The organism is Janthinobacterium sp. 1L-D-8-B-C4 (genome assembly GCF_057291295.1).
Genome location: NZ_JBXAVX010000026.1, coordinates 1 through 45,996, shown reverse-complemented (window position 1 = coordinate 45,996; position 45,996 = coordinate 1). Strand labels below are relative to the sequence as shown.

Genomic DNA, 45,996 nt, shown 5'->3' with positions numbered 1-45,996 from the left:
GCAGCGGTCAGCGTGGTTTTACCGTGGTCGACGTGGCCGATGGTGCCGACGTTGACGTGCGGCTTGGTCCGTTCGAATTTACCTTTTGCCATTTTATTCTTCCTTAGAACAATGATTTAAATGTAGGGACCGGCATTCTCGTGAAAGCCGGCCCGGCACAACAATTACTTAGCTTTCGAGCTTACGATTGCTTCAGTCACGTGTTTCGGAGCTTCCGAATAGTGCTTGAATTCCATCGAGTAAGTCGCACGGCCTTGCGTTGCGGAGCGCAGCGAGGTCGAGTAGCCGAACATTTCCGACAATGGTACTTCGGCCTTGATGATCTTGCCGCCACCGCCAGCAATCTCGTCCATACCTTGCACCATGCCGCGACGCGACGACAGATCGCCCATCACGGTACCGGCGTAATCTTCCGGCGTTTCCACTTCCACCGACATCATCGGCTCCAGGATGACTGGCGATGCTTTGCGGCAGCCATCTTTGAATGCCATCGAAGCGGCCATGCGGAATGCATTTTCGTTCGAGTCGACATCATGGTAGGAACCGAAGAACAGCGTGACCTTGACGTCAACAACCGGATAGCCGGCCATCACGCCCGAAGTCAGCGTGTCGCGCACACCTTTTTCAACTGCAGGGATGTATTCGCGAGGAACGGTACCGCCCTTGATCGCGTCAACGAATTCGAAACCCTTGCCCGGTTCTTGCGGTTCGATCTTCAGAACCACGTGACCGTATTGACCACGACCACCCGATTGCTTGACGAATTTGCCTTCCGACTCTTCGCAAGTTTTGCGGATCGTTTCGCGGTAAGCCACTTGTGGCTTGCCGACGGTCGCTTCAACGTTGAATTCACGTTTCATGCGGTCAACGATAATTTCCAAGTGCAACTCGCCCATACCACCGATGATGGTCTGGCCCGATTCTTCATCGGTTTTCACGCGGAACGAAGGATCTTCCTGTGCCAGGCGGTTCAGCGCCAGGCCCATTTTTTCCTGGTCAGCCTTGGTCTTAGGCTCGACGGCCTGCGAGATCACTGGCTCAGGGAAAACCATTTTTTCCAGGGTGATGATGGCCGATGGATCGCACAGGGTTTCGCCCGTGGTTGCATCTTTCAGGCCCACCGCTGCGGCGATATCGCCGGCGTGCACTTCCTTGATTTCTTCGCGCTGGTTCGCATGCATCTGCAAAATACGGCCAAGACGTTCTTTCTTGTTCTTGATCGGATTGTAGACGGTGTCGCCCGACTTGATCGTGCCCGAATAGACGCGGAAGAAAATCAGCTGGCCGACGAACGGGTCGGTCATGATCTTGAATGCCAGCGCAGCGAATTTCTCGTTGTCGTCGGCTTTACGGAAGATCGGCTGGTCATCTTCATCCATGCCTTGCACTGGCTTGATGTCCAGTGGCGATGGCAGGTATTCGATCACGCCGTCCAGCATGGCTTGCACGCCCTTGTTTTTAAAGGCGGTGCCGCACATCATTGGAACGATTTCCGATGCCAGGGTACGTTGACGCAGGGCGGCCTTGATCTCTTCTTCCGACAGATCGCCTTCGTCGAGGTACTTGTTCATCAGTTCTTCGGTCGCTTCGGCAGCAGCTTCGACCATCTTCTCGCGCCACTCGGCGGCTTGTTCAGCCAGCTCTGCAGGGATTTCACGGTAGTCGAACTTCATGCCTTGCGACGCGTCGTCCCAATACACGGCCTTCATCTTGACCAGATCGACCACGCCCAGGAAGTTCTCTTCGGCGCCGATAGGAATCTGCAGAGGAATCGGGTTGGCTTTCAGGCGAGCACGCATCTGCTCGTAGACCTTGAAGAAGTTGGCGCCGGTACGGTCCATCTTGTTCACGAAGGCCAGACGTGGCACTTTGTACTTGTTAGCCTGGCGCCATACCGTTTCCGATTGTGGCTGCACACCGCCGACTGCACAGTAAACCATGCACGCGCCATCCAGCACGCGCATCGAGCGTTCAACTTCAATCGTGAAGTCAACGTGGCCCGGGGTGTCGATGATGTTGATGTGGTGCTCAGGGAAATTGTTAGCCATCCCTTTCCAGAAGCAGGTGGTCGCTGCGGACGTAATCGTGATGCCGCGCTCTTGCTCTTGCTCCATCCAGTCCATGGTGGCGGCGCCATCATGCACTTCGCCAATCTTGTGATTGACGCCGGTGTAGAACAGCACGCGTTCGGTGGTGGTCGTCTTACCTGCATCGATGTGAGCGGAGATACCGATATTGCGGTAGCGCTCAATGGGGGTCTTGCGGGCCATAATTAATCCTAAATGAATGGACAAAACCGAGCAGCATTTTTTTGCAAAAATGAGCCCGGCCTCGAACAACAGATACTTGACAGCCGCCTTGCGACAGCTGGCTTTTTATTAGAAGCGGAAATGCGAGAACGCTTTGTTCGCTTCAGCCATGCGATGGACTTCGTCGCGTTTTTTCATCGCGCCGCCACGGCTTTCAGCCGCTTCCATCAGCTCACCGCCGAGGCGTTGTGGCATCGATTTTTCGCTGCGCTTGTTAGCAGCTTCGCGCAACCAACGCATGGACAGAGCCATACGACGCACTGGGCGAACTTCGACCGGCACCTGGTAGTTTGCACCACCGACGCGACGGGATTTCACCTCAACGAGCGGCTTGGCGTTGTTGATTGCGGTAACAAAAACTTCGAGTGGATCTTTACCCGATTTCGCTGCGATGTGCTCGAAAGCACCGTAGATGATGTTTTCTGCAACCGATTTTTTACCGGACAGCATCAACACGTTTACGAATTTGGCGACATCAGTGTTGCCGAATTTTGGATCTGGCAAAATTTCGCGCTTGGGTACTTCACGACGACGTGGCATATCAATTCCTTTCAATCTTCAGTTGAGCGCGCGTTCTTCGCACACTCGCGGACGACCATCATAGTCACCCACTTACTCGACCAGATGCGGTCGACTACATTCACTTAGTTAGTTGCCACTGAGCGAAACTTGGGTTTGCTGCTACAACTATTACTTCTTGCCTGCTTTAGCGCGCTTGGTACCGTATTTCGAACGCGATTGCTTACGGTCTTTGACGCCTTGGGTATCCAGAGCACCGCGAACCATGTGGTAACGAACACCTGGCAAATCTTTTACACGACCGCCGCGCAGCAGAACAACGCTGTGCTCTTGCAGGTTGTGGCCTTCACCGCCGATGTACGAAATAACTTCGAAACCGTTGGTCAAACGCACTTTGGCAACTTTACGCAGAGCCGAGTTAGGCTTCTTTGGAGTCGTGGTGTAAACACGTGTGCAGACGCCACGTTTTTGCGGGCTGTTTTCCAGCGCCGGCGATTTGCTCTTCACGGTCAAGGCGACGCGTGGATTGCGAATCAATTGATTGATGGTTGGCATCGTTATAAATCCAACAAAAAACTACGATTAATAACCCGGACATTGCTGCCCGGCGACTAAAACCTCGTCCCGCCTTTATCGTTCCACACCGGAGGCGCCTGCAGCCACTCGACTGGGAGCGGCTGAGAAATTCCAGGTAACACGTAAACGATGTGCAGAATAAAATCGAGAACTCGCTAGTTTAGACCTACTGTTACAGGGGGTCAATCAGTTTACGGCTTTTTGCTATAAAAAAGAGCAAAGTAAACGGGTGTTCGTGGCATTTACGCCAATTTTTCCGGCGCATGGCCCGCTGGCGTCGTGATGGCGGGCTCCATGTTGAACGACCGCAAGATGGCAAAAGGAATGATAATAGCGGACATTTTTTCGCTGCCGCCCCGCCGCCACCCCTTATGCGCTCCTTGTTTCACCCTGCCGGCGCCAGCCTGGCCAACGCCTTCCTGCTGCTGACCTACGCCTTGCTGACCGCCGTGCCCTTTTTGCCGGTGTTGCTGGGACGCACGCCCGAGCATCCGTGGCAACTGCTCACGTTCGAGCTGCTGGCCTGGCTGGCAGTGTGGAGCATCTTCCAGCGCCCGGCGTATTTTCACTGGCTGCTGGTACCCGCCTTCCTCGCCCTGCCGACCGAACTTTACCTGTTCGTGTTTTATGGCCAGGGCATCTCTACCCACCACCTGGGCATCATCTTCGAGACCAGCCCCAAGGAAGCGATGGAATTTTTGGGCCAGAAGGTGTGGCTGATGGGCGCCGTGATGCTGGGGGTTATTCTGTGGTGTTTGCTCAGCTGGTATGCGGCCACGCGCACGCGCAGCCTGGACTGGCGCGGCAAGACGCGTCCGGCCGCCATCGCCGTGCTGCTGCTGCTGGGCGCCAGCTGGTGGTATGGCCATGAATTCGGGATTGCCGCCGGCGCGCCGCCGGTTTCGGCTTCGGCCTCGGCCAGCAAAGAGGAAGCCGGCATCGAGGGTGCCGATGACACCGGCCTGGACTGGCCAGCCCTGCCGCGCTCGATGCGCCTGCCCTACAGCCTGGAGACCGTCAGCGGCGCCTGGCCCTTCGGCCTGATGGCGCGCGGCGTCGATTTTTACAAGGAACGCCGCTACCTGGCAGAACTGGGCGACAAGAGCAACCGCTTTACCTTCGGCGCCCACCAGCAGGACCCGGACACGCAGCCGGAAGTGGTGGTGATGGTGATCGGCGAATCGTCGCGCTACGACCGCTGGAGCCTGAACGGCTATGCGCGCGAGACCAATCCCCTGCTCAAGCAGGAAGACAACCTGGTGCCGCTGACCGACGTCATCACGGCCGTCTCGGCCACGCGCCTGTCGGTGCCCGTCATCGTTTCACGCAAAAAAGCCACCGAAAGCCTGAAGGCCGGTTTTTCAGAAAAATCGTTCCTGTCGGCCTACAAGGAAGCGGGCTTCAAGACCTACTGGCTGTCGAACCAGATCTCGTTCGGCAAGTTCGACACGCCCGTTTCCGTGTTTGCCAAGGAAGCCGACGTGGTGCAGTTCCTGAATCTGGGCGGCTTTACCAACAGCTCGAACTTCGACCAGATTCTGCTCGACCCGCTGAAAAACGCGCTGGCCGACCCGGCGCCGAAAAAGCTGATCGTGCTGCACACCCTGGGCAGCCACTGGAACTACAGCCAGCGCTATCCGAAAGAGTTCGACAAATGGCAGCCGTCGCTGTTCGGCGTCGACAAGCCGGTCTACACGGATACCGCCATCAAGCCGCAACTGAGCAACAGCTATGACAGCTCGATCCTGTACACCGACTGGTTCCTGTCGCAGGTGATCGGCACGCTCAAGGACGACGGCGAACGCACGGCGCTGCGCAGCTCGCTCCTGTATGTGTCCGACCACGGCCAGACCCTGTACGACGGCACCTGCCGCCTGGCCTTCCACGGCCACAACACGCAGTTCGAATTCCACGTGCCCTCGTTCGTCTGGTACTCGCCGCAATTCGCGCTGCGTTACCCGGACAAGGTAAAACAGGTACGCCGCCATCAGAAGTCGAAACTGTCGACCGAAAACATGTTCCACACCCTGCTCGACCTGGGCGACATCCGCTACGCCGGCGAACAGCCCGAATGGAGCATCGCCAACGCCAGCTTCAGGCAGCACAAGCGCTATGTCGACAGCTACGGCTGGACCGACTACGACAACGCCACCCTGCGCGGCGACTGCCGTGAAGTGATCGGCAAGGGCGCGCCGCTGAAACAGCAGAAGTAAGCGGCTCAGGCAGCGTGCAGCACGCCCGAACAGTCGGCCGGCTGCGCCATATGCGTGCTGAGCCAGTCGAACACCCTGCCCGCCTTGTCTTCGATACCGCTGCCGAAACCGCGTTCGGCCAGCAGCGCGATGCCGTTGGTTGCCTGCAGCACGCCGGGCGCCAGCAGCAAGGCGCCAGTGGCATCGCGCTGCACACACCACGGCGCCAGGCAGTCTTCCAGCAGCGGCGCGAGCACCAGGTTGTGCGAGGACACGATCACCAGATGGCGCGCCGCCAGCGTATGGAGCACGGCGGCGGCAGCCGAGATCGATTCGAGGTGATTGGTGCCGCGGAAGATCTCGTCGATGATGAACAGCGCCGGTTCGTCGCTATCGGCCAGCGCCAGCAGTTCGCGCGCGCGGCGCAGTTCGGCCAGGTATAAACTCTCGCCGCCGGCCAGCGAGTCTTCGCTCTGCATGCTTGAATACAGCGGCAGCAGCGGTACGCAGGCTGCGCGGGCATAACAAAAGCCGAACGCGCGCGCACACACCAGATTGAGGCCCAGGGTACGCAGCAGCGTGCTTTTACCGATGCCGTTCTGGCCCGAGACAAAGGCGCCACGCGCGTCCAGGGTCAGCGACAGCGGCACTGCCGCCGGCAGCAGGGGATGGCATACCTGCTCAAGCAGCAACTGGCGTGCCTCGCCAGGCGCTGTCTGCGCCCAGCAGAACTGTTGGCGCGCCTGCAGGTGGCGCGCCAGCGCCAAGTCGGCTTCCAGGTCGGCCACCTGCAAAAAGCTGTTGCGGAAAACGTCAAGCTGGCGCAGCAGCACCATGCGGCTGCTGAAGTAGCGCCGTACATCGCCCAGCATGAACCAGTCCTCATATTCGGACAGCAGGGGGATCATCTTGATCCAGCGGATCGGTGCAAGCTGCCGGTGCAGGCGGCCAGCCTTGCGTGCGTCGTCCAGCCACCCTTGCGTAAAGGGCGTATCGAGCGCGCCGAGGCGCTCATGCGCCAGCAGCAATTGCTGCAGTGTCTGCACGCTGCGCTGCCAATGTTTGCAGCGGTCATGGAACTGCACCTGCAGCAGTATCAGCACCACCCATGCGGCCAGCACGCCGAACCAGGCCAGCGGCGCAAACAGCAAGGCCGCCGCCAGCGACAGCAGCAGCGCCAACGTCGGCAACAGCAGCAGCCGGCGCCACCACGGCGGGGACGCGATCTGCTGGCCAAACAGCGGCGCGCTGACTTCCCTGTCGACCGTGCGCAAGCCGCGCATGGCGTACTGCAGGCGCGCCATGTCATCCGGAACGGTCAGCAAGGCGCGCACACGCTGGCGCGAGTGCCCATCGGCGACGCCACTGGCCAGGCGCTGGTGCAGGCGCTGCTGGCCAAAGATGCTGGTCTGCGCCGCCAGCATGTCGCTGTAGTCATCGAGCATCATCTCGTCCCAGGTTTGCGCGTCGATCAGCGCAGCACCTCCTTCCAGGCCGGCAAGCATGGCGATATCGCTGCGCGCAAACGGATAGTCGAGTTCGGCCGGCTCCGGCAGGCTGGCCAACTGGCGCAACCAGCCGGGCAGGCTGGCAAAAAAGGCAGGCTTCGTGTCAAACGGTGTCATGGCTCTCCAGGGCAAGGGACGCTGCGCACGCAGCGCATGGCATCGCTGGCACACATCAGGACGATTGTCAGATTATCAAGAGCAAATAAACAGCAGCAAGGTGCAGCGGACACTGCGGACACGCACGGACAGCGGACAGCGCCATGGCAATCCATACAAATCAATGACTTAACACCTGGCACGGTTCGTGCACTACAGTCATCATTCCTTTCTTTGTGATTGCCATGATCCGCGACACTTCCCATCAAGACGCCGTTATCGCCGCCCCCAAGGGCCAGCTCGGCAAACGCCGCCTGCTGATCGCCGCAGGCGCTCTCGCCTTGCTCGCCTGCGCCTATGCCGCCTTCCACAGCTGGCGCGGCAGCGAACACTCGGTCAACGCCAGCCGGCTGCGCATTGCCGAGGTCACGCGCGGCACCCTGGTGCGCGACGCCGCCGTCAATGGCCGCGTGGTCGCCTCGATCAGCCCGACCCTGTATTCGACCACGGTGGCCACCGTCACCCTGAAGGCCAAGGCCGGCGACACGGTAAAAAAAGGCGACATCCTGGCGGTGCTCGAATCGCCCGATTTGTCCGACGCCCTCAAGCGCGAACAGTCGAGCGTGCAGCAGCTCGAAGCGGAAGTGGCGCGCCAGCAGATCCTGGCCAAGAAACAGAAACTGCTGGCAAGGCGCGAAGCCGATACGGCCGAAATCGACCGCCTGTCGGCGCAGCGCACGCTGGAGCGCTACGAAAGCGTGGCGCAGGTGGGCATCATCGCCAAGATCGATTACCAGAAGGCGAAGGACGCCTTGAATTCGGCCGAGATCCGCAGCAAGCACGCCTCGCAGGCGGCCGGCCTGGAAAGCGAAGACGTGGCGCTGGCCCTGAAGACCAGGACCAATGAACTCGAACGCCAGCGCCTCAGCCGCGACAACGCCCAGCGCCGCGTCGACGAACTGACGGTGCGCGCGCCCGTCAACGGCTTTATCGGCACCCTGTCGGTGGCCAACCGCAGCGTGGTGCAGGCCAATACGGCCTTGATGACCCTGGTCGACCTGTCGCAGCTGGAAATCGAGCTGGAAGTGCCGGAAACCTATGTGGCCGATATTGGCCTGGGCATGCGCGCCGAGATCGAGGTGGCCGCCGTCAAGGCGACCGGAAAATTGTCTGCACTGTCGCCGGAAGTGGTCAAGAACCAGGTGCTGGCGCGCGTGCGCTTCGATGGCGCGCAGCCGGCCGGCATGCGCCAGAACCAGCGCGCCACGGCGCGTTTGCTGATCGATGAAAAACCAAATGTGCTGATGCTGGCGCGCGGCCCGTTCGTGGAAGCCGAAGGCGGCCGTTTCGCCTATGTGGTGCGCGACGGCGTGGCCGTGCGCACGCCGATCCGCATGGGCGCGACCAGCGTGTCGGCGGTCGAGATCCTCGGCGGCCTGCAACAGGGCGACAAGGTGGTCATCTCCGGCACCGAAAACTTCGAGAACGCCGCGCGCGTCTCGCTCAACTGACTTTTATTCCCCTACTTTTCAAGAGGCTCCCCATGCTGCGCATGCAAAACCTGAGCAAGGTCTACCGCACCCACCTGATTGAAACGCACGCCCTGCGCGGCTTCGACATCCATGTGCAACAAGGCGAATTCGTCACCGTTACCGGCCCTTCCGGCTCGGGCAAGACCAGTTTCCTGAACATCGCCGGCCTGCTCGAAGAATTCACCGACGGCCAGTACATCCTCGACGGCGTCAACGTCGAGGGCATGGACGACAACGCCCGCTCGCGCCTGCGCAATGAAAAGCTCGGCTTCATCTTCCAGGGCTTCAATCTGATTCCCGACCTGTCGCTGTTCGACAATGTCGACGTGCCGCTGCGCTACCGGGGCTTCAACCGCGCCGAACGCAAGGAGCGCATCGAAGACGCGCTGGCCAAGGTCGGCCTGGCCTCGCGCATGAAGCATTATCCCTCCGAGCTGTCGGGCGGACAGCAGCAGCGCGTGGCGATCGCGCGCGCGCTGGCCGGCTCGCCCAAGCTGCTGCTGGCCGATGAACCGACCGGCAACCTCGACACGCAGATGGCGCGCGGCGTGATGGAACTGCTGGAAGAAATCAACGCCCAGGGCACCACCATCCTGATGGTCACGCACGATCCGGAACTGGCGCTGCGCAGCCAGCGCAATGTGCACATCATCGACGGCCAGGTGTCGGACCTGGTACAGCAGGAAGCGTCGCTGGCCGGCAGCCGCGCCGTCCACGCCTGAGGAGAGCCCATGCTACGCTACTACTTTTTGCTGGGCCTGCGCAGCCTGCGCCGCAACCCGGCCCTGACGGCGCTGATGGTGCTGACCCTGGCCATCGGCGTGGCCGCCAGCGTGTCCACGCTGACCATCCTGCACGTCATGTCGGGCAATCCGCTGCCGCACAAGAGCGACCGCCTGTTCGTGCCGCTGCTCGACAATGGCTCGCTGTCCGGCTACACGCCCGGCAACAAGTCCGGCGACAACCAGCTCAGCTACCGCGACGCCGTCAATCTGCAGAACAGCAAGATCGGCGAGCGGCGCAGCGTGATGTATGGCGTCGGCGGGCCGGTCGAGCCGGCACGCAAGGATATCGGCGCCTTCACCAGCCGCGGCCTGGCCGCCTACCGCGATTTCTTCGCCATGTTCGACACGCCGTTTCGCCATGGCCAGCCATGGAGCGCGGCCGACGACGCGGCCGGCGCCGATGTGGTGGTGCTGTCGCGCAAGCTGGCCGAAAAACTGTATGGCGACGCCAACCCGGTCGGCCAGCGCATGACCTTACTGGGTTTCCCCTACCAGATCACGGGCGTGCTCGATACCAGGGAGCCGGTGCCGCGCATCCACCGCATCATCGGCAGCGGCGCGTTTGGCAACGACGATGAATTCTTCATTCCGTTTACCAGCGCGATCCGCCACCAGACCACGCATGACGGCAGCATGAGCTGCGACGGCGACCGCGCGGCTGGCTACCAGGGCACGCTCGATTCCGAATGCACCTGGCTGCAATTCTGGTTCGAGATGGCGCATGACGGCCAGCGCGGTGAGCTGCAAAGCTACCTCGACAGCTATGCGCAGGAACAGCGCAAACTGGGCCGCCTGAAGCGCAATGCGCCCAATCAGCTGTTCAATATCGACGAGTGGCTGGCGCACCTGAACGTGGTCGGCAACGACAACCGCCTGTCGGCCTGGCTGGCCTTCGGCTTCCTGGCGCTGTGCCTGGTCAATACCGTCGGCCTGCTGCTGGCGAAGTTTTCCGTGCGCGCCGCCGAAGTGGGCATCCGCCGCGCGCTGGGCGCCTCGCGCGCCGATATCTTCCGCCAGTTCCTGCTCGAAACCACCGTCATCGGCCTGGCCGGCGGCGTGCTCGGCTTGCTGCTGGCCTACGGTGCGCTGGCCCTGATCGGCATGCAGTCGCGCCAGCTGACGGTGGTGGCCCACATGGACTGGCAGATGCTGTGCCTGACCTTCCTGGTCTCGGTCGGCGCCGCCATCCTGGCCGGCCTGCTGCCCACCTGGCGCGCCTGCCAGGTGACGCCGGCGATGCAGCTCAAGTCGCAATAAACCTATCCTACAATGAGACCGATCATGGAAATTCGTCCCATCCTGTCTGCGCTGATGCGCAGCAAAACCGGCGCCATCCTGGTGGCCATGCAGGTCGCACTGAGCCTGGCCATCCTGGCCAATGCGCTGCACATCGTCAACGTGCGCCAGGAAGTGGCGGCCCGGCCCAGCGGCGTGGCGGCCGAGCACGAGGTGTTCAGCCTGCTGGCGCGCAATATGCGCCCGGCCGGCCATAACGAACAGCTGGCACTGCAGAAGCGCCAGGCGGCCGTGCTGCGCGCCGTGCCCGGCGTGGTGTCGGTGGCGCAGGTGAGCCAGATACCGCTGTCGCGCAGCGGCAGCACCTCGGGCATGTCGGCCAACCGCAGCGACCAGAAAAACACCATCCCGACCGCCGTCTATATCACGCCCGATTCGCTGATCAAGACCTGGGGCTTGCAGCTGGTGGAAGGACGCGATTTCACGCCCGGCGAAATCGCCGAAATCGACCAGAACGTGACGGAAGAATTTCCGCCGCAGGTCATCATCACACGCGCGCTGGCCAACAAACTGCATCCCGGTGGCGGCAGCATGCTGAACCAGCCGGTGTTCCTGGGCAGCGGCGTCGGCGCACAGCAACTGCAGGTGGTCGGCGTGGTGGAACGGCTGCAGACGCAAGGCGCCGAGACCGGCCAGCGCGGCGAGTATTCGATGCTGACGCCAGTGCGACTGACAGGCGACAGCGATACCCTGTTTAGCGTGCGCGCCGAAGCGGGCCAGCGCGACCGCGTGATGAAAGACGCCGAACAGGCCATCCGCGCCGCCTCGCCCGGCGACGTCATCGTGCGCGTGCGCACGCAGGACGAAGAGCGCGACAAGCGCTACCGGGCCGACCGCGCGCTGTCATGGATGCTGATCACGGTCTCGACCCTGCTGCTGCTGGTGACGGCCAGCGGCATCGTCGGCATCGCCAGCCTGTGGGTAACGCAGCGCAAGAAGCAGATCGGCGTGCGGCGCGCACTGGGCGCACGGCGCATCGATATTTTGCGCTATTTCCTGACCGAGAATTTCATGATCACCAGTGCCGGCGTGGCCGCCGGCGTGCTGCTGGCGCTGGGCCTGAATCACCTGCTGGTCAGCCAGCTGGAAATGGCGCGCCTGCCACGGGGCTACCTGCTGGCCGGCGCGCTGGTGTTCTGGTTGCTCGGCGTGGGCGCGGTGTATGGCCCGGCCTGGCGCGCGGCCAGCATTTCGCCGGCCACCGCCACCCGCAGCACCTGACTATGACGTGCATGACAATGTTATGCTGCGCGCATGCCTACCGTACTGATAATTGACGACAACGCCGCCGTGGCGATCGCGCTCGACGTGCTGTTTTCCCTGCACGAGATCGACGCCGTGCGCGCCGCTTCGCCCGAAGAAGGACTGGCGCTGCTCGAACGCCATGCTATCGACCTGGTGGTGCAGGACATGAACTTCACGGCCGACACCACCTCGGGCGAGGAAGGCGTGACGCTGTTCCATGCGATCCGCGCGCGTCATCCGGATTTGCCGGTGATCTTGCTGACGGCGTGGACCCAGCTCGATGCCGCCGTCGAACTGATCAAGTCGGGCGCGGCCGACTACCTGGCCAAGCCCTGGGACGACCGGCGCCTGGTGGCCAGCGTGCAGAACCTGCTGGAACTGGGCCAGGCCAGCCGCGCCTTGCGCGAACGCGTGGTGGCCGAACAGCGCCAACGCCACGCGCTGGAAGACGCGTATGATTTGCGCGGCATGGTGTGGCAGGACGCGGCCACAGAACGCGTGGTGCACCTGGCCTGCCAGGTGGCGCGCGCCGACGTGCCGGTGCTGATCTCGGGGCCCAATGGCAGCGGCAAGGAATGCATCGCCGCCATCGTGCAGGCCAATTCGCTGGTGGCCAATGGCCCCTTCGTGGTGCTCAATTGCGGCGCCGTGCCGGTCGACCTGATCGAGGCCGAACTGTTCGGCGCCGAAGCGGGCGCCTATACCGGCTCGACCCGTGCGCGCGACGGCAAGTTCGATGCGGCCGACGGCGGCACGCTGTTTCTCGACGAAATCGGCAACCTGCCGCTGGCCGGGCAGATGAAGCTGTTGCGGGTGCTGGAAACGGGCCGCTTCGAGCGCCTGGGATCGAACCGCGAACGGCAAGTGAAGGTGCGCGTCATCAGCGCCAGCAATGCCGACCTGCCGGCCATGATCCGCGCCGGCACCTTCCGCGAAGACCTGTTCTACCGCCTCAACGTGATCGAGCTGCGCTTGCCGCCGCTGGCCCAGCGTCCGGCGGATATCCTGGTGCTGGCGCGGCATTTCCTGGGCAGCGACAAAACCCTCGACGCGCAGGCACAGGCAGCCTTGCTGGCGCATGGCTGGCCCGGCAATGTGCGCGAACTGAAAAACGTCATGCAGCGCGCCAGCCTGCTGAGCGCCGGCAATGTGATCCACGCGCCGGAGCTGGGCTTGCCGGCCGCGCCCATCGCGCCCTCGGCGGCGCTGGAACCGGACCGCGACAGCGTCATCGAAGCGCTGGCGCGCGCGCAGGGCGTGGTGGCCCAGGCGGCGCAGGAACTGGGCCTGTCACGCCAGGCGCTGTACCGGCGCATGGAACGGCTGGGCATCGCGCGCGGCTGATGGCGTCCGCGACCATGCGGCTCTCGCTGCTGACGCGCTGGACCGCGCTGGTGGCCACCCTGCTGGTGCTGGGGGTGGCCATCGCCCTGCTGCTGGCGCATTATTTTCCGGGCCAGCCGCTGCTGGTGCTGGGCGCCACACTGCTGTGCGTGCTGCCGGTGGCGATCATCACCATCCGCGCCCAGCTGCAGGCGATGCTGTCGCTGTTTCGCGCCTTGTCAGGCACGGTGGCCAGCTACCAGGATGGCGACTTCGGCTTCAGCCTGCGCTGGCCGCAGAACGATGAACTGGCCGACCTGGTGGCGGCCCACAATGCGCTGGGCGACGTGCTGCGCAAGCAGCGCCTGGACCTGGTGCAGCGTGAACTGCTGCTCGACACCATGGTGCAGAACACCCCCGTCGCCATGCTGCTGGTGGCCGAAGGCAGCGCCATCGTCTACGCCAACCTGGCCGCGCGCCAGCTGCTGCACCACGGCCGCCGGCTCGAAGGCCGCCAGCTGGCCGATATCGTGCGCGAGGCGGCGCCGGCCCTGGCCGAAGCGCTGGCGCGCGGCAATGACGGCCGAGTTGATACCTTATTCTCCAGCGGCGAAGGAGAACAGGAAGAGGTGTATCACCTGGCCCGGCGCAGCTTCAGCCTGAACGGGCGCAAGCATGAACTGCTGCTGCTGCGCCAGCTGACGCTGGAGCTGCGGCGCCAGGAAGTGCAGACCTGGAAAAAAGTCATTCGCGTCATCAGCCATGAGCTGAACAATTCGCTGGCGCCGCTGGCCTCGCTGGCCCATTCGGGCGCGGAACTGGTGCGGCGCGGCCAGACCGAACGCCTGCCGCAAATCCTCGCCACCATCGAGGAACGCACGCGCCACCTGGAAAGCTTCATCCTCGGCTATGCGCGCTTCGCCAAGCTGCCCACGCCGCGCCTGGCCAGCTGCCCGTGGCCGCCGTTCCTCGACAGCCTGGCGGCGCAGGCCGTCTTCACGCTCGACTGCGAGCCACCCGCGCAGCCGGCCATGTTCGATGCGGCGCAACTGCAGCAGGCCTTGCTCAACCTGCTGAAAAATGCGCTGGAATCGGGCTCGAAACCCGATCAGATCGGCCTGCATGTCAGCCTGGCGCAGGGCATGCTGCGCATCGAAGTGCGCGACCGCGGGCCGGGCATGAGCGGCGCCGTGCTGGAAAACGCGCTGGTGCCGTTTTATTCCACCAAGCGCAGCGGCACCGGCCTGGGGCTGGCGCTGGCGCGCGAGATCGCCGAGGCGCACGGCGGGCGCATCACATTGTCCAACCGCGACGGCGGCGGCCTGGCCGTGGTGATGATACTGCCGGCTGCTACACTGGCGCCATGACCATCGAATTTACCTCCCTCACCAACGCCGCCTTCAGCCATCCCGGCCATCCGCCGGCCACCATCACGCAGCACCGCGGCATCCGCTACATGCACCTGGGAACCAAATGGGTGCAGGGCGCCATGCGCCTGGACAAACCCGACGCCATCGAACTCGAATACGTGCAGATGATGATGATGTGGATGCTGTTCAAGCCGGAACCGAAACGCATCGTGCAGCTGGGCCTGGGCAGCGCCGCACTGACCAAGTTCAGCTACCGCCGCTTTCCCGACGCGACCGTAACGGCGATCGAACTGAACCCCAACGTGATCGCCATCTGCGGCGCCCAGTTCGCGCTGCCGCCGAACGACGCGCGTCTGGACGTGCGTGAAATGAATGCGCTCGACTTCGTGCTCGATGCGGCCAACCATGGCACGGTCGATGTGCTGCAGGTCGACCTGTATGACGAGGAGGCGCGTGGCCCGGTGCTCGACACGCCGGAGTTCTATCAGGCCTGCTGCGACTGCCTGACGGACGACGGCATCATGTGCACCAATGTGTTCGGCGACTTTCCCAACTACGACAAGAACCTGCAGGCGATGGAACTGGTGTTCGACGCCGTGGTATGGGTGCCGGAACTGGAAGACGAAAACATCGTCGTGCTGGCCTTTAAAAAATCGCCTTTGCTCGATTTCAGCGAACTGTACGAACGCGCCGCCCTGATCAAGAAGCAATACAATCTGCCGGCCAAGAACTGGGTCAACGGCTTGAAGCAATGGATGCTGGACCAGCAATGAATCTCTTTCCTTAACAAACATGGAGCAAACGATGACGATCAAGCGAGTATTCCTGGCCGCCGCCCTGGGCGCGGCAATGACCATGGGCGGTGCGGCGATGGCTGCCAAAGCGGATAACACCGGCGACGACGCAGCCCTGAAAGCGGCGATTGCCGGCAGCGCGCGCACGCCAGCGAACGCGGCGCGCGATGGCGCCCGCCACCCGTATGAAACATTGACCTTTTTCGGCATCAGGCCGAACATGACGGTGGTCGAACTGGCGCCGGGCGGCGGCTGGTACACCGAGATCCTGGCGCCCTACCTGCGCGCGCAGGGCAAGCTGATTGCCGCCGGCAGCGATCCGCAGGGCAGCGAAGGCGCGCGCCGCAGCGTGGCCCGTTTCCAGCAAAAACTCGACGCCAACCCGGCGGCTTTCGACAAGGTGGAAATCGGCGCCTTTGCGCCACCGACCACCTACCGCATCGCGCCGAAAGGCACGGCCGACATGGTGCTCACCTTCCGCAATATCCACAACTGGATCCCGGTCGGCGAAGACGGCTTGAAGGTGTTGTTCGGCCAGGTGTACGACAGCCTGAAACCGGGCGGCGTATTCGGCGTCGTCGAACATCGCCTGCCGGCAAACAAGGTGCAGGACGCCAAGGCCAGCAGCGGCTACATGCATGAAGCGTATGTGATCAAGCTGGCCGAAAGCGCCGGCTTCAAACTGGCCGGCAAATCGGAAATCAACGCCAATGCCAAAGACACGGCCGACCATGAAGGTGGCGTCTGGGCACTGCCGCCCACCTATGCCAACAAGGATGTCGACCGCGCGAAATATGAAGCGATCGGCGAGAGCGACCGCATGACCTTGAAGTTCGTCAAGCCATAAGGAAGAAGGCGGCGTGCCGGCCTGGCGCGCCACCCGTTTCAGGCCGCAGTGATGGTGTTACAGGTAGATGCCGTACACGCCGCACAGGCGGTTGACCAGGTTGCACTGGCCTTGATCGCCATCCTCCACGCACGAGGTGTAGGCTGATTCACAGGTCTCGCGCGATGGCAGGGCATACGCGGACGAGCAGACGGCGCCGGCAAAACCGACGGCAGCGCAGAAGACGAAGACGGCTTTTTTTACATTGATCATTTTTATCCCATTCCCAAAAAGTTCAAGCGTTGGAAGACCATTGAAAACCATTGAAAAGACAAAAACACCAGCCACCAGAAACCGTCTGTCGACAGACGCATTTTGTGGTGCAAATAAATAGTACCACCATGAAACATTAAAAAATAAGCAAACCAATAAAACAAGATAAGCTTTCTTTTTTAGTATCTTTCAAGAAATAAAAATCGGTCAGGGCGAAAAAAAACCGCAGCACAGGCTGCGGTTCGATGGCATTGAGCCAAATCGTTTATTCTTTTTTTGCAGCCGCCTTGACCGGCACCAGGTTCAGATCCTGGAAGTCGTAGCTGAAGTCGGTTTCTTCCGAAATCGGCTCCATCTTCACGCGGTCGATGCTGCCGTCCGGCTTCAGCGAAAACGTCACGTAGGCGTCGGCGTTGAAGTTGCGCTCTTTCCAGCGCACGATAAAGGTATCGTGCTGCCAGTGTTCCAGTTCGCCCGTCAGGTCCGGCGTGCGGGTAAAGCTCAGGATATGCTTCTTGCCCTGCGGCGCGATCACCACCTTGCCATACCAGGCGTCTTCATACTCGCCGTCATACGATGCCAGCGGCAGCGAAGGCTGCGATTTTGCCGCGCGCGCGGTGGACGCCTTGCCCTGCTTTTTGACTTCTTCCGCATGCATGTCCTGCTCCACCTTCGATACCAGGCCGATCCAGTCCGACGGCGCGACATTGAGGTAATGGTCGACGATGCGCCACTGCAGCGCCGTCATCGAGCCGCCGTTTTCCGCGTTGGTCAAAATTGCCACGCCCAGTTTGGCCTGCGGCACCATCAGCACGCGCGAATAAAAGCCCTGCAGCGCGCCACCGTGCAGCGCTACTTTCATGCCCTGGTAGTCGCGCAGTTGAAAACCCAGGCCATAGGCGCTGAAGTTCGGCTTGGTGGCGGCCAGCGCCGGTTTCGGTTCGCCGATCTTGACCGGGGTTTGCGCCGTCCACAATTCATTGGCCTGCTTTTCGCTGAACAGGCGCGCTTCCTTGCCGTCCTTGTCCTGCACGCCGGCGATCTTGCCGCCGTCGAGCAGCGCCATCATCCATTTGGCGATATCTTCGGCGTTGGTGTTGATGCCGACCGCGCCGACCGCGTTCGGTACCGGCATCGACTTTACGGCGGCGACCTTGCCGTTGATCTTGCTGTGTGCGCTGGCGACGTCGGGATTGCCCGCGTTTTCCGCCAGGCTGGTGGTGGTGCCGGTCATGCCCAGCGGCGCCAGGATGCGCTCGTGCATGGCCTGGCCCCAGCTCTTGCCGGTCTTCTCGGCGATGATCTTGCCGGCCACGATATACAGCAGGTTGTCGTAGGCGTAGCTGGCGCGGAAACTGGTGGCCGGGCGAATATAACGCAGCTTTTCGATGATCTCGTCGGTGGTAAACGTGGTGGTCGGCCACCACAGCAAATCGCCCGCGCCCAGGCCCAGGCCACTCCTGTGCGTCAGCAGATCGCGGATGGTCATTTCGCCGGTCACGTAGGAATCGTGCATCTGGAAGCCGGGCAGGTGTTTCGTGACCGGATCATCCCAGGCCAGCTTGCCTTCGTCGACCAGCATGGCCAGCGCGGCGGCCGTGAAGCCCTTGGAGTTGGACGCCACTTCGAACAGCGTCTTGCCGTCCACTGGCGCCGGCTCGCCGAGCTTGCGCACGCCGAAACCGGTGGCGGCGATGACCTTGCCGTCCTTGACGATGGCGATCGCGATGCCGGGCACATCGAAGGTTTTCAGGGCGCTGTTGACATCAGTTGCAAGGTCAAACGCAGGCGCCGCTGCAGCCACTGCGGCAGGCGCGGCAGGCGCCTGGCCGGCGGCCAGCACTGGCAGGGTCACGCTGGAAAACGCCAGCACGATGGCGGCGGCGAGGGAATGCATGGAGAGGTGGATTTGCATGGATATCTTGTCAGGTTGGTTCAATGTACTTGTGCGGCCATCAATTTGTCGACGCTTTCCTGCGTCACCGGATGGTAGCGTTCGCGTGCCTTGGCATACACGTCCTTGGCCCACTGCTGGCCCTGCGGCGTCTTCATCAGCGCGCCATACAGCGGCACCACGAACTTCTGGCGGCCCACGCTCATCAGGAAGGTTTGCAGCGGCGCACTGACGTCATGGCCGGCATTGACTGAAGCGAGATAAAAGCGGTACGCCACTTCATTGTTGCCGCTCTTGCCCACGCCATAGATGTCATCCAGTTCACGCAACTGCGCGGCACTGGCGCGGCCATTGATATCGTTCAAAAAATGCATCGATTCGATGGCAACCCATTTGTCCATGCCCAGGTCCTTGGTCGACAGCGTTCCCTTCAGCCACGCATCGCGGTGCTGGTCGAGCAGCGCCAGGCGCGGCGACACCACCGGCTTGGCGCTGGCCGGCACGCCGGTGCCATACAGCCAGTCGCTCAACTCCGCTTCCGGCATCACCCCAGGGTGCTGCGCCAGCAGATTCTTGCGCAGGTAGGCGATGAACTGGTCGGTCGTCACGCTCTGGAACGCATGCTGGTCGAACCAGCCGCGCAGGAAGGTATCGAACACTTTGCGACCGGCGCGCTGCTCCATGGTGGCCAGGAACCAGGCACCCTTCGGGTAGATGATGCCGTCGTCGGTATAGGTTTCTGCGGGATTGGCGTCGGCGTCGCGCGTGACCAGCGCCGTTTTGGCGGCCGGCAGTTGCTTGACCGAGGCGGCCAGTTCTTCCTGGTCGACCTGCACGCCCATCTGCGCCACCTCGCTGCCGTACAGCTGCTCGACGATGCGGGTGGTGACGTAGGTGGTAAAGCCTTCGTTGAGCCACATGTGCTTCCACGACGCGTTGGTGACCAGGTTGCCCGACCACGAGTGCGCCAGTTCGTGCGCGATCAGGTCGACCAGGCTGCGATCGCCGGCGATCATGGTGGGGGTCAGGAAGGTCAGGCGCGGGTTTTCCATGCCGCCGTAGGGGAACGATGGCGGCAGCACGATCATGTCGTAGCGTCCCCAGCGATATGGGCCATACAGGGACTCGGCCGCCTTGATCATTTTTTCGGTGTCGGCCAGCTCGTATTCGGCGGCCTTGATGCGTGGCGGCTCGGCATACACGGCCGAACGCGGACCGAGTTTCCTCACTTCCAGTTCACCAATCGCGATCGCCAGCAGGTAGGACGGAATCGGCTGCGGCATGCGGAAAGTCCAGCCGCCTTTGCCGGTGGCTGTTTCGTCATTCTCGGCGCTCATCACCACGCGCATGCCGGCGGGCGCCTCAATGCGGGCGCTGTAGGTAAAGCGCACGGCCGGGGTATCTTGCGACGGTACCCACGAACGCGCGTTGATGCTTTGCGACTGGCTGAACATGAAGGGCAGCTTGCCCGACATGGTCTGCTGCGGCGTGAGCCACTGCAGTGCGATGGCGCCCGGCGCCGTGTGGTAGTACACGCGCACTTTTCCCGGCTGGCCAGTGGTGGTGATGCGCAGCGCCTGGCCTTTCTCGGCATCGAGCGCATCGAGCTGGAACGGCGCCATCTGCCACGCGCCGCGCCGGTCCTGCACCTGCACTTTGGCGATCGACAGGTCGCGCGTATCGAGCACCAGGGTGCGCGCGGCCGGGTCTATCCATTTCAGGGTCAGCTCGGCGTAGCCCGACAGCGTCTTTTGCGTGAAGTCCGCTGTCAGGTCCAGCTGCAGGTCGCGCGTGCGCACCTGGTCGTAGCGCGCATAGCTCAAGGGGTCGGCGTGCGCGGCCAGGCTGGCCTGGCACAGCAGCGCGCAGCCCAGGGCGCGCAGGAAAGTCATCGTTTGCATGGTCGTCTTTTGAATGATTTGCGAAAGCCCCGAACATGGTGGCCGGGGCGTCGCGCAGAATAGCACTTCCGGCAGGAGCTGGCAGAAAAAGCGCCGGGTTGGCCGGCGCTTCATGTCACGGTTTTACGTCCGGCGCCTTCTCGGCACTCTTCAGCGGCGTACTGAAATCCTTCATCAGATTGTCCTTGTCGCGGTCCTGCTTGAACAGTTCCAGCCGCGATGGCGTAATGCGGCGCGGCCAGGCATTGTTGCTGGTGTCAATGTCCGCCGTTTCCCAGTACGGGTCCTGCACCAGGCCCACCATCGGCTCATCAAGAACGATCACCTTGCTGATTTTCGTTGGCGAATAGCGCCACACTTCGGCCGGCACGCGCTCGATGATCTTCTTGCCGCTTTTCAGCTCGATTTCCAGGATCAAGGGCATCACCAGTCCGCCGAGGTTGGAAAAGTCGACCAGGTACAAGTGTTTGCCGGCGTTGCGCTGCGCCAGCAGCTTGCGCTCCCACGGTTCCAGTCCTTCCAGCTCTTCGGCGTGGCTGTTGCGGTCCTTGTTGGTGACCGTAAAATCATCGTGGCGATTATAGAAATCCTTCAATGACGGGTCCTGGTCGATTTTCTTCGGCAGGGCCTTGTTGCGCTGCGCCGAGATCGACAGCGGCTGCGCGTCGTGCTGCGCCTTCTTCCAGGCCTTTTCGATTTCCGGGTCTTTGGTGCTGACGCCATATTCGCTGATGCCGTCGATGCTGATGTCGACCGCGTCGGTGGTGTAGAACCAGCCGCGCCAGAACCAGTCCAGGTCCGTGCCCGACGCATCTTCCATGGTGCGGAAAAAATCGGCCGGCGTCGGGCGCTTGAATTTCCAGCGCTGCGCATACTGTTTGAAGGCGAAGTCAAACAGCTCGCGCCCGAGGATGGTCTCGCGCAGAATGTTCAGAGCCGTGGCCGGCTTGTCGTAGGCGTTGGCGGTGAACTGCAGCAGCGACTCGGAGTTGGTCATGATCGGCACCTGGTGCTGGCTGCGCATGTAGTCGACGATCTTGCGCGGCTCGCCATTCCAGGAAGGGAAATCGTCTTCCCACGCCTGCTCGGCCAGGTACTGCACGAAGGAATTGAGTCCCTCGTCCATCCAGGTCCACTGGCGCTCGTCCGAGTTGACGATCATCGGAAAATAATTGTGGCCCACTTCATGGATGATCACGCCGATCAGGTCGTATTTGGTCTTTTTCGAGTACGTCAGCTCGCCCGTTTTCTTGTCCTTCACGGGGCGCCCGCCGTTAAAGGCGATCATCGGATACTCCATGCCGCCGACCGCGCCGTTGACCGACAGCGCCACCGGATACGGATAGTCGAAGCTGTACTTGTTGTACTGCTCGATGGTGTGCGCCACGGCGCGCGTGCTGTACTGCTGCCACAGCGGATTGCCCTCGTTCGGGTAGTAGGACATCGCCAGCACGCGCTTGCCGCCGCTGTTCAAGCCCTGCGCATCCCAGATGAACTTGCGGCTCGACGCCCACGCCGCGTCGCGCACATTGGTGGCCTTGTAGTGCCAGGTCTTCATGGCCGTACTGCGGGTTTTTTCCGCCGCCAGCGCTTCGGCCGGCGTGACCACCATCAGCGGCACGTCGCTGGTTTTCGCGCGGGCCAGGCGCTCGCGCTGCGCGCCGGACAATACCTGCTGCGGGTTCTGCAGCTCGCCGGTGGCGGCCACCACATGGTCGGCGGGCACCGTCAGGTACAGCTCGTAGTCGCCAAATTCCAGCGTGAATTCACCGGAGCCAAGAAATTGCTTGTTCTGCCAGCCCACCGCGTCGTAATAGGCTGCCATGCGCGGAAACCACTGCGCCACCTGGAAGATCGTGTTCTTGTCGTCTTCAAAATACTCGTAGCCGGAACGCTCGACCAGCACCTTCTGGTCGTTGATCAGATAGGACCAGGCGATATTGAAGGCGATGCTCTGGCCCGGCGCCAGCGGCACCGGCAAATCGATGCGCAGCATGGTCTGGTTGACCACATGCGCCAGCGGCTGGCCATTGGCCAGGGTAATGGCGCCAAGCTTGAAGCCGCCGTCGAATTCGCGCCCCGCGTGAATGGCGCGCAGGTCCTCGAACTTCAAGGCCTGCTCTTCATCGCCACTGAGCCAGGCCTGGCGCGACGGCGCGCTCAGCACGCGACGCTGGTCGGCGTCCTTGCGCAAGCCGTTCTGGTCCAGCTGCAGCCACAGGTAGGCCAGGCTGTCGGGCGAGCGGTTGTGATAGGTGATCGTCTCGCTGGCGCTAATGGCGCGGCGCTCTTCGTCGAGCGTGGCATGGATCACGTAATCGGCACGCTGCTGCCAGTAGGCGTGGCCGGGCGCGCCCGAAGCGGTGCGGTAGTTGTTCGGCGTGGGCAGCAGTTCTTCAAGCTGGCGGAACTTGTCGTCGAACGGCGCGGCCGGGCCACACAGGCCGGGCAAGGACACCAACAGGGGCAAACAGAGGGCTAGCAAACGAACAAGGACCGGCATGGTGCATTCCATCTGGAAATAAGAACAGAACTGCATTCTAAATCCAGGCTGTTTGACTACCGATCATTATTTCGCGTGTGGAATCCTGACCACAGTGGCGCGCCAGGCCGTCACGCCTGGCGCGCTACCAGAGCATCAGACCCGCAGCAGCACCTGGTACTGGCGGCTCTCGTCGCGCAGCGCAATCGTGTCGCCAGCAACGGCCACGCCATCGACCGACAAGCCAGGCGCCTGGCCCTGCGCTTTTTCCACCGTAATGGCGTAGCTGCTGGCGCCAAAACGGTAGTGCAGCTTGAAGCTGGTCCATTCGGCCGGCAGCATCGGCGCCAGGCGCAGCTGGTTCGCTTCGCGCGACACGCCCAGCAGCGACTCGATGATCAGGCGGTACAGCCAGCCCGACGAACCCGTGTACCAGCTCCAGCCGCCACGCCCCACGTGCGGCGAGACCGCATACACGTCGGCCGTCACCACATACGGTTCGACCTTGTAGCGTGCCACCGCTTCGGCGTCTTCGGCATGGCGCACCGGGCTGATCATGCGCATCAGTTCCCACGCTTTTTCGCTGTCGCCCATGCGCGCAAACGCCATCGCCGTCCAGATCGCCGCATGGGTGTACTGGCCGCCGTTTTCACGCACGCCAGGCACATAACCGCGAATATAGCCGGGGTTCAGGTCGGCCTTGTCGAACGGCGGATCGAGCAATTGAATCACGCCCGAATCGCGCCGCACCAGGCGCGCATCGACCTGGCGCATGGCGCCGGTCACGCGTTCCTGGTTGGCCGCGCCCGACAGCACGCCCCAGCTTTGCGAAATCGAATCGATCTGGCATTCCTGGTTGGTGTGCGAACCGAGCGGCGTGCCGTCGTCAAAATACGCGCGGCGGTACCACTCGCCGTCCCAAGCATGTTCCTCGACATTGGCCGACAATTTCACCGCTTCATCGCGGCAGAACTGCGCGAATTCGCTATCGCCGCGCAGCACCGCCACTTCGGCAAAGCGCTGCAGCACTTCATACAGGAAGAAGGCCAACCAGACGCTTTCGCCCTTGCCGTGCTCGCCCACCTTGTCCATGCCGTCGTTCCAGTCGCACGAACCCATCAAAGGCAAGCCGTGCACGCCCATGCGCAGGCCGTGGCGTATCGCCCGCACGCAGTGTTCGTACAGATCGGCCGACTCGTTCGAACGTACCGGCAGGTCGTAGTAGGAATCTTCTTCCGGCTTGACGGCGCGCCCTTCGATGAAGTGCACCGTTTCCGACATCACGGCCAGGTCGCCGGTGGCCGTCACATAGCGGCAGGCAGCCAGCGGCAGCCACAGGTAGTCGTCCGAGCAGTGCGTGCGCACGCCGCGGTCGGCCGGCGGATGCCACCAGTGCATCACGTCGCCTTCGAGGAACTGGTGCGCGGCGCTGACCAGCAAGTGGCCACGCAGCAGCTCCGGCTTGGTATGGATCATCGCCATCGCATCTTGCAGCTGGTCGCGGAAGCCATACGCGCCACCGGACTGGTAATAGCCGCTGCGCGCCCACATGCGGCAGGCGATGGTCTGGTACATCAGCCAGCCGTTGGCGATCACGTCCAGGGTCGGATCGGGCGTTTCGATACGCACCGCGCCCAGCGTGGTTTCCCAGTGCGCATGCACATTGGCCAGCGCCGCACGGGCAGCGTCCTTGCCCATGTGACGCTGCACCACGGTGCTGGCGTCGGCATTGCGGCGCCCGCCCACGCCAAGGATAAAGACGATTTCGCGCTCCTGCCCCGGTTGCAGTTCGAACGGCACCTGGATCGCGGCGCAGGCATCGAGCCCCGTGCCGGCCTTGCCGGACAGGCGCACGCGGCGCAGCGCGGCCGGCTGCGCCAGGCTGCCATTGCGGCCGATGAATTCATTGCGGTCGCAGGTGACCGAGCGGATGCTGGCGTCGGTATTGAAAAAGCCCACGCGGCCGGAAAACTCGGTGTTGTAGTTATTGCGCGCGAACAGCGCGCCGCTGACGGAATCCACTTCCGTCACCACATGCATGCCGGACTTGGCGCGCAGGTCGGCCAGCACCCATTCCACATAACCGGTAACGGACAGGCGGCGCGCCACGCCGCTGTCGTTGCGCAGCTTGACGACCGAGTATTTCACCGGCGCGTCCAGCGCCACATAGGTACACAGCTCGCTGGAAATACCGCTCTCGGTGTGTTCGAACACGCTGAAGCCGAAGCCGTGGCGCGTCACGTAGTCGCCGCTGCCGCGCGCCGGCAAGGCCGTCGGCGACCAGAACTGGCCGCTGTCTTCGTCGCGGATATAAAACGCTTCACCGGACAGATCGGACACCGGATCGTTATGCCATGGCGTGAGGCGGAATTCATGCGCGTTTTCGCTCCAGGTGTAGGCCTGGCCGCTTTCCGAGATGACGGTGCCGAACTGCGCATTGGCCAGCACGTTCGACCATGGCGCCGGCGTGCGCTGGCCTTCGCCGGTGGTGATCACATATTCGCGGCCGTCCGGCGTGAAGCCGCCCAGGCCGTTTTCCAGGATCAGCTCGCGCTTTGGCGCGCGGTGCGGCGCCAGGATCAATTCGCGGCCGCCCTCCAGCATCAGCGGCGGCATGCGCAGCACCGGGCTGGCAGGCCGCTTGACCTGCTCGGCCAGGGTGCCGCGCGTGTCGCTGATGATGGCCCGCGCCACCGATTGCAGCAAGATGCGGTCTTCATTGGCAATCTGGTCGGCCAGGCGCACGAAGATGCCGCCCGGGCGGTCGATCGCCTGCGCGTCGATGCCCGAGGCGATCAGACCCATGATCTGTTCCTGCAGCAGCTGGCGGTAGCCCGACTGGTCTTCGTACCAGATCACCAGGTCGACCACCAGGCCTTTCAGGCGCCAGTAGGCATGCGCCTGCACCATTTGCCGCGCCAGTTCGATATTGGCCGGGTCGCGGATCTGCAGCAGCACGATCGGCAGGTCGCCGGAAATCGCGTAGGCCCACAGGCCCGACTGGCCGCGGTGGTTCTTGATCAGGATGCTGGCGTCGGCGCGCAGCGAAGCGTTCGGGTAGATCACGGCATTGGCCAGGCGCGCATACAGCTGCGCATCGGCTTCGCTGGCATTGAGCTGGCGCAGCACTACCTGGCTATGGGTCCAGGCCAGTTCGAACACGCGGTCGGCCAGGTGGCGGTCCTGGTATTTGTCGATCAGGTGCAGCGCCGCTTCGCGCTGCTCGACCATGCCCGTTACGCTGTCGACCGTAATGGCCTGGTCGGGCGCCAGCGTGATGACGTAGCGGATCGCCACGACAGGATCGAGCACCGAGCCCTGGCCACCGCTCAGCGGCCCTTCTTGCTGCAGCGCCAGCGGCAGCTGCGCCGTGTTGCCGCGGCCGATAAAGCGCGAGCGGTCGGTCTCGAACGAGACCTCGTAGCCAGTGGCGTCATGCACCGTCATCACATGCAGCATCCATGGCATCTGCTCGTCTTTCGAGCGCGGACGGCGGGTGCACAGAATGGCGTTTTCCTGGGTCAGGATTTCGGTCTGCACGAACAGTTTGCTGAACGCCGGATGGGCCGCATCGGCTGCCGACGGCGCCATCACCACTTCGGCAAAGCTGGTGATCTCGATACGCCGCTGGCGGTTCGAATTGTTGCTGATGCGGGTGCGGCGGATCTCGATATCGTCCTCGGGCGAGACGACGATTTCGGTGTACAGGTCCAGCCCATGGTCGGCGCGGCGGAATTCGGCGCGCCCTTCCGAAAAGATCACTTCATATTTTTTCGGCTCGACCAGGGTCGGCTGGTAGGTAGTGGACCAGACATCGCCCTCGTCGAGGTCGCGCAGGTAGCAGAAATTGCCCCAGTTGTCGCGCGTGCTGTCTTCGCGCCAGCGCGTCACCGACAGGTCTTTCCAGCGGCTGTAGCTGCCGCCGGCATTGCTGACCATGACGTGGTAGCGGCCGTTCGACAGCAGCTGGGTTTCGGGCACGGCGCTGTTGGCCTGGGTGAGGATGCGCATCGGCATGCTCTGCTCGGTGGCGCTGCTGCGCAACACCGCCAGTTCGGCCGTGTTCGAGTAAAAGGCGCCGGCCTGCGGCGTGCGTTCCTGCAGCACCAGCAGGGCCGATTGCAGCAGCGGATCGGATTCGAAACGGCGCTGCATCGGCCGGTCATGCAGCAGGTAGCTGAGGGCCAGGAAACCCATGCCCTGGTGGTGCACCATGTACGAGCGAATGATGGCGCTGGTCTGGCCGCGCGGCAGGCGCGCGGCGGTAAAATCGATCGCTTCGAAAAAGCCGTAGCGGCCCATGTAGCCGGCCGCCTGCATGCGCTGCATGTTCTGGCACGACTCTTCCGGTTTCACCATCAGGCCCATCATGCTGGCGTACGGTGCGATCACCAGGTCGTCGGCCAGGCCGCGCTTGAGGCCCAGGCCCGGCACGCCGAACGCGCGGTACTGGTAGTTGAGGCTGGCGTCGACCGTGTTGTAGCCCGATTCGGACACGCCCCACGGCACGTCGCGCTGGCGGCCATAGTCGATCTGCGCTTCGATCACCGAGTGATAGGTCTGGTCGAGCAAAGTGTTCGGGTAGTTCGGCATCACCAGGAGCGGCATCAGGTACTCGAACATCGAGCCGCTCCACGACAGCAAGACCGGCTGGCCGGCCACCATGCACAGCTGGCGGCCCAGCGCAAACCAGTGCTCCTGCGGCAGCTGGCCCTGGGCAATCGCGATAAAGCTGGCCAGGCGCACTTCGGAGGCCAGCAAGTCGTAATAGCTGGCGTCGAGGCGGCGTTCGCTAACGTTGTAGCCGATCGCCAGCAGCTTGGTCGAGGTGTTGTACAAAAAGCCGTATTCGATCTGCGCAAAGTCGCGCGCCTGGCCTGCCGCCTGGGCAATATCGCGTACATTGCGGATCGCCTGTTCGCGTCCTTGCGCCAGCAGGCTGGCCAGCTCGGGCAGCATGCCGGCCGGCGCTTCCAGGGTCGCCAGTTCACGCAGGGTCGGCACGCGCGAGAGCATACCATCGAGGCCCGCATGCGCGGCCCAGGGCGCCAGTTGCAGCAGTTCGGCCAGCGCCGCGCGGCACTGGCGCGCCAGCGCATCGCTCCACATCGCCAGCTCGTTGTCGCTATCGTGCAGGGAAAGGGTCAGCAGTGCATCGGCCGCGCTGTTGGCCGCACCCAGGTAGGCATGCCACTCGGGGAGGCTGGCCGGCGTGGCCTCGGCCTGCAATAGCGCCAGCGCCTCACGCGCACCCTTGGCACTGCTGTCGGCGGTGATGAATTCCTGCAGCACCTGCGCCGTGGTGCGGATGCCATGGACGATCTGCGCACCGATGATGGGCGCGTCGTACAGTTCCACCAGGCCGGGCTGCAAGGTCAGCAGGTGGCCGGCCAGGTTGCCGCTGTCGACCGTCGAAATATACATCGGCTGCAGCGGCTTGCGGGTCTGCGTGTCGTACCAGTTGTAGAAGTGGCCCTGGAAGCGTTCCAGTTCGCCCATGCTGGTCAAGGTGGCGCGGCTGCGTTCGATCAGCTGGCCCATGGTGATATAGCCGAAATCGTAGGCCGTCAGGTTGGCCAGCAGCGCCAGGCCGATATTGGTTGGCGAGGTGCGGTGCGCCACCACCAGGGCTGGGTGCTCCTGCATGTTATCGGGTGGCAGCCAATGGTCGTCGGGGCCGACAAAGGTGTCGAAATAGGCCCAGGTCTTGCGCGCCACTCCATGCAGGAATTCGCCCTGCTCGGCCGACAGGCGGGCCACGGCGCGCTTGATCGGACGGCTGATGCGCCATGCGATGACGGGCGCGGCAAGCCACAGCACGAGGATGATGACGGCGGCCGGCAGCGCTTCCGGGCGCCAGTGCAGCAGCGCGGCAAAGGTGGCCAGCGCCAGCGCCGGCGAGCACCACATCGCGCGCCAGCTGTCGCTCTGGGCGCCGCTGGAGCTGTGCAGGTTCGAGGCGCGCCAGTCAAGCAGATGCTTGTGCGACACGTTCAGTCGCCACAGCGTGCGCACGATGGCGTCGAGGCTGATGAAAGCTTCGTACGGCAAGAACACCAGGGTCAGCATGGCATGCGAAAACTGCACGCTGCAACGGCGTTCAAAGGCGTCCAGGTGCTGGCGCCACAAGGTGTCGGCTGGTTTGCGCAGCAGGTCGTACAGGGCCGAGACCACCGGCGGCAGGAAGATGATCGCCAGCACCGCCGCGCTCCAGAACGCCACCTGCGGCAAAAAGCCCCAGGTCAGCAGCAAGGAGGCGGTGGTGGCCGGCGCGACCAGGCTGCGGCGCAGGTTGTCAAACAGCTTCCAGCGCGACAGCATCGACAGCGGATTGCGTTCGCGCTTGCCGCCACGGCCGGGCACGCGGCCCAGCAGCCAGCCGATCAGCTGCCAGTCGCCGCGGATCCAGCGCTGGCGGCGGCTCACGTCGGCGTCGTAGCGGGCCGGATATTCTTCATACAGCTGCGAGTCGCTCAGCAGCCCCGCGCGCAGATAGCAGCCTTCGAGCAAATCGTGGCTGAGGATCTTGTTGTCGGGCAGGCGCTGGCCCAGCACGCGCTCGAACATGTCGAGGTCGTAGATGCCCTTGCCGATGAAGGAGCCTTCATAAAACACGTCCTGGTACAGGTCGGATACGGTGCGCGTGTAAGGGTCGATGCCCGGCTCGCCGCCGCACATCAGTTCGTACTGCGAGGCATTGGCGCTGGGCAGGGCAACCGCCACGCGCGGCTGCAAAATACCGTAGCCGGCGATCACGCGCGAGCCGGCCGCGTCAAGCACGGGGCGGTTCAGCGGGTGCATCATGGTGGCGACGAAGTGGCGCGCCGCATCGCGCGGCAGCTGCGTGTCGGTATCGAGCGTGATCACATATTTGATGGTGCGCAGGCCGCGCAACTCGCCTTCGACCAGCATGAACTTGTCGCGCGCGCCACCGCGCAGGAACAAATTCAGGTCGGACAATTTGCCACGCTTGCGTTCCTGGCCCATCCACGCATTCTGCTGCGAATTGAACAGGCGCGGGCGGTGCAGCAGCAGGAAGGGGCCGGCCTGGCCCAGGTCTTCCGGATCGGCCGGGTCGCCGTTTTCCTTGAACTGTTCGCCTTCGACGCGGTATTTTTCATTGAGGCCACGGATGATGGCTTGCGCCTGTTGCAGCAGGGCCTCGTCGCCGGGCAGGGTTTGCGTGGGCGCGTCGACAAAATCGGTCAGCAGGCAAAAGCGCAGGTTCGGGTCGCGGTTGGCCAGATAGCGCACTTCCAGCGCTTCGCACAACTCGGCCACGTTTGCTTCGCTGTAGATCAGGGTCGGCACCACCACGATGGCGCGCGCGTCCGACGGAATGCCGGCCTTGTAGTCCAGGCGCGGCAGCGGATGCGGCACCGTCATCAAGGTTGCCACCCAGTTGACCAGCGCCACGGCCAGCTGGCTGCTGCCCAGCAGCGCCAGCACACCGAGGGCGGCCAGCGGCCAGCCCGAAACACCATAACGCACGGCGCGTTCCAATAGCAGCGCGCTGGCGGCCAGGGCCAGGAAAGAAATCGTGCCCAGGTAGACCGCCAGCGGCGAGGCGCGCGCGGTATGCTCCAGCGCTTCGCGCAATGGCAGCTTGGCGCCGGCCTGTTTTTCCAGGATCAATACGCCGCGTCCGACCAGGTAAAAGCCGATATGGCCTTTGCGTGTGTCGATGCTGGCGCCATGCGTCTGCGCCAGCTGCACCGCCATTTCGGCCACTTCCATTTCGCTGCGTTCGCTGCGCCTGGCAATGCGTTCGATCACATGGCGGTAGCTGTCGCGGGTGGCGAAATCCATGGCGCCATAGGTGCCGGCCGGGTCCAGGCGCAAGGTCTGTTCGACCACGCTCATGGTTTCGACGAATTCCTGCCAGTCCATGGTGCCCAGGAAGCGCAGGCTGCCGATGCTGTTGGCGATCGACACCTGGTCGGCCGCCTGCTGGCCGATCTCGGCCTGCACCTGCTGGTCGATGGTGAGCCCGGATTCGGCCAGCTTGTGCGTCAGCCACGACAAGGCCAGCGTCAGCGATGGGCTTTGTCCTTGCAGCCGGCGCGACAGCTCGGCGACAAACGCACTGCTGGTGGGCGGATTCGAGCGCGCCATGTCGGCGACCAGCAAAATCAGGCCACTCGGGTTGCTGTCGGCGATCTCCATCATCTGGTCGGCCCAGCCATTGGCCAGGTCGCGTTGCAAGCGGTCGTCGGCCACGCGCGCGGCCACGCGGCGCAGGTTCTCGATCAGCGCCAGGCGCAGCATGATCGGCACGGCCCACAGCTCGCCCAGGGTCAGGGTGGCAACGTCCTGGTAGGCTTCGACGAAGTGGCACAGGTTTTCCATGTCCACGTGACCATCGCCATGCGAAATGATTTCCAGCGCAATTTTATACACGCGCGGACAGCCGGCATCCTGGCCGGTGCTCAGGCGCGGCAGTTCCTTGCTGTAGTTCTTCGGCAGGTGGCGCCGGGTGGTGCGGATCTGTTCTTCGATCAGGTAGAAATTATCGAGCAGCCATTCCGAAGCGGGCGTGACCTGGCGCCCGCTTTTCACGGTGTCCGTCAGCTCATTGACGGTGGCGGTGATCAGCGCAGCATTGTCGGCCAGGCGCGCCAGCAGCCGGTCGCGGCCATGCCGCTTGCCGACCGCATGGCCGCTGGCGATGTTCTTGCCGTGCGCCGCCATCTGCATGGCGCTGAATAATTCCGAACGCAAGGGCAAGGCGTCGTCGCGCGCAGCATCGAAGCTGTCGCCCGCGCGGGCGGGATTCATATTGCCGCGGAAAATGTGCTTGAAACGGGAAAGCTTTTCCTTGACTGCTGCTGTGTACTCTTTCAACTTGGCCTCGCTAGGTGCGCGCATGAAACGACGGCACCCGCCGCAATGCCACGGCCGGTTTGCGCAAGCAAAGCAGGCACTGGCAAAGACGGAAAGCAAAGCGCCGGAGCGTTGCGATGAATCTCAATGATCAGAGAGATTTTCTGATCTTCATCGTAGGTGCGCACTCGGCAAGCCACCGTGCGCTAGCGTACACACAGCGGGCATTAACAGCGGGCGGCCCCAGAAAGTTGCCGCCAGGCCGTGGTATTGACTCCAAACAGGAATAAAAGCAATTGCCGATCAGGCCACAATCGGCAGTGCGCGAGGGGCGAAGGCGGCCATGGCGATGCCGCCGTTCAATTGCCAGGCTGCGCCGTGACCGAGACGGCGCAAACAGGCGGCGGCGCGCGCGCTGCGGTTGCCGCTGCGGCAGAAAAACACCAGCGGACGCTGTGGTTTGCGCAGCCAGCCGGCCACTTCGCCGGCCAGGCGGCTCAGCGGCACGCGCTGCACGGTGGCGCCATCGAACACCTGCCCCATGCAGGCGGCCTGTTCATAGGCTTCGCGCACATCGACCACGATAGCGTCCGGATGCGCACCCAGCCAGGCCGCCAGGCCAGCGGCGTCGAGCTGCAGCGCCGCGCCAGCGGCCGGTACGGCGCGCACGCTGGCGCAGATGCTGCCATCATCGCGTGAGCCGCACAGCACGGTATCGGGCGTGACCAGATCCGGACTCAGCAAGGCCGCCACCACGTGCGCATCGAGCACGCCCGTGAAGGCAAAGCTGCTCCCCAGCAAATACACCTGCGTATCGCCGCAATCGATGCGGCGCAGGCCGGCGCCAAACGCCAGCCTGCCTTGCGCATCGAAGCCATCGGCCGCCTCAATGCCCAGGTCAGCCAGCAGCGCCAGGCGCGCCGCGCCCTGCTCCGGCGCGGCTTCGGTTTGCACGATGGCCTGCACGCCATAGCCCTGGCAGCGCACGAAGGCGGCAAGGCGCGGCACCAGCGCGGCTTGCGGGTCGATGATCACGCAACTGGCGCTGGCCGCGTCCGTCAGCAGCCAGGTGTTACGGCCGTCGACGCTCAGTTGCGTGACGCCATCGCGCAAGCTGGCCAAGGGCGCCAGAACGGACGGCAGCAAGCCGCTGGCGCGCAGCGCCTCGCCGCAGCGCTCGATACGTGCGCAGGCGGCAAGAATGGTTGCCTCGTCGGTCAGCGGGCCGAATGACAGGCGTATCGCCGAACTGGCGCGCCACTGCGGCACTTGCATCGCCTCGAGCACATAGCTGGGCAAGGCTTTCGAGGCCGAACAGGCGCTGCCCGAACTGACGCGCACGCCGGCCGCATCGAACAGGTCCAGCAATTCCCTGGACGATAAACCGGGCACGGAGAAATTGAGCGTGGTGGACAGCGACAGCGCCAACGGCATGTTGAAGACAATGCCGGGCAAGGCCCGCTCCAGGCTGGCCACCAGGCGTGCGCGAAAGGCCGCCAGTTGCGGTGGGCTGCGGAAGGTGGCGCCGTCGCCGAGCGCCGCCAGCACCGCGCCCAGCGCGGCGATGCCAGCCATGTTTTCGGTGCCCGAGCGCAAGCCTGTTTCCTGGCCGCCACCCATCATCAAGGGCGTGAATGGCGCGCCGGCACGCACATACAGCATGCCGATGCCTTTCGGCGCATACAGCTTGTGGCCCGAAAAGGGCGCATAATCGATGCGGGTGGCGGCCAGGTTCAGCTGCAGCTTGCCCAGCGCCTGCACGCAGTCGACCATCCAGTAAGCATTCGCGCCGCATTCGCGCAGCAGTTGCGCAATCGCCGACAGATCGCTGATCACGCCGGTCTCGTTATTGGCCGCCATGGTGCACAGCATGGCGGTGTCGCCGATCAGTTCGCCCAGCGCGCCAAGATCGTGGCGGCCGTCGGTGTCGACCGGCAGCGCGCGCAAGGTGAGGTTCAGGCCCAGCAAGCGGTTCCAGTGCGCCAGGCTTTCCGGTACCGCCTTGTGCTCGGTCGCGCCATACAGCAGCAGGCTGCCGATGCGCTGGCCGGCATCGCGCCGCTCGCGCAACGCGCACAGCGCCGACAGCACTGCCGTCTGTATGCCCTCGGTGGCACCGCTGTTGAACATCAGCCGCCCTTCCCCGGCACCCAGCAGGCGGCGCGCCAGCGCACGCACGCCATCCATCATGGCCCTGGCCTGCAAGCCGGTGGCATGGGTACTGCTGGGGTTGCCATAACCGTGCGCCATGGCCGCGCTGGCGGCGGCAACGGCGGCAGGCAGCACGCTGGTGGTGGCATTGCAGTCGAGGTAGATGTCTTTCATGTTCGTCGCTTCGTCAGGCAGTAGTTGGGCAGGCAATCAGTCTACCAAGCGCTGCCCGTGAAGATATGCCAAAAGACACTGCGAATACGCTACCATGCAGCATGAACATGCTATTAATGGCGATATATAAAAATGAATTCACTTTCCCATCCGCTCGACAAATTCGACTGCGCCATCCTGGCAGCCTTGCAGAGCGACGGCACCTTGTCGATCGCCGCCCTGAGCGAACGCATCGGCCTGTCCAGCACGCCATGCTGGAAAAGGGTCAAGCGGCTGGAAGAAGAGGGGTATATCGAGAGCCGGGTGGCGATTGTCAACCGGCAGAAAGTCGGCCTGCCGGTCACCGTGTTTGTCAGCGTGCGCACCGGGCAGCACGATGAAAAATGGCTGCGCCGCTTTGCCGCCGCCGTCATCGTGATGCCCGAGGTGCAGGAATTTCACCGCATGAGCGGCGACATCGATTACTTGCTGAAGGTGGTCACCACCGATATCAAGGGCTATGACCTGTTTTACAAAAAGCTGATCAAGGCGGCCCAGCTGCTGGGCGTGTCATCGGCGTTTTCCATGGAACAGATCAAGTACAGCACGGAACTGCCCCTGGAGCTGATCGCACATGGCCTGCCGGCCTGAAACCATTGCAGCTTGCTTAAGCTTGCTCTTCAGTTACGTTGCTGCATCGCAACATAAACTGGCCGAAAGATAGGGAAATCAGCGGTGCAGTTACCGCCAGTCGGTATACTTTCGCGCTTGCCCGCCGCGCGCGGGGTCACGCACAAGGTTTTTCATGCATTTTCTCAGCCGCCTCTCGATCCAGAAAAAACTGCTGTTCAGCATGGGCTTTTGCCTGCTGCTGTTCATGGCGATCTCTTCCTTCCTCAGCGTGCGCATGAGCAGCGGCTATGTGCGCGAACGCGTCGTCAGCCACGAATTGCCGGCCCAGGTCGGCGAGATCCGCAACGACGTGCTGCGCCAGATCAGCCAGCCCTTGTCGGTGGTGCAAACCATGGCCAACGATATTTATCTGCAGGACTGGGAAGACGCAGGGTTGCCCGATGACGGCCTGGCTGCCTTCCAGCGCTACGCCAGTGCCATCAAGACACAAAACAAGGCGGCCTCGATCAACTGGGCCTCGGGCAGCACCGGCAAATACTTCACCACCGAAGGCTTGCTGCGCACCCTGGACAAGAACGCGGCCGCAGACCAGTGGTTCTACCGCCTGCTGGCCGGCGACAAGCCGTATACGCTCGATATCGACAAGGCCGTCGATTCCAGCAGCATCATGCTGTATCTCAATGCGCGCGGCCAGACGGCGGGCGGCAAGCCGTACGCGGCCGGCCTGGGCCTGTCCATCGATGCGCTGGCCGAAACCATCCGCAGCTACAAGATCGGCCAGACCGGCCATGTCTACCTGGTGCGCGCCAATGGCACCGTGCTGATCCATCGCGATTCGGCACTGGCCGATGGCAAGCATTTGCTGAAGAACCTGCCCGGCTTCGATGAGGCACTCAGCAGCAGCCTGCTGACGGGCAAGAAATACAGTTCCAGCATGTACATGGCGCCGGCCGGCAAGCAATTCGTGGCCGCCTCGTTCGTGCCGGAATTGAATCTGTATGTGGTGGCCGAAGTGCCGGAAGCGGAAGTGCTGGGCAACGTAATGCGTTCGGCGCTTGTCGCCGCGCTGGTGGCCGGCCTGGTCGGCGGCGGCGTAGCCTTGTGCATCATCTATATGATCAGCCGCGCGATTGCCGCACCGGTGGCGCGCGCAGCGCACATGCTGGGCGATATCGCCAGCGGCAATGGCGACCTGAGCCGCCGCATGGTAGTCGAGTCCGAAGATGAAGTCGGTGCCCTGGCTGCCGCCTTTAACCGTTTTGTGGCGTCGCTGAACGTGACGATACGCGAAGTTCGTGACAGTACAGTGGCGATTGCGGCCGCTTCAAGTGAAATTGCCACTGGCAACCTGGACCTGTCGGCACGCACCGAAGCCCAGGCCTCGAGCCTGGAAGAAACGGCGGCCGCCATGGAGGAGCTGACCTCGACCGTGAAACAGAATGCCGACAATGCGCGTCAGGCCAACCAGCTGGTGGTGTCCGCTTCCGGCCATGCCGTCAAGGGCGGCGAGGTGGTCGGCCAGGTGGTGCAAACGATGGGAGCGATTACAGAAAGTTCACGCAAGATCGCCGATATTATCGGCGTGATTGATGGCATAGCCTTCCAAACCAATATCCTGGCGCTGAATGCCGCAGTGGAGGCGGCGCGCGCCGGCGAACAGGGCCGCGGCTTTGCGGTGGTCGCCACCGAAGTGCGCAACCTGGCGCAGCGCTCCGCCGCCGCCGCCAGGGAAATCAAGGACCTGATTGTCGATTCGGGCAGCAAAGTGGAGGCGGGTAGCCGCCTGGTCGATATGGCTGGCGCAACCATGCAGGATATCGTCGTGTCGGTGCAGCAAGTAACCGACCTGATGGGCGAGATCGCCTCGGCCAGCCACGAGCAGAGCCAGGGCATAGCGCAAGTCAATGCCACCGTGACGCAGATGGATGACGCCACCCAGCAAAACGCGGCGCTGGTGGAAGAAGCGGCGGCCGCTGCCCAGTCGCTGCAGGATCAGGCGGCGCGCCTGGCGCAGGTGGTGAGTGTGTTCACGCTCGAGGAAGCTGGCCACGCGCCTGTGGCCGGCTTGCTGCTCAGATAGCTGGCTGCTTGAGCGTGGCGGCGTTCTTGAAAAAGTCGTGGATGCCGCTCTCGCTCATGCGGCGCGCATTGGCCAGTTCGCCACCCTTGGTAGCGTACAGCACCTGGTTGTCGCTGCTCGACACCAGCACGGCGGCCGGAATGCCTTTTTTCAGCGGATTGCCATAGGCGTTCGCCACGTCCAGGTTATGGTCGAAATTGCCCACGTCGACTTTCACCACCTTGAATTCCTTCTGCATCAGCTCGGCATTTTTGCCTTCCTTCAAGGCCTTGTCGAGTGCGCGGCAGTCTTCGCACCAGTTGGCGCCAAAAATCAGCAGCACCGGCACATGGGCCGCCTTGGCTTCGGCCAGCGCGTGGGCCACGTCGGCCTTGGCGTCGGCGGCGGCGTTGTACGGCAGGTGCTGGGCGGTGGCTGGCGCGGGCGTTGGCGCGGCGGCGATGGCGGCGCCGGACAGCAGCAGGCTGGCAAGAACAGTGGAAAGAAGACGCATGCGGGGCTCCAGGGAAACAGGACATGAGGCAGGCTGGCCAGGGCCAGCGAGCGCGACTGTCTAGAATATGCCTGCTGCGCAGAAATATCTACAATTTATTTGCACTGTGCTTATGCGGAAAGCATATAAGCATGCGCCGGCAACGAATGCGAACGCATGGGATAATGTCCGGCTCTGCATGAGCAACGCTAACGCGCCTTCCAACATGAGCACTTCTTTCCTGGCACGCTGGCTGCCGCAACCGAACAATGGCAGCCGCCGCGAACAATTGCGCGCCTGCGCGGGCGCCATCTGCGGCCTGCTGCTGACGGGCCTGACCTGCCATTTCCTGCTCGCCCCGGACAGTGCCAGCATCTACCTGATCGCGCCGATGGGCGCTTCCGCCGTATTGCTGTTCTGCCTGCCGGCCAGCCCGCTGGCCCAGCCATGGTCGGTGGTGGGCGGCAATGTGGTGTCCGGCCTGGTGGGCGCGGCCTGCGTCAAATGGCTGGGACCCGGCGTCGGCGTGGCGGCGCTGGCCGCCTGCCTGGCAATTGCCGCCATGTTTGCCCTGCGCTGTCTGCATCCGCCCGGTGGCGCCGTAGCGTTGACGACCGTTGTCGGCGGCGCCAGCGTGCAGGCGGCCGGCTTTGAGTTCGTCTTCGTGACAGTCCTGTTCAACTCCGCCATCCTGGTCGCCTGCGCCGTGCTGTACAACAACCTGACGGGGCGCCGCTATCCGCATGCCCAGCAACTGGCGCCGGCCCATCCGCACGCCACTGACGACGAGGTGCCGAGCGCGCGCCTGGGCTTTACGGCCGACGACCTCGACGCCGTGCTGCGCCAGCACGGCGAAGTGCTCGATATCAGCCGCGACGACCTGCAGGCGATCTTTTTGCAAACCGAGCTGCGCGCGTACCAGCGCCGCTTCGGCGTCGTCACCTGCCTTGACATCATGTCGAAAGATGTATTGCATGCCGAGTTCGGCACGCCACTCGACGAGGCCTGGCAGTCGATGCGCACGCACGATATCGGCGCCCTGCCCGTGCTGAATCGCGCGCGCCGCGTGATCGGCATCATCACGCAGACCGACTTCCTGCGCCATGGCGGCCTCGACGATTACCAGGGCATGCGCCATCGCCTGCGCGCCATTTTGCAGCGCAGCGGCCTGTCGCATACCGAGCGCCCGGAAGTGGTGGGCCAGTTGATGACGCACAAGCCGCACACGGCGCGCCTGGGCACGCCCATTATCGACCTGGTGCCGCTGATGGCCGACGCCGGCTACCATCATATTCCCATCGTCGATGATGAAGACCGGCTGGCCGGCATTATCAGCCAGTCCGACCTGATGGCGGCCCTGTATGAAACGCGCTTTGCCGAGGCGGCCGCATGAGCAGCTTCGACGCCGTGCTGTCCACGGCTGCCGGCAGCACGCCCGTCATCGCCGATTTTTTTGGCAATACACTGGTGATCGGCAACGCCAGCGTGGACCTGAGCCAGGTGGTGGTCAGCGTGGGCGGCATGGAGCAGCCCGAACTGTTCCTGAACTGGCTCGATGCGCAGGGCCGGCAGGCATCGCTGAAACCGGCGAGCGCCGACGATATCGCCACCGTGCTGCAGCAAGCGCCAACGTCCTTGCAGCCATCGCTGCAGAAACTCTGGCGCGAACGCAAGCAGAACCGGCGGCAAGTAGCCGGCTGGCTGGCTGGATTGACAGGCGCGGCGCTACTGGCCGGCGGTTTGTTCTGGTGGCAAGGAAATAACGCCATCGGCGCGCTGGCCGGCCTGATTCCGCTGTCGACGGAAAAGCAGCTGGGCGAGCTGGCGCTGGCGCAGGTACGCGCCCAGGGCAGCCTGGCCGCCAGTGGCGCGGCGCAGCAAACGGTGCAGGAGATCGGCCAGCGCCTCACCATCGGCTCGCGCTACCAGTACCGCTGGTTCGTCAGGCAGGACGACAGCATCAATGCGTTTGCCATGCCAGGCGGCATTATCGTCGTGCACACGGGCTTGCTGCGCCAGGCCGGCAATCCCGGTGAACTGGCCGGCGTGCTGGCCCATGAAGTACAGCATGTGGAACAGCGCCACTCGCTGCGGCAGATGATCACCAGCCTGGGCTGGGGTGCGCTGGTGGCCGTGACCATCGGCGATATCAGCGCCGTGGCCGCCATGCTGGCGCACCAGGCCGGCGCCATGTATTTCAGCCGCGACATGGAAGAAGAAGCGGACCGGCTTGGCGTGCAAGCGCTTCAACATGCACGCATCCGCCCGGACGGCATGCTGGCGTTTTTCCAGAAGATGCGCGAAGAAGACAGCGGCAAGACAGCTGCACCGGGCTGGATCTCGTCGCATCCGCAGACGGCGGCGCGCGTGCAGCGGGTCACGGACCTGATCAATGCAGCGCCCTGCGCTGACTGCGTGCCTTTGACCAGCAGCCATTGGCAAGCGATGAAGGCGGCGTTGCCTGTGGAAGGCAAGCAGTAAGCAGCAAGCAGGGCAATATTTCCTGCAAGCGAGTTGAGCGATGGCGTATGCTTACGCCCCGGCCACTGTCCATCCAGACACTGCCATCCCGTTCATTCTCCTTACCAAGGACACCGCGCATGAAGCATCGTTTTATACTCGGCACCCTCGCCGCCTCCCTGTTGCTGGCCTTTGCGCCACTGTCGCAAGCGGCCCAGCCGGTTGCCAAGCCTGTCGCCGTCAGTGCGCCGCAAGCCAGGCAGCGATTGCAGGCAGTGGCCGACCAGTACTACGATGCGCTGGCCCGTTTCGAGCCGATCAACGCCACCGAGAGCGGCGACAACCGTTTTGACGACCAGCTCGGTTCAGCCATCGTGCCGGCCGCGCGTGCGAAGCAGTTTGCCCTGTACCGCCAATACCAGAAAACCTTGCGCGCAATTGCCCGCCAGCAGTTGTCGCAGCAGGACCAGATCAACTACGACATCCTCGACTATGAGCTGGCGACCGCCCTGTCGTTCGAGCGTTTCCCCGAATACCTGCTGCCCCTGAACCAGATGGACAGCATGCCGGTAACGCTGGCCAACTACGCGGGCGGCGAAGCGTCGCAGCCGCTGGTCACCGTCGCCCAGTATGATGCCTACCTGAGCCGCCTGAACCAGCTGCCCGGCTGGATCGACCAGGCGATCGCCAATATGCGCACCGGCATGCAAAAGAAGATCGTGCTGCCGAAGCCGCTGATCGAGTCCGCCCTGCCGCAATTCAAGAAACTGGTCAGCGCCACGCCGCAGGAAAGCGTGTACTACACACCCGTCAAGAACCTGCCGGCCAGCTTTGGCGAAGCCGACAAACAGCGTTTGACGCAGGCGTATACCGAGGTCGTCAGCGGCAAATTGATGCCGGCCCTGCAGCGCCTGGCCACCTTCATGGAAAACGACTACCTGCCGGCCGGCCGTGCCAGCAGCGGCTGGAGCGCGCTGCCAGACGGCGCCGCCTGGTACCAGGCGCGCGTGGCGTCGAGCACCACCACCGACATGAAACCGGAACAGATCCATGCGATCGGCCTGAAGGAAGTGGCGCGCATCCAGGGCCAGTATGCGATCGTCGGCCCGAAGATGGGTTACACGGGCCCGGCCGCCGGCCTGCCGGTATGGGTCTCGGAACAGGCGAAATACCGCCCGTTCAAGACCGACCAGGAAGTGCTCGATGTGTATCGCAAACTGAATGTTCTGCTCGATACCAAATTGCCGGCGCTGTTCACGCTGGTGCCGAAGGCGCCACTGGACTTGCGCCTGGAACCTGAACTGAGCCGCGACACCGCCGCCGACCACTATACGGCGCCGGCCGCCGACGGCTCGCGCCCGGGCGTGTTCTGGTCGGTGGTGACCGATCCCAAGCTGTACGGCGACACCGGCATGACCACCTTGTTCCTGCACGAAGGCAAGCCGGGCCACCATTTCCACCTGGCGCTGGTGCAGGAAATGGACTTGCCGAACTTCCGCCGCTTTGGCGGCAATAACGCGTTTACGGAAGGCTGGGCCCTGTACGCGGAAACGCTGGGCAAGGAAATGGGCCTGTTCGACGATCCGGCCCAGTACTTTGGCCACCTGAACGATGAAATGCTGCGCGCCGTGCGCCTGGTGGTCGACACCGGCTTGCACACCAAGGGCTGGACTCGCGAGCAGACCATCAAGTACATGCGCGACACCCTGGGCTACGACGCGGTGGCGAAAAGCGAGACGGAACGCTATATGGCCTGGCCGGGCCAGGCGCTGGGCTACAAGATCGGCGCACTGAAAATCATCGAACTGCGCCAGCGCGCGCAAGCGGCGCTCGGTGACAAGTTCAGCCTGCCGAAATTCCACGAGGTGGTGCTGAGTGACGGCACCTTGCCCTTGAAACTGCTGGAAGCCAAGGTCGACCGCTGGATCGCGCAACAGCAGCAACAGCAGCAACAGCAGCAGTAACAGCGCTGCGTTCATTTGACGCAGCGCAATACCCCGCCTGAAAACCATGCTGCAGGACAGGACGCCAGGAACCGATGGCGCCCTGTACTGCCTAACTTCCATCTTCATGGGAGGCAGCATGGAAAGCGAAGGCAAGAGCAACGGCGCCCTGCTCCATTACACCAGCGCGCGCAGCGAACCCGATGGCCGCGCGCACCGGCGCCTGCCCGGCGAGGGCCGCCAGCGGCCGCAACTGCTGGGCCACGCGCTGGGCTGGTTCAGCATCGCGCTGGGCCTGGCACAACTGCTGGCGCCGCGCAGCGTGGCGCGCGCCAGCGGCCTGAACAACGTGTCACCCCTGTTGATACGCGCCATCGGCATACGCGAACTGGCCAGCGGCATCGGTCTGCTGCGCCAGGAAACGCCACCGGCCTGGCGCTGGTCGCGCGTGGCTGGCGACGCCATGGACTTGTCGCTGCTGGGCGTGGCCATGACCAGTCCGCGCCACGCCCGTTCGCGCCTGGCAACGACGGCGGCGCTGGTGGCCGGTATCGCCGCCATCGACTACATGGCCAGCGTCCAGCTGGCGCCACGCAAGCTCAGCGAACTGCCCGCCCCTGGCGAGAGCGGTCTGTCGATGCAAAAAAGCATGATCGTCAACCGCTCGGCCGACGACTGCTACAACGCCTGGCGCAACCTTGAAAACCTGCCGCGCTTCATGCCCGGCCTGGTATCGGTGCAGGTGCTCGATGCGCGCCGTTCACGCTGGCACAGCGCCGGCGGCGTGTGGACGAGCGAGGTGACGCGGGAAGAGCCGGGCAAACGCATCGAGTGGCGCGCCGAGGAACACCTCGATGAAACGGGCGCACTGGAGTTCTCGCCGGCACCCGGCGGACGCGGCACCGTAATGACCTTGCACACGCACATGCGCCCGCCTGCCGGCCAGGTCGGCAAGGCCGTCAGTGAGCTGTTCAGCGAAGCACCGGCCTACAAGCTCGAGACTACCCTGCGCCGTTTCAAGCAGTGGATGGAAACGGGCGAAGTGGCCACCACCGACGGCCAGCCCAGCGGCAAGCGCAGCCTCAAGACGCGGCTGCTGCACAAGACGCTCAAGACCGCCGACGCCACCGATACCTCATTGACAGGAGACCACTCATGAAAGCCACCTGCTGGCACGGCAAGCGCGACGTCAGGGTCGAGCAAGTGCCCGATCCCACCATCCTCAATCCGCGCGACGCCATCATCAAGGTCAGTTCCACCGCCATTTGCGGCTCCGACCTGCACCTGTACAACGGCGTCGTGCCGACCATGGAGCAAGGCGACATTCTCGGCCATGAATTCATGGGTGAAGTGGTGGCGCTGGGCGCCGGCGTCGGCAACCTGAAGGTGGGCGAGCGGGTAGTAGTACCGTTTCCGATCGCCTGCGGCCAGTGCTTCTTTTGCGAACAGCAGCTTTATTCCGTATGCGAAAACTCGAACCCCAACGCCTACCTGGCGGAAAAAATGTGGGGCCATTCCGGTGCCGGCATCTTTGGTTACTCGCACCTGACGGGCGGCTACGCCGGTGGCCAGGCCGAGTTCGTGCGCGTGCCCTATGCCGACGTCGGCCCGATCAGCATACCGGCCGAACTGAAGGATGAAGAAGTGCTGTTCCTGTCCGATATCCTGCCGACCGGCTATATGGCGGCCGAAGCCTGCGACATCAAGCCGGGCCAGGTGGTGGCGGTGTGGGGCTGCGGCCCGGTCGGCCAGTTCGCCATCCAGAGCGCCTTTGTGCTCGGCGCCGAGCGCGTGATCGCCATCGACCGCCAGCCCGAGCGCCTGCGCATGGCGCGTGAACTGTCGGGCGCTGAGACGCTGCATTTCGAGGAAGTCGACGTGCCCGACGCGCTGCGCGAAATGACCGGCGGGCGCGGCCCCGATGCCTGCATCGACGCGGTCGGCATGGAAGCGCATGGCGCCGGCATCAGCCATATCTACGACCGGCTCAAACAGACCCTGAAACTGGAATCGGACCGCCCCATCGCCCTGCGTGAAGCCTTGATGAGTTGCCGCAACGGCGGCGTGGTGTCGGTGGCCGGCGTGTATGGCGGCTTCAGCGACAAGATTCCGTTCGGTTCCATCATGAACCGCTCGCTGACCATCAGGACAGGGCAAACCCATGTGCAGCGCTACCTGCAGCCACTGCTCGAACGCATACAGCGCGGCCAATTCAATCCGGCCGCCATCATTTCACATCACCTGAGCCTGGACGAAGCGCCGCATGGCTACGAGATCTTCCAGAAAAAACAGGAACAATGCATCAAGGTCGTCATGCACCCGGACTGAGCCAGGCGTTATACCAGCAAGGCGGCGCTCATCGAGCGCACTTCTTCGCCGGACTCGGCCAGGATGCTTTGCAAAGTGTCGTTGTCGATGATGAATTCGATCACCGAGTCCGAAGGCGTGAGCATTTCAACGAACGTCGTTTGCAGCGGCGACGGCACGGGGGCCAGCTGCTTGGCCAGCAGCAGGGTATCGAGCAGGGAATCGGGCGGGATCGCGAGCAGGCCGTCGCGCAGGCCTTCGATGGCCTCGCTGACCGGTTGCGGGATCAGCAGCTTCTTCATCACTTCGCGTGAAATGATTTCCTCGGCCGATTCCATCCACTGTTCGCCATCATCGTCGAGCAGGCCCGGAAACTCGTCGGCGCGCGACAGCAGGTAAAAGCCGCCCACCTCGTGCACGATGCCGGCGAACAGGGCGGTATCGGCATCGACATGCGTGACGCGGCGCGCGATCACATGGGCCAGCGCGGCCACGTGCGCCGTGTGCTCCCACAACTGGGTCGCCTTCTGGCGCAGCACCGGATCGGCGATCTTGCTGCCGAACTGGCGCACCACCATTGCCGCCACCAGCGAATACAGGTTGCGGTAGCCCATGCGCATGACGGCGGCGCGCACGCTGGTCACGGGCCGCGCATCGCCGCGGCTGTACACCGCCGAATTGGCCAGCGCGACGGTGCGCGCCGCCAGCAGGGGTTCGGCCAGCACCAGTTTGATCGCATGATCGATATGGCAATCCGGTTCCGCCAGGGCCAGTTGCAACTGCAACGCGGAATTGACACTGATAGGAAACACCAGTTCTCCGCGTACCGCCTGGGAAACAATCAATCCGAATGCCTGTAGTTTATTCATCACCCTGCTGTCCGTCCCGGTTATTCTTTTAATATTGCATCACTTTATATCAGAATCATTGCCGTTCTCACGCGCAATTAAAATCCGCTGACTTCAGGCAAAGATATCGACGCCAGCGTACGCTCGTCGCCAATCACGAACAGCTTTTGCTGTTGCAATACCTGTAATAGAAAGGGCTGGCCCTCGCGCAAGCGGCGCTGGAAGTCAAGCAGCGTGTACAGATTCGGATTGATTTTGCGGCGCAAGGTGCGCTCGGCCGGCGCCAGCCGCGTCAAGAGGTCGCCGTAATTGGCCTCCTCGGCTACCAGCAGCAGATCGATGGCGCTGCCGGGAAGATCCTGGCCCGTGGCCGTGGCGCCGCACACGAACGCCAGCTGCAACTGGGCGCGCAACGGCGCCAGCGTGCTGCTGAGCACCCCCACCAGGCCAAAGGTCTTTTGCACCAGGCCGCTCAACTCCGGATACACCAGGCTTTCCTTGTTCGGCCAGAAGCGCCGCACATTGCCGATCCGCTCGGACGTGATCAGCCCCGCATCATGCAGCCGCCGCAACTCGCGCTGCGCCGACGCACTGCCCAGGCCCGTCAGCCGCATGATCTCATTCAGATGAAACCCTTCGTTGACGCGCACAAACAGCAGTCCCAACAGCTTTTGCTGGGCGGGAGAGAACAGGGCTTGAGCGATCATGCGCCAGATCTTAGCATGAGCGCGCTGGAAACTGGCGTGGAAAAATCGCCTCGACTTGCCAAGCCCCGGCCCAGACGTCAGGCCATTGCGCAATACTGGGGACGAAAAAAAACGGCACCCGAAGGTGCCGCTCTTGTCAGCTGGTAGCTAGTGTTACGCTTCGTCGCCGTGGTGATGTTGGGCTTGCGTTTCGATGTCCTGCAACGCTTCGGCAGCTTCGCCGGCCATCGAGGCTTTCTCTGCCAGCAGCAGGGCTTGACGCTCTTCGCCCAACCCGTACTTCTTTCTCTTTGCGTGCGCGGCGGGGGCAAAATCGTCGACGTAAAAAAACGGCACCCGAAGGTGCCGTTCTTGTCAGCTGGTAGCTAGTGTTACGCTTCGTCGCCGTGGTGGTGCTGGGCTTGCGTTTCGATGTCCTGCAACGCTTCGGCAGCTTCGCCGGCCATCGAGGCTTTCTCGGCCAGCAGCAGGGCTTGACGCTCTTCGCCCAACCCGCAC

At 63.3% G+C, this 45,996-nt stretch carries 30 protein-coding genes; 16 read left to right on the top strand and 14 right to left on the bottom strand.

The window, feature by feature from the left end:
* From AC0Z42_RS29020 to rpsL, 4 genes are all read right to left on the bottom strand, one after another.
* Nucleotides 1-92, bottom strand: a 92-nt coding sequence (locus AC0Z42_RS29020; protein ID WP_005434227.1) for a GTP-binding protein, incomplete at its 3' end; no start/stop codon positions are given.
* A gap of 72 nt (nt 93-164) precedes the next feature.
* Nucleotides 165-2,270 (bottom strand): elongation factor G, encoded by a 2,106-nt coding sequence (fusA, locus tag AC0Z42_RS29015; protein WP_485471528.1) that lies wholly within the window; start codon nt 2,268-2,270, stop codon nt 165-167.
* Between the two features lie 108 nt (nt 2,271-2,378).
* On the bottom strand, nt 2,379-2,849 hold the full coding sequence (rpsG, locus tag AC0Z42_RS29010) for a 30S ribosomal protein S7 (RefSeq protein WP_065310159.1): 471 nt from the start codon (nt 2,847-2,849) through the stop codon (nt 2,379-2,381).
* A gap of 150 nt (nt 2,850-2,999) precedes the next feature.
* Complete coding sequence (gene rpsL, locus AC0Z42_RS29005) at nt 3,000-3,383, bottom strand: 30S ribosomal protein S12 (protein ID WP_010394376.1); 384 nt, start codon at nt 3,381-3,383, stop codon at nt 3,000-3,002.
* A gap of 392 nt (nt 3,384-3,775) precedes the next feature.
* Between rpsL and AC0Z42_RS29000 the strand changes: the two genes are divergently transcribed.
* Complete coding sequence (locus AC0Z42_RS29000) at nt 3,776-5,617, top strand: phosphoethanolamine transferase (protein WP_485471527.1); 1,842 nt, start codon at nt 3,776-3,778, stop codon at nt 5,615-5,617.
* A 5-nt stretch (nt 5,618-5,622) separates the two neighbouring features.
* Here the strand turns inward: AC0Z42_RS29000 and AC0Z42_RS28995 are convergent, their stop codons facing one another.
* A complete protein-coding gene (locus AC0Z42_RS28995) occupies nt 5,623-7,221 on the bottom strand; it encodes a MutS-related protein (protein WP_485471526.1) in 1,599 nt (532 codons plus the stop codon).
* A gap of 224 nt (nt 7,222-7,445) precedes the next feature.
* Between AC0Z42_RS28995 and AC0Z42_RS28990 the strand changes: the two genes are divergently transcribed.
* The 8 genes from AC0Z42_RS28990 to AC0Z42_RS28955 are packed head-to-tail and all read left to right on the top strand — an operon-like array spanning nt 7,446 to nt 16,392.
* Entirely contained in the window at nt 7,446-8,711 is a 1,266-nt protein-coding gene (locus tag AC0Z42_RS28990) for an efflux RND transporter periplasmic adaptor subunit (protein WP_485471525.1), read from the top strand.
* A 32-nt stretch (nt 8,712-8,743) separates the two neighbouring features.
* Nucleotides 8,744-9,454 carry an ABC transporter ATP-binding protein gene (locus tag AC0Z42_RS28985; RefSeq protein ID WP_485471524.1) on the top strand — a complete coding sequence of 237 codons (711 nt, stop codon included), beginning with the start codon at nt 8,744-8,746 and terminating at the stop codon, nt 9,452-9,454.
* Nucleotides 9,455-9,463: 9 nt separating this feature from the next.
* Nucleotides 9,464-10,774 (top strand): ABC transporter permease, encoded by a 1,311-nt coding sequence (locus AC0Z42_RS28980; protein ID WP_485471523.1) that lies wholly within the window; start codon nt 9,464-9,466, stop codon nt 10,772-10,774.
* Nucleotides 10,775-10,798: 24 nt separating this feature from the next.
* Nucleotides 10,799-12,034: an ABC transporter permease gene (locus AC0Z42_RS28975; protein ID WP_485471522.1), complete on the top strand. Its 1,236-nt coding sequence runs from the start codon at nt 10,799-10,801 to the stop codon at nt 12,032-12,034.
* Nucleotides 12,035-12,067: 33 nt separating this feature from the next.
* Nucleotides 12,068-13,402 (top strand): sigma-54-dependent transcriptional regulator, encoded by a 1,335-nt coding sequence (locus tag AC0Z42_RS28970; RefSeq protein WP_485471521.1) that lies wholly within the window; start codon nt 12,068-12,070, stop codon nt 13,400-13,402.
* Between the two features lie 14 nt (nt 13,403-13,416).
* The gene (locus AC0Z42_RS28965) at nt 13,417-14,748 is read left to right on the top strand and encodes a sensor histidine kinase (protein WP_485471520.1); all 1,332 of its coding nucleotides are present in this window, start codon (nt 13,417-13,419) and stop codon (nt 14,746-14,748) included.
* On the top strand, nt 14,745-15,524 hold the full coding sequence (locus AC0Z42_RS28960; RefSeq protein WP_485471519.1) for a spermine/spermidine synthase domain-containing protein: 780 nt from the start codon (nt 14,745-14,747) through the stop codon (nt 15,522-15,524). Before AC0Z42_RS28965 ends, AC0Z42_RS28960 begins: the two co-directional genes overlap by 4 nt.
* A 31-nt stretch (nt 15,525-15,555) precedes the next feature.
* Nucleotides 15,556-16,392: a class I SAM-dependent methyltransferase gene (locus AC0Z42_RS28955; RefSeq protein WP_485471518.1), complete on the top strand. Its 837-nt coding sequence runs from the start codon at nt 15,556-15,558 to the stop codon at nt 16,390-16,392.
* Between the two features lie 57 nt (nt 16,393-16,449).
* Here the strand turns inward: AC0Z42_RS28955 and AC0Z42_RS28950 are convergent, their stop codons facing one another.
* The 6 genes from AC0Z42_RS28950 to AC0Z42_RS28925 all read right to left on the bottom strand — a co-directional run bounded on the left by AC0Z42_RS28950 (nt 16,450) and on the right by AC0Z42_RS28925 (nt 34,069).
* Entirely contained in the window at nt 16,450-16,644 is a 195-nt protein-coding gene (locus AC0Z42_RS28950) for a hypothetical protein (protein WP_485471517.1), read from the bottom strand.
* Nucleotides 16,645-16,909: 265 nt separating this feature from the next.
* A complete protein-coding gene (locus AC0Z42_RS28945; RefSeq protein ID WP_485471516.1) occupies nt 16,910-18,559 on the bottom strand; it encodes a serine hydrolase in 1,650 nt (549 codons plus the stop codon).
* Between the two features lie 20 nt (nt 18,560-18,579).
* A complete protein-coding gene (locus AC0Z42_RS28940; protein ID WP_485471515.1) occupies nt 18,580-20,439 on the bottom strand; it encodes a M1 family metallopeptidase in 1,860 nt (619 codons plus the stop codon).
* Between the two features lie 115 nt (nt 20,440-20,554).
* Complete coding sequence (locus AC0Z42_RS28935; RefSeq protein WP_485471514.1) at nt 20,555-22,942, bottom strand: M1 family metallopeptidase; 2,388 nt, start codon at nt 22,940-22,942, stop codon at nt 20,555-20,557.
* Between the two features lie 135 nt (nt 22,943-23,077).
* Nucleotides 23,078-31,699 (bottom strand): glycoside hydrolase family 94 protein, encoded by an 8,622-nt coding sequence (locus AC0Z42_RS28930; protein ID WP_485471513.1) that lies wholly within the window; start codon nt 31,697-31,699, stop codon nt 23,078-23,080.
* Nucleotides 31,700-32,047: 348 nt separating this feature from the next.
* Nucleotides 32,048-34,069, bottom strand: a complete 2,022-nt coding sequence (locus tag AC0Z42_RS28925; protein ID WP_485471512.1) for an aminotransferase class V-fold PLP-dependent enzyme — start codon at nt 34,067-34,069, stop codon at nt 32,048-32,050.
* A 132-nt stretch (nt 34,070-34,201) separates the two neighbouring features.
* Here AC0Z42_RS28925 and AC0Z42_RS28920 point away from each other — a divergent pair, with 132 nt between their 5' ends.
* Together AC0Z42_RS28920 and AC0Z42_RS28915 are read left to right on the top strand one after the other, a co-directional pair.
* Nucleotides 34,202-34,699: an Lrp/AsnC family transcriptional regulator gene (locus AC0Z42_RS28920; protein WP_308923513.1), complete on the top strand. Its 498-nt coding sequence runs from the start codon at nt 34,202-34,204 to the stop codon at nt 34,697-34,699.
* A gap of 154 nt (nt 34,700-34,853) precedes the next feature.
* Nucleotides 34,854-36,761, top strand: coding sequence for a methyl-accepting chemotaxis protein (locus AC0Z42_RS28915; RefSeq protein ID WP_485471511.1), 1,908 nt, complete (start codon nt 34,854-34,856; stop codon nt 36,759-36,761).
* On the opposite strand, the gene AC0Z42_RS28910 is transcribed toward AC0Z42_RS28915, so the two are convergent.
* Nucleotides 36,754-37,254 carry a thioredoxin family protein gene (locus tag AC0Z42_RS28910; RefSeq protein WP_485471510.1) on the bottom strand — a complete coding sequence of 167 codons (501 nt, stop codon included), beginning with the start codon at nt 37,252-37,254 and terminating at the stop codon, nt 36,754-36,756. The two genes, AC0Z42_RS28915 and AC0Z42_RS28910, sit on opposite strands and share 8 nt — an antisense overlap.
* 205 nt (nt 37,255-37,459) lie before the next feature.
* Here AC0Z42_RS28910 and AC0Z42_RS28905 point away from each other — a divergent pair, with 205 nt between their 5' ends.
* The 5 genes from AC0Z42_RS28905 (at nt 37,460) to AC0Z42_RS28885 (ending at nt 43,964) form a co-directional block, all read left to right on the top strand.
* The gene (locus AC0Z42_RS28905) at nt 37,460-38,626 is read left to right on the top strand and encodes an HPP family protein (RefSeq protein WP_485471509.1); all 1,167 of its coding nucleotides are present in this window, start codon (nt 37,460-37,462) and stop codon (nt 38,624-38,626) included.
* Nucleotides 38,623-39,714 (top strand): M48 family metallopeptidase, encoded by a 1,092-nt coding sequence (locus AC0Z42_RS28900; protein ID WP_485471508.1) that lies wholly within the window; start codon nt 38,623-38,625, stop codon nt 39,712-39,714. Before AC0Z42_RS28905 ends, AC0Z42_RS28900 begins: the two co-directional genes overlap by 4 nt.
* A gap of 119 nt (nt 39,715-39,833) precedes the next feature.
* Nucleotides 39,834-41,657 (top strand): DUF885 domain-containing protein, encoded by a 1,824-nt coding sequence (locus AC0Z42_RS28895; protein WP_485471507.1) that lies wholly within the window; start codon nt 39,834-39,836, stop codon nt 41,655-41,657.
* A gap of 46 nt (nt 41,658-41,703) precedes the next feature.
* Nucleotides 41,704-42,795 carry an SRPBCC family protein gene (locus AC0Z42_RS28890; RefSeq protein WP_485471506.1) on the top strand — a complete coding sequence of 364 codons (1,092 nt, stop codon included), beginning with the start codon at nt 41,704-41,706 and terminating at the stop codon, nt 42,793-42,795.
* Nucleotides 42,792-43,964 (top strand): zinc-dependent alcohol dehydrogenase, encoded by a 1,173-nt coding sequence (locus AC0Z42_RS28885; RefSeq protein ID WP_485471505.1) that lies wholly within the window; start codon nt 42,792-42,794, stop codon nt 43,962-43,964. The genes AC0Z42_RS28890 and AC0Z42_RS28885 overlap by 4 nt, the downstream gene beginning before the upstream one ends.
* An 8-nt stretch (nt 43,965-43,972) precedes the next feature.
* On the opposite strand, the gene AC0Z42_RS28880 is transcribed toward AC0Z42_RS28885, so the two are convergent.
* Complete coding sequence (locus tag AC0Z42_RS28880; protein WP_485471504.1) at nt 43,973-44,812, bottom strand: HDOD domain-containing protein; 840 nt, start codon at nt 44,810-44,812, stop codon at nt 43,973-43,975.
* A 77-nt stretch (nt 44,813-44,889) separates the two neighbouring features.
* On the bottom strand, nt 44,890-45,498 hold the full coding sequence (locus tag AC0Z42_RS28875) for an ArsR family transcriptional regulator (protein WP_485471503.1): 609 nt from the start codon (nt 45,496-45,498) through the stop codon (nt 44,890-44,892).
* Nucleotides 45,499-45,996: the final 498 nt, after the last annotated feature.

What these genes read in the sequence shown, in the direction of transcription:
- fusA (WP_485471528.1), bottom strand. Translation starts at nt 2,270, where the DNA reads ATGGCCCGCAAGACCCCCATTGAGCGCTACCGCAATATCGGTATCTCC.
- rpsG (WP_065310159.1), bottom strand. Translation starts at nt 2,849, where the DNA reads ATGCCACGTCGTCGTGAAGTACCCAAGCGCGAAATTTTGCCAGATCCA.
- rpsL (WP_010394376.1), bottom strand. Translation starts at nt 3,383, where the DNA reads ATGCCAACCATCAATCAATTGATTCGCAATCCACGCGTCGCCTTGACC.
- AC0Z42_RS29000 (WP_485471527.1), top strand. Translation starts at nt 3,776, where the DNA reads ATGCGCTCCTTGTTTCACCCTGCCGGCGCCAGCCTGGCCAACGCCTTC.
- AC0Z42_RS28995 (WP_485471526.1), bottom strand. Translation starts at nt 7,221, where the DNA reads ATGACACCGTTTGACACGAAGCCTGCCTTTTTTGCCAGCCTGCCCGGC.
- AC0Z42_RS28990 (WP_485471525.1), top strand. Translation starts at nt 7,446, where the DNA reads ATGATCCGCGACACTTCCCATCAAGACGCCGTTATCGCCGCCCCCAAG.
- AC0Z42_RS28985 (WP_485471524.1), top strand. Translation starts at nt 8,744, where the DNA reads ATGCTGCGCATGCAAAACCTGAGCAAGGTCTACCGCACCCACCTGATT.
- AC0Z42_RS28980 (WP_485471523.1), top strand. Translation starts at nt 9,464, where the DNA reads ATGCTACGCTACTACTTTTTGCTGGGCCTGCGCAGCCTGCGCCGCAAC.
- AC0Z42_RS28975 (WP_485471522.1), top strand. Translation starts at nt 10,799, where the DNA reads ATGGAAATTCGTCCCATCCTGTCTGCGCTGATGCGCAGCAAAACCGGC.
- AC0Z42_RS28970 (WP_485471521.1), top strand. Translation starts at nt 12,068, where the DNA reads ATGCCTACCGTACTGATAATTGACGACAACGCCGCCGTGGCGATCGCG.
- AC0Z42_RS28965 (WP_485471520.1), top strand. Translation starts at nt 13,417, where the DNA reads ATGCGGCTCTCGCTGCTGACGCGCTGGACCGCGCTGGTGGCCACCCTG.
- AC0Z42_RS28960 (WP_485471519.1), top strand. Translation starts at nt 14,745, where the DNA reads ATGACCATCGAATTTACCTCCCTCACCAACGCCGCCTTCAGCCATCCC.
- AC0Z42_RS28955 (WP_485471518.1), top strand. Translation starts at nt 15,556, where the DNA reads ATGACGATCAAGCGAGTATTCCTGGCCGCCGCCCTGGGCGCGGCAATG.
- AC0Z42_RS28950 (WP_485471517.1), bottom strand. Translation starts at nt 16,644, where the DNA reads ATGATCAATGTAAAAAAAGCCGTCTTCGTCTTCTGCGCTGCCGTCGGT.
- AC0Z42_RS28945 (WP_485471516.1), bottom strand. Translation starts at nt 18,559, where the DNA reads ATGCAAATCCACCTCTCCATGCATTCCCTCGCCGCCGCCATCGTGCTG.
- AC0Z42_RS28940 (WP_485471515.1), bottom strand. Translation starts at nt 20,439, where the DNA reads ATGCAAACGATGACTTTCCTGCGCGCCCTGGGCTGCGCGCTGCTGTGC.
- AC0Z42_RS28935 (WP_485471514.1), bottom strand. Translation starts at nt 22,942, where the DNA reads ATGCCGGTCCTTGTTCGTTTGCTAGCCCTCTGTTTGCCCCTGTTGGTG.
- AC0Z42_RS28930 (WP_485471513.1), bottom strand. Translation starts at nt 31,699, where the DNA reads ATGAATCCCGCCCGCGCGGGCGACAGCTTCGATGCTGCGCGCGACGAC.
- AC0Z42_RS28925 (WP_485471512.1), bottom strand. Translation starts at nt 34,069, where the DNA reads ATGAAAGACATCTACCTCGACTGCAATGCCACCACCAGCGTGCTGCCT.
- AC0Z42_RS28920 (WP_308923513.1), top strand. Translation starts at nt 34,202, where the DNA reads ATGAATTCACTTTCCCATCCGCTCGACAAATTCGACTGCGCCATCCTG.
- AC0Z42_RS28915 (WP_485471511.1), top strand. Translation starts at nt 34,854, where the DNA reads ATGCATTTTCTCAGCCGCCTCTCGATCCAGAAAAAACTGCTGTTCAGC.
- AC0Z42_RS28910 (WP_485471510.1), bottom strand. Translation starts at nt 37,254, where the DNA reads ATGCGTCTTCTTTCCACTGTTCTTGCCAGCCTGCTGCTGTCCGGCGCC.
- AC0Z42_RS28905 (WP_485471509.1), top strand. Translation starts at nt 37,460, where the DNA reads ATGAGCACTTCTTTCCTGGCACGCTGGCTGCCGCAACCGAACAATGGC.
- AC0Z42_RS28900 (WP_485471508.1), top strand. Translation starts at nt 38,623, where the DNA reads ATGAGCAGCTTCGACGCCGTGCTGTCCACGGCTGCCGGCAGCACGCCC.
- AC0Z42_RS28895 (WP_485471507.1), top strand. Translation starts at nt 39,834, where the DNA reads ATGAAGCATCGTTTTATACTCGGCACCCTCGCCGCCTCCCTGTTGCTG.
- AC0Z42_RS28890 (WP_485471506.1), top strand. Translation starts at nt 41,704, where the DNA reads ATGCTGCAGGACAGGACGCCAGGAACCGATGGCGCCCTGTACTGCCTA.
- AC0Z42_RS28885 (WP_485471505.1), top strand. Translation starts at nt 42,792, where the DNA reads ATGAAAGCCACCTGCTGGCACGGCAAGCGCGACGTCAGGGTCGAGCAA.
- AC0Z42_RS28880 (WP_485471504.1), bottom strand. Translation starts at nt 44,812, where the DNA reads ATGAATAAACTACAGGCATTCGGATTGATTGTTTCCCAGGCGGTACGC.
- AC0Z42_RS28875 (WP_485471503.1), bottom strand. Translation starts at nt 45,498, where the DNA reads ATGATCGCTCAAGCCCTGTTCTCTCCCGCCCAGCAAAAGCTGTTGGGA.